Origin of the sequence: Sphingorhabdus sp. (genome assembly GCF_044239045.1) — a bacterium.
GTDB lineage: Bacteria > Pseudomonadota > Alphaproteobacteria > Sphingomonadales > Sphingomonadaceae > Sphingorhabdus_B.
Window position 1 is genome coordinate 1 of sequence record NZ_JBIICD010000014.1, and the last position, 57,671, is coordinate 57,671.

47 protein-coding genes and 2 tRNA genes (1 of these 49 running past the window's edge) are annotated in these 57,671 nt (G+C 53.0%); 15 read left to right on the forward strand and 34 right to left on the reverse strand.

Features of this window, described 5'->3' with window-relative positions; genetic code table 11:
• Nucleotides 1-50 precede the first annotated feature (50 nt).
• Nucleotides 51-127: transfer RNA gene (locus ACILP4_RS06955), tRNA-Pro, on the forward strand.
• A gap of 274 nt (nt 128-401) precedes the next feature.
• On the opposite strand, the gene ACILP4_RS06960 is transcribed toward ACILP4_RS06955, so the two are convergent.
• Nucleotides 402-1,799 (reverse strand): M28 family peptidase, encoded by a 1,398-nt coding sequence (locus ACILP4_RS06960; protein WP_395620015.1) that lies wholly within the window; start codon nt 1,797-1,799, stop codon nt 402-404.
• Nucleotides 1,800-1,912: 113 nt separating this feature from the next.
• On the opposite strand from ACILP4_RS06960, the gene ettA reads away from it, so the two are divergent.
• Entirely contained in the window at nt 1,913-3,592 is a 1,680-nt protein-coding gene (gene ettA / locus ACILP4_RS06965) for an energy-dependent translational throttle protein EttA (protein WP_395620016.1), read from the forward strand.
• Between the two features lie 86 nt (nt 3,593-3,678).
• Here the strand turns inward: ettA and ACILP4_RS06970 are convergent, their stop codons facing one another.
• Genes ACILP4_RS06970 through ACILP4_RS06985 form a run of 4 tightly spaced genes read right to left on the reverse strand, consistent with a single transcriptional unit; the run spans nt 3,679 to nt 6,197 of the window.
• Nucleotides 3,679-4,308 carry a pyridoxamine 5'-phosphate oxidase family protein gene (locus tag ACILP4_RS06970; protein WP_395620017.1) on the reverse strand — a complete coding sequence of 210 codons (630 nt, stop codon included), beginning with the start codon at nt 4,306-4,308 and terminating at the stop codon, nt 3,679-3,681.
• Nucleotides 4,305-4,928, reverse strand: a complete 624-nt coding sequence (locus ACILP4_RS06975) for a carbonic anhydrase (RefSeq protein ID WP_395620018.1) — start codon at nt 4,926-4,928, stop codon at nt 4,305-4,307. Before ACILP4_RS06975 ends, ACILP4_RS06970 begins: the two co-directional genes overlap by 4 nt.
• Nucleotides 4,928-5,239 carry a P-II family nitrogen regulator gene (locus tag ACILP4_RS06980; RefSeq protein ID WP_395620019.1) on the reverse strand — a complete coding sequence of 104 codons (312 nt, stop codon included), beginning with the start codon at nt 5,237-5,239 and terminating at the stop codon, nt 4,928-4,930. Before ACILP4_RS06980 ends, ACILP4_RS06975 begins: the two co-directional genes overlap by 1 nt.
• Nucleotides 5,240-5,243: 4 nt before the next feature.
• Nucleotides 5,244-6,197 (reverse strand): sodium-dependent bicarbonate transport family permease, encoded by a 954-nt coding sequence (locus tag ACILP4_RS06985; RefSeq protein WP_395620020.1) that lies wholly within the window; start codon nt 6,195-6,197, stop codon nt 5,244-5,246.
• A 99-nt stretch (nt 6,198-6,296) separates the two neighbouring features.
• Here ACILP4_RS06985 and lipA point away from each other — a divergent pair, with 99 nt between their 5' ends.
• Nucleotides 6,297-7,205, forward strand: a complete 909-nt coding sequence (gene lipA, locus ACILP4_RS06990) for a lipoyl synthase (RefSeq protein ID WP_395620021.1) — start codon at nt 6,297-6,299, stop codon at nt 7,203-7,205.
• A gap of 14 nt (nt 7,206-7,219) precedes the next feature.
• Nucleotides 7,220-7,678: a type II toxin-antitoxin system RatA family toxin gene (locus ACILP4_RS06995; protein WP_395620022.1), complete on the forward strand. Its 459-nt coding sequence runs from the start codon at nt 7,220-7,222 to the stop codon at nt 7,676-7,678.
• Here the strand turns inward: ACILP4_RS06995 and ACILP4_RS07000 are convergent.
• Complete coding sequence (locus ACILP4_RS07000; RefSeq protein WP_395620023.1) at nt 7,642-8,154, reverse strand: CinA family protein; 513 nt, start codon at nt 8,152-8,154, stop codon at nt 7,642-7,644. The genes ACILP4_RS06995 and ACILP4_RS07000 overlap by 37 nt on opposite strands.
• A gap of 2 nt (nt 8,155-8,156) precedes the next feature.
• Nucleotides 8,157-9,299, reverse strand: a complete 1,143-nt coding sequence (locus ACILP4_RS07005; RefSeq protein ID WP_395620024.1) for a bifunctional 2-C-methyl-D-erythritol 4-phosphate cytidylyltransferase/2-C-methyl-D-erythritol 2,4-cyclodiphosphate synthase — start codon at nt 9,297-9,299, stop codon at nt 8,157-8,159.
• An 82-nt stretch (nt 9,300-9,381) separates the two neighbouring features.
• Here ACILP4_RS07005 and dusB point away from each other — a divergent pair, with 82 nt between their 5' ends.
• The 7 genes from dusB to hflX all read left to right on the forward strand — a co-directional run bounded on the left by dusB (nt 9,382) and on the right by hflX (nt 18,575).
• Complete coding sequence (gene dusB / locus ACILP4_RS07010) at nt 9,382-10,377, forward strand: tRNA dihydrouridine synthase DusB (protein ID WP_395620025.1); 996 nt, start codon at nt 9,382-9,384, stop codon at nt 10,375-10,377.
• A 3-nt stretch (nt 10,378-10,380) separates the two neighbouring features.
• The gene (locus tag ACILP4_RS07015; RefSeq protein WP_395620026.1) at nt 10,381-11,472 is read left to right on the forward strand and encodes a nitrogen regulation protein NR(II); all 1,092 of its coding nucleotides are present in this window, start codon (nt 10,381-10,383) and stop codon (nt 11,470-11,472) included.
• The gene (locus tag ACILP4_RS07020; RefSeq protein WP_395620027.1) at nt 11,469-12,890 is read left to right on the forward strand and encodes a sigma 54-interacting transcriptional regulator; all 1,422 of its coding nucleotides are present in this window, start codon (nt 11,469-11,471) and stop codon (nt 12,888-12,890) included. Before ACILP4_RS07015 ends, ACILP4_RS07020 begins: the two co-directional genes overlap by 4 nt.
• 82 nt (nt 12,891-12,972) lie before the next feature.
• Nucleotides 12,973-15,237 carry an ATP-binding protein gene (locus ACILP4_RS07025; protein ID WP_395620028.1) on the forward strand — a complete coding sequence of 755 codons (2,265 nt, stop codon included), beginning with the start codon at nt 12,973-12,975 and terminating at the stop codon, nt 15,235-15,237.
• 2 nt (nt 15,238-15,239) lie between these two features.
• Nucleotides 15,240-16,640 carry a sigma-54-dependent transcriptional regulator gene (locus ACILP4_RS07030; RefSeq protein ID WP_395620029.1) on the forward strand — a complete coding sequence of 467 codons (1,401 nt, stop codon included), beginning with the start codon at nt 15,240-15,242 and terminating at the stop codon, nt 16,638-16,640.
• Between the two features lie 115 nt (nt 16,641-16,755).
• Complete coding sequence (hfq, locus tag ACILP4_RS07035; protein ID WP_395620030.1) at nt 16,756-17,253, forward strand: RNA chaperone Hfq; 498 nt, start codon at nt 16,756-16,758, stop codon at nt 17,251-17,253.
• Nucleotides 17,250-18,575 (forward strand): GTPase HflX, encoded by a 1,326-nt coding sequence (gene hflX, locus ACILP4_RS07040; RefSeq protein WP_395620031.1) that lies wholly within the window; start codon nt 17,250-17,252, stop codon nt 18,573-18,575. The genes hfq and hflX overlap by 4 nt, the downstream gene beginning before the upstream one ends.
• Before the next feature lie 9 nt (nt 18,576-18,584).
• Here hflX and mazG read toward each other — a convergent pair whose 3' ends face one another.
• The 7 genes from mazG to ACILP4_RS07075 all read right to left on the reverse strand — a co-directional run bounded on the left by mazG (nt 18,585) and on the right by ACILP4_RS07075 (nt 25,157).
• The gene (mazG, locus tag ACILP4_RS07045) at nt 18,585-19,349 is read right to left on the reverse strand and encodes a nucleoside triphosphate pyrophosphohydrolase (protein WP_395620032.1); all 765 of its coding nucleotides are present in this window, start codon (nt 19,347-19,349) and stop codon (nt 18,585-18,587) included.
• Between the two features lie 91 nt (nt 19,350-19,440).
• The gene (locus tag ACILP4_RS07050; protein ID WP_395620033.1) at nt 19,441-20,037 is read right to left on the reverse strand and encodes a TIGR02281 family clan AA aspartic protease; all 597 of its coding nucleotides are present in this window, start codon (nt 20,035-20,037) and stop codon (nt 19,441-19,443) included.
• Entirely contained in the window at nt 20,034-20,810 is a 777-nt protein-coding gene (locus ACILP4_RS07055) for a TatD family hydrolase (RefSeq protein WP_395620034.1), read from the reverse strand. Before ACILP4_RS07055 ends, ACILP4_RS07050 begins: the two co-directional genes overlap by 4 nt.
• Nucleotides 20,810-22,378 (reverse strand): methionine--tRNA ligase, encoded by a 1,569-nt coding sequence (gene metG / locus ACILP4_RS07060; RefSeq protein WP_395620035.1) that lies wholly within the window; start codon nt 22,376-22,378, stop codon nt 20,810-20,812. The genes ACILP4_RS07055 and metG overlap by 1 nt, the downstream gene beginning before the upstream one ends.
• An 18-nt stretch (nt 22,379-22,396) precedes the next feature.
• Nucleotides 22,397-23,362: a DNA polymerase III subunit delta' gene (locus tag ACILP4_RS07065; protein WP_395620036.1), complete on the reverse strand. Its 966-nt coding sequence runs from the start codon at nt 23,360-23,362 to the stop codon at nt 22,397-22,399.
• Nucleotides 23,359-24,006, reverse strand: a complete 648-nt coding sequence (gene tmk / locus ACILP4_RS07070; protein WP_395620037.1) for a dTMP kinase — start codon at nt 24,004-24,006, stop codon at nt 23,359-23,361. Before tmk ends, ACILP4_RS07065 begins: the two co-directional genes overlap by 4 nt.
• Before the next feature lie 149 nt (nt 24,007-24,155).
• Complete coding sequence (locus ACILP4_RS07075) at nt 24,156-25,157, reverse strand: lytic transglycosylase domain-containing protein (RefSeq protein WP_395620038.1); 1,002 nt, start codon at nt 25,155-25,157, stop codon at nt 24,156-24,158.
• A 233-nt stretch (nt 25,158-25,390) separates the two neighbouring features.
• On the opposite strand from ACILP4_RS07075, the gene ACILP4_RS07080 reads away from it, so the two are divergent.
• Nucleotides 25,391-25,480: transfer RNA gene (locus tag ACILP4_RS07080), tRNA-Ser, on the forward strand.
• A gap of 93 nt (nt 25,481-25,573) precedes the next feature.
• Here the strand turns inward: ACILP4_RS07080 and ACILP4_RS07085 are convergent.
• From ACILP4_RS07085 to ACILP4_RS07105, 5 genes are all read right to left on the reverse strand, one after another.
• Nucleotides 25,574-26,584 carry a DUF6236 family protein gene (locus tag ACILP4_RS07085; RefSeq protein ID WP_395620039.1) on the reverse strand — a complete coding sequence of 337 codons (1,011 nt, stop codon included), beginning with the start codon at nt 26,582-26,584 and terminating at the stop codon, nt 25,574-25,576.
• Nucleotides 26,585-26,854: 270 nt separating this feature from the next.
• The gene (locus ACILP4_RS07090; protein WP_395620040.1) at nt 26,855-27,199 is read right to left on the reverse strand and encodes a hypothetical protein; all 345 of its coding nucleotides are present in this window, start codon (nt 27,197-27,199) and stop codon (nt 26,855-26,857) included.
• Nucleotides 27,200-27,311: 112 nt separating this feature from the next.
• Nucleotides 27,312-28,616 carry an amidohydrolase family protein gene (locus ACILP4_RS07095; RefSeq protein WP_395620041.1) on the reverse strand — a complete coding sequence of 435 codons (1,305 nt, stop codon included), beginning with the start codon at nt 28,614-28,616 and terminating at the stop codon, nt 27,312-27,314.
• 132 nt (nt 28,617-28,748) lie between these two features.
• Nucleotides 28,749-30,140 (reverse strand): dihydrolipoyl dehydrogenase, encoded by a 1,392-nt coding sequence (gene lpdA / locus ACILP4_RS07100; protein ID WP_395620042.1) that lies wholly within the window; start codon nt 30,138-30,140, stop codon nt 28,749-28,751.
• Nucleotide 30,141: 1 nt separating this feature from the next.
• Nucleotides 30,142-31,422: a pyruvate dehydrogenase complex dihydrolipoamide acetyltransferase gene (locus ACILP4_RS07105; RefSeq protein ID WP_395620043.1), complete on the reverse strand. Its 1,281-nt coding sequence runs from the start codon at nt 31,420-31,422 to the stop codon at nt 30,142-30,144.
• A gap of 153 nt (nt 31,423-31,575) precedes the next feature.
• On the opposite strand from ACILP4_RS07105, the gene ACILP4_RS07110 reads away from it, so the two are divergent.
• On the forward strand, nt 31,576-32,031 hold the full coding sequence (locus tag ACILP4_RS07110; RefSeq protein WP_395620044.1) for a universal stress protein: 456 nt from the start codon (nt 31,576-31,578) through the stop codon (nt 32,029-32,031).
• Between the two features lie 178 nt (nt 32,032-32,209).
• Here ACILP4_RS07110 and rnr read toward each other — a convergent pair whose 3' ends face one another.
• From rnr to ACILP4_RS07175, 13 genes are all read right to left on the reverse strand, one after another.
• On the reverse strand, nt 32,210-34,480 hold the full coding sequence (rnr, locus tag ACILP4_RS07115; protein WP_395620045.1) for a ribonuclease R: 2,271 nt from the start codon (nt 34,478-34,480) through the stop codon (nt 32,210-32,212).
• Nucleotides 34,480-34,908 carry a GxxExxY protein gene (locus ACILP4_RS07120; protein ID WP_395620046.1) on the reverse strand — a complete coding sequence of 143 codons (429 nt, stop codon included), beginning with the start codon at nt 34,906-34,908 and terminating at the stop codon, nt 34,480-34,482. The genes rnr and ACILP4_RS07120 overlap by 1 nt, the downstream gene beginning before the upstream one ends.
• Before the next feature lie 30 nt (nt 34,909-34,938).
• Entirely contained in the window at nt 34,939-36,468 is a 1,530-nt protein-coding gene (proS, locus tag ACILP4_RS07125; protein WP_395620047.1) for a proline--tRNA ligase, read from the reverse strand.
• A gap of 26 nt (nt 36,469-36,494) precedes the next feature.
• Entirely contained in the window at nt 36,495-37,061 is a 567-nt protein-coding gene (gene phaR, locus ACILP4_RS07130; RefSeq protein WP_395620048.1) for a polyhydroxyalkanoate synthesis repressor PhaR, read from the reverse strand.
• Nucleotides 37,062-37,709: 648 nt separating this feature from the next.
• A complete protein-coding gene (locus ACILP4_RS07135) occupies nt 37,710-39,746 on the reverse strand; it encodes an alpha/beta hydrolase family protein (protein ID WP_395620049.1) in 2,037 nt (678 codons plus the stop codon).
• 101 nt (nt 39,747-39,847) lie between these two features.
• Nucleotides 39,848-43,219, reverse strand: coding sequence for a TonB-dependent receptor domain-containing protein (locus tag ACILP4_RS07140; RefSeq protein ID WP_395620050.1), 3,372 nt, complete (start codon nt 43,217-43,219; stop codon nt 39,848-39,850).
• Nucleotides 43,220-43,489: 270 nt separating this feature from the next.
• On the reverse strand, nt 43,490-44,527 hold the full coding sequence (alr, locus tag ACILP4_RS07145) for an alanine racemase (protein WP_395620051.1): 1,038 nt from the start codon (nt 44,525-44,527) through the stop codon (nt 43,490-43,492).
• Between the two features lie 31 nt (nt 44,528-44,558).
• Entirely contained in the window at nt 44,559-46,145 is a 1,587-nt protein-coding gene (locus tag ACILP4_RS07150; protein WP_395620052.1) for an MFS transporter, read from the reverse strand.
• Nucleotides 46,146-46,207: 62 nt separating this feature from the next.
• Nucleotides 46,208-48,229 carry a biotin carboxylase N-terminal domain-containing protein gene (locus tag ACILP4_RS07155; RefSeq protein ID WP_395620053.1) on the reverse strand — a complete coding sequence of 674 codons (2,022 nt, stop codon included), beginning with the start codon at nt 48,227-48,229 and terminating at the stop codon, nt 46,208-46,210.
• Nucleotides 48,230-48,347: 118 nt separating this feature from the next.
• Nucleotides 48,348-49,355 carry a biotin synthase BioB gene (bioB, locus tag ACILP4_RS07160; RefSeq protein ID WP_395620054.1) on the reverse strand — a complete coding sequence of 336 codons (1,008 nt, stop codon included), beginning with the start codon at nt 49,353-49,355 and terminating at the stop codon, nt 48,348-48,350.
• Nucleotides 49,352-51,475 (reverse strand): methylmalonyl-CoA mutase, encoded by a 2,124-nt coding sequence (gene scpA, locus ACILP4_RS07165; protein ID WP_395620055.1) that lies wholly within the window; start codon nt 51,473-51,475, stop codon nt 49,352-49,354. The genes bioB and scpA overlap by 4 nt, the downstream gene beginning before the upstream one ends.
• 128 nt (nt 51,476-51,603) lie before the next feature.
• A complete protein-coding gene (mce, locus tag ACILP4_RS07170) occupies nt 51,604-52,044 on the reverse strand; it encodes a methylmalonyl-CoA epimerase (protein ID WP_395620056.1) in 441 nt (146 codons plus the stop codon).
• 9 nt (nt 52,045-52,053) lie between these two features.
• Nucleotides 52,054-53,580 carry an acyl-CoA carboxylase subunit beta gene (locus ACILP4_RS07175; RefSeq protein ID WP_395620057.1) on the reverse strand — a complete coding sequence of 509 codons (1,527 nt, stop codon included), beginning with the start codon at nt 53,578-53,580 and terminating at the stop codon, nt 52,054-52,056.
• 144 nt (nt 53,581-53,724) lie between these two features.
• Here ACILP4_RS07175 and ACILP4_RS07180 point away from each other — a divergent pair, with 144 nt between their 5' ends.
• Together ACILP4_RS07180 and ACILP4_RS07185 are read left to right on the forward strand one after the other, a co-directional pair.
• Nucleotides 53,725-54,666, forward strand: coding sequence for a rhodanese-related sulfurtransferase (locus ACILP4_RS07180; RefSeq protein ID WP_395620058.1), 942 nt, complete (start codon nt 53,725-53,727; stop codon nt 54,664-54,666).
• 28 nt (nt 54,667-54,694) lie between these two features.
• Nucleotides 54,695-55,324: a glutathione S-transferase gene (locus tag ACILP4_RS07185; protein ID WP_395620059.1), complete on the forward strand. Its 630-nt coding sequence runs from the start codon at nt 54,695-54,697 to the stop codon at nt 55,322-55,324.
• On the opposite strand, the gene gorA is transcribed toward ACILP4_RS07185, so the two are convergent.
• Together gorA and pgi are read right to left on the reverse strand one after the other, a co-directional pair.
• Nucleotides 55,325-56,671, reverse strand: coding sequence for a glutathione-disulfide reductase (gene gorA / locus ACILP4_RS07190; protein WP_395620060.1), 1,347 nt, complete (start codon nt 56,669-56,671; stop codon nt 55,325-55,327).
• A gap of 96 nt (nt 56,672-56,767) precedes the next feature.
• Nucleotides 56,768-57,671: the 3' portion of a glucose-6-phosphate isomerase gene (pgi, locus tag ACILP4_RS07195; RefSeq protein WP_395620061.1), read on the reverse strand. 599 nt of this gene lie beyond the right edge of the window; only the last 904 of its 1,503 coding nucleotides appear in the window; its start codon lies off the right edge, out of view; the stop codon is at nt 56,768-56,770.

A 57,671-nucleotide genomic window follows, 5' to 3' on the forward strand; every position in this document is an offset into this window, starting at 1 on the left:
GTTGGCAGGCAGCCAGCCGCGCGGACATTGTTATACCAGTGATCCCATGTCGGGGAGTAGCGCAGCCTGGTAGCGCATCTGGTTTGGGACCAGAGGGTCGCAGGTTCGAATCCTGTCTCCCCGACCACTTTCTAAAAAATCATATTAGTGCAGACGTTTTTTTTACGGCGTGGGTTCCGCCACAGCTGGCACTAAAGCCTCCATTTCGGCCTTTGCATCCGCTTCAATCAACTGGGTGGCTTCTTCGGCGGCTTGTTCGATGGTCAGCTTTTGTTTGGTCACTTCATCCTGTTGTGAGGTCTCAGGTATATCCCCTTCTGCCGGTGCAGCATCGGGCGCTGCTGGGGTATCGTTGCAAGCGGCAAGCATTGCGACCGCAAATGCTAGGCACAGGACACACCTCACTGTGCCGCTTCCGGCTTTAATTCGCCGTCATAATTGGCAAGATAGGCTAAGGTCGCGACCCAAGCTGCAACGTTTTGGCGCAATTCGGATTTATCGATCTTGTCCAAAGTGTCGTCGGGTGTGTGGTGCAAATCGAAATATTTTGTGCCATCTTGCTGCAAATCGACGATACCTAATTTCTGCGCAGCGATGATTGCACCAATGTCAGCGCCCCCGCCGGCCAAATCGCGGCGTGGTACCACGCCCAAAGGCGCTAGCGCCGAAATAATCTGCGTACGGACCGCATTTGCGCTTTCCGGCAATCGGAAGTCGACTGCCCAGACTTTGCCTGCGCCAAAGTCGGATTCCATGGCCAACGCATGCGGTTCGTTCGCGTGCTTTTCACCATAATCGCGGCCACCCCAAATGCCGACTTCTTCTGCGCCAGCCCAAAGCAACCGCACAGTGCGCTTTGGTTGACCCATGGACTTCAAATGCTTGGCGGCTGCACCGATGATGCCGCAACCTGCCGCGTCATCAATCGCGCCAGTGCCAAGGTCCCAGCTATCCAGGTGACACGCGATAACGATGATTGGCAATTTCGGGTCCGATCCCTTCACTTCGGCCAAAACATTGCCTGAGGTCTGCATCCCGATATTCTGCGGGGTGAGCTTCAGTTTCATACGTACGGGCTTGCCGCGCGCAATCATGCGTTCAAGATTCTCTGCGTCGGGAATCGACAGGGCGCCTGCTGGAATAGGGGTGACGCCAGGTTCGAAATTGGTGTTCCCGGTATGTGGATTGCGGTGATAGTCCGTGCCTACGGAACGGATGACGATCGCCGCCGCGCCTTTTTTGGCAGCGATATTTGGTCCGACAAAGCGGGCAGGGCCAAATGCGCCATAGCTACTACCGTCTTGCGTCGCCTTCATATTGTTGCTGACAAAGGCAATTTTGCCTTTCAGGCTGCCATCCGGCGCAATGCGCAAGTCATCGATAGTTGGGAAATAGACGATCTCCGCATCCAACCCCGCATCGCCCGTGCTTGCACTATTACCTAATGCCGTGACGGCCAGCTTCTGCGGAAATGGCGCTGTGATTTCGGCGGTTTCTTCGCCGCGCACCCATGTGGGCATCTGATATTCTTCAACCCGTACATTGTCGAAACCCAATGCCTTTAATTTGTTGACCGACCAAAGCCGCGCGCGTGCCTCTGCTTGCGTACCGGCCTGTCGTTGGCCAATCTCGGTCGTGAGACCCTCTACGATGTCATATGCAATATCATCGGATTGCAGCGCCGTGTCACGCAATTCGGCAACCGACGTCGACTTTGCGGCCATTGGCGCGGCGACGGTGACGGCGGGGTTAAGGAACAGCGTGGAAGCTGCGGCGAACAGAGCGATATTTTTTTTCATAGGTTGAAGGCTTAATCGCATCGCGCCGTTTTGCAATCCCACCTTGCGAGGAAAGGTGCAGATAGCTAGGGAAGCGGCCAAATCATAGTAATACAGCACAGGAACTAATCCCCATGGCAGCGCAATATAGCTTCGTAATGAAGGGAATGACCAAAACCTTCCCCGGCGCGAGCAAGCCGGTTCTCAACAATATCAATCTGCAATTCTATCCAGATGCAAAGATTGGCATCGTCGGGCCTAACGGCACGGGTAAGTCAACGCTGATGAAGATCATGGCGGGCATGGACACCGAATTTACCGGTGAAGCATGGCCCGGCGAGCATATTCGCGTGGGTTATCTGGCGCAGGAGCCAGAACTTGATCCGAACAAGACTGTGCGTGAAAACGTGATGGACGGCGTCCGTCCAGTGGCGGACTTGGTCGACCGTTTTAACGAAATTTCGATGATCATGGGTGACCCGCCTGAAGATGCGGATTTTGACGCATTGATGGAAGAAATGGGCTCGCTTCAGGAAAAGATTGATGCCGTCGATGGTTGGTCGCTCGATAGCCAGCTTGAACTTGCGATGGACGCGCTACGGTGCCCGCCAGGTGATAGCCCGGTCACCAGCCTTTCGGGTGGTGAAAAACGCCGGATCGCGCTCACACGGCTGTTGTTGGAAAAACCTGATATCTTGCTGCTCGACGAACCGACCAACCACCTTGATGCGGAATCGGTGGCTTGGCTGGAAAAGCATTTGGTCGATTATAAGGGCAACGTCATCCTCGTTACCCACGATCGTTACTTCCTCGACAATGTTGTCAGCTGGATACTTGAGCTCGATCGTGGGCGTTATTTTGTCTATGAAGGCAATTATTCGACCTATTTGGAAAAGAAGGGCAAGCGCCTCGAGCAAGAATCGCGCGAAGATGCCGGTCGTCAGAAGGCGATTAAGGACGAGCTGGAGTGGATTCAGCAAAGCCCGAAGGCAAGGCAGACTAAATCCAAAGCGCGTATCAAATCTTTCGACCAATTGGTTGAGGCACAGGAAAACCGCACCCCCGGCAAGGCACAAATCGTCATTCAAATCCCGGAGCGTCTTGGCAGCAAGGTTATCGAGGTCAAGAATGTCACCAAGGCATATGGTGATAAATTATTGTTCGAAAATCTGTCCTTCACCATCCCGCAGGGCGGCATTGTTGGTGTTATTGGACCAAACGGCGCGGGTAAGTCGACCTTGTTCCGTTTGATCACTGGTCAGGAAGTACCCGATTCCGGTGAAGTGGAAATTGGCGAAACCGTGAAATTGGGCTTCGTCGACCAAAGCCGTGACGATTTGGACCCCAACAAAAATGTGTGGGAAGAAATTTCCGGCGGCGCTGACTTTATGAAGTTGGGCAAGCATGAGACGCCCACCCGCGCCTATGTCGGCGCGTTTAACTTCAAGGGCACCGATCAACAGAAAAAGGTTGGCTTACTGTCCGGCGGTGAACGTAACCGTGTGCACATGGCAAAGATGTTGAAACAGGGCGGCAACGTACTTCTGCTCGATGAACCGACCAACGATTTGGATGTGGAAACGTTATCAGCGCTTGAAGAAGCGCTTGAAAGCTTCGCTGGTTGCGCCGTGGTGATCAGCCATGACCGCTTCTTCCTTGACCGTTTGGCCACGCATATTCTCGCTTTTGAAGGCGATAGCCATGTTGAATGGTTTGAAGGCAATTTTGAATCCTATGAAGAAGACAAAATTGCCCGCCTTGGCGATGAAGCAACGCGCCCACATCGTGCAACTTATAAGAAGATGACACGGTGATGTTGGCATAAAACCCCGCACCTCGTCATCAACAGCATTAACTCAATGCAGAGATGGCGAGGTCGGGTTTGAACGGGATGGCGACCTTATGGGATCAGCCAGCTACCCGCCCATGCATTTTGCGCCTCGTTCCATTGCCAGCGGGCGCGTCTGTGGCCGGCATTGGCAAGATACAGCCATTCGATTGTATCAATCTCAACCAGCAAGGCCGCAAAATTTCCGCGATAATCGGCCAGTTGATCTTCCTCAGGTTGCTTACCTTCTATCCATTCGGGCAAGCCTGATGAAGCTTCAGCCGCGGGTGTACCCGGCGCAGCCTCGGCCATGTAACAGCGCCGCGCAAATGGGGTTGAAGTTGACCAAGCGGCGTCAGCTATGTCGCCTGTGGTCATAAAATGTGTTTTTCCTGACATGCGGATTTGAACCTTTGCCGCCGGGTCATAGAACAAGACGCTGGTCGCAGGGTTTTTGCGCAATTGCTCTGCCTTAATCGAGCGCGAATCTGTGTGAAATCGGAGGCTGCGGCCCGGCTGCGATACGTCGCGCAATATCATGATCCGCATTTGTGGGACGCCCAATGCGTCGATAGTGCCCACGACGGGCATATGCGCTGGACTATTTCGATTGCTCACACCCGTGGCGATAAGGCCCCATGCTTCATTAAAACTTAACGCGAGATCATCATAATAAGCGGGGAAGCTGCCGGGCTCGTTCATTGTACCTCAAAACTGTCGTTCTCATTATTGAGAATGTAAAGATTACCGTCGGCTATGCCGAAATAGGCGCCGTGCAGCTTCAACTGTCCGGAATGTTCGCGTGCGGCAATAAAGGGAAAACTACGCAGATTGGCCAGGCTGACACGGATTGCCTCTAGCTCCAAATCTCGTTGCGGGTCTTTGGACGCGGATGCAAGCACCTTGTCGCGGGCAGGGCGAACAATGTCGACCCAGCCATCAATGAAGCTATACCCTGCTTCGCCAAGATCGCCGCCGTCCAGTGATGCCTTGATACCGCCGCATTGGGCGTGGCCCAGAACAACAATATGCCGAACCTCAAGTCCCAATACGCCAAATTCGATAGCCGCCGATACGCCATGCAATCCGCCGCCGGTTTCATATGGGGGGACCAAGTTTGCCACGTTGCGTAAGGCGAAAACTTGCCCCGGCGTGGTGTCAAACACTGTCGCAGGATCGACCCGGCTATCACAACAGGAAATGATCATGATGGGCGGGGACTGTCCATCGCTCGCAAGCGCGTCATAACGCGCCTTTTGCCGAACATAGGCATCTGATTTGAAACGTTGATATCCTTCTACGAGAACAGCAAATTCGGGCACTAGAAACGCTCTCCTCGGACAACTTGAACGTCGCCTACAGTTAACAACATGCCATAACTATCGAGCAAAGGCGCAATTGCGTCGATTAACTGTTGTGTCTTTGTGTCTGACGCGATGGCAAGCACGATAGTTTTCGCACTTGCGCCAGTGACGTCGTCATGCTGCCATTCGCCTGCACGTCCACCGCCAGAGTCCACATGAATGACACTCCATCCGGATATGTCCACGGCTTTCAACTTGCTTACAATACGTGGAACAAGCGGCGTATCGACCAGGATTTCAATACGTTTGCGGGGGGCGGTTTGAACCATTTGGCTATCCTAAAGCTTGGGCGAGCGCAGCAAAAATGCTGATGCCAAAGATGATATTGAAGGGGAACGTTACGCCGAGTGACATGCTGAGATATATACCCGGATCTGCCTGAGGCAGGGCAAGTCGCATCGCCGCTGGCACCGCGATGTAGGATGCACTTGCAGCTAATATGCCCAAAGCTGCCGCTGAAGCAATATCGAGACCGATAACAGTGCCAACCACGGTACCAATGGTGCCGTTGACCAGAGGTAACAAGATAGCAAGGAATACCAAGCGCAACGTCATCTTACGCGATTGCATCAGACGCCGTGCCGCAATCAAGCCCATATCCAGCAAGAACAGGCACAGCACACCACGGAAGCCAGTATCAAATAGTGGCTTTACCGCTGCAAAACCATCGCTTCCGGCGATAGCGCCAATGACGAAGCTGCCAACCAGCAGGATCACCGAAGCATTGGTAAGAACCTCGTGCCATGGCGTTCCGTTGCTTTCACCAGACGTCGTTTCACCCCGGCGGGCGAGCATCAGACCTGTAATAATGGCAGGTGTCTCCATTAATGCCAGAACGGCGACCATATATCCTGCCGGGCTTAAACCTTCGCCCGTTAACAATTCTATTGCGGTTACAAAGGTAACAACGCTGACCGAACCATAATGCGCGGCAACTGCGCCAGCATCGACTTTCGACAATTTGCCTATGCTGCGTAACAACGCAAAGGCGATAACAGGTAAAAGGAAGCTCAAAGCCAGACCGGCAGCGGCGGCAACCATGATCTCGGCAGTTATACCACTCTTGGATACCTCAACCCCGCCCTTTAATCCGATGGCTGCCATCAAATAGATGGACATCGCCTTGGCGAACGCCTCGGGAATAGTCAGGTCGGATTTGAGCGTAGCGGCAACAAAACCAAGTACAAAAAACAGTATCACCGGCGAAGTGAGGGTATCAACGATCATCTTTGCCCCTTTGCGGATTTTGCAACCCATAGCAGGCAAGTTGCAGTTGGCAAGATGGCGTGATCCGTCTATTCGGTCATTATGAACGCTCCAATAAATATGACCGATCGTCCAGTGAGGGAACGCAAACCTGACTGGATCAGGGTTAAAGCGCCGACGGGTGCTGAGTTTAATGAAACGCGCCGCTTGATGCGCGATCTTAATTTAAACACGGTGTGCGAAGAAGCCGCATGCCCCAATATCGGTGAATGTTGGACTAAGAAACACGCCACTGTGATGATCCTTGGAGATGTCTGCACAAGGGCCTGCGCGTTTTGTAACGTAAAAACGGGCATGCCGCGGGCGGTTGACCCGCTGGAGCCGGAACATGTGGCAATTGCTGCGGCCAAGATGGGCCTTGAACATATCGTTATTACATCGGTTGACCGCGACGATCTGCCAGATGGCGGCGCAAGCCAGTTTGTGAAAGTGATTGAGGCATTGCGGCGCAATACGCCCAACACCACAATCGAAATCTTAACGCCCGATTTTCGTAACAAGGCGCAGGCGGCGATTGAAGCGATCGTTACGGCGCGTCCAGATGTGTATAATCACAATCTGGAGACTGTTCCGCGCCTGTACCCAACCATTCGGCCCGGCGCGCGATATTATGCCTCGCTACGTTTATTGGAAACGGTGAAGCGGCATGATCCATCTATTTTCACTAAGTCTGGCGTGATGCTTGGACTGGGTGAAGAACGGATGGAGGTGCATCAGGTCATGGACGACATGCGCAGTGCGGACATCGATTTCCTAACTATGGGGCAATATCTACAGCCAACCCCCAAGCATGCAAAGGTAATGGATTTCGTGACGCCAAGCGCATTTGACGCTTATGCTGCCATTGCCCGGGCTAAGGGCTTTTTGCTTGTCGCGGCTAGCCCGCTGACGCGCTCCAGCTATCATGCGGGTGATGATTTTGCAAAGATGCACGCTGCTCGTGCGGCGCAACTTGCCAAGGCGCGCTAAGGCTCCAACGGTCAATGCCGCACCATCACGAACGCCGCAGTCTCCCGCATAACGCCGCGCAAATGTATGATCTGGTGGCGGATGTCCGCCGCTATCCTGAATTTTTGCCGTGGGTCAGTGCCATTCGCATCCGCAAGGATGAAGAAAGCGAAATGCTCGCGGATATGATTGTCGGGTTCAAATCGCTTCGAGAAACGTTCAGCAGCCGCGTGGTGAAGACCCCTAAGTCATCCATCATCGTTGATTATCTCGATGGCCCCATGAAGCACCTGCACAACGCCTGGACGTTCGAGGATGTCGAAGGCGGCGGCTCAATTGTCGAATTTACCGTCGATTTCTCTTTCCGTAACCGCGTGTTTGAGGCGCTGGCTGGTCAGTTTTTTGATTCCGCACTCCGCAAGATGACTACGGCATTTGTTGAACGTGCGGACGCGCTTTATGGTGTGGGCGGGAGCAACAGTTCCAACGCATGAAGTGTTGCAAAGGCACGGATGTCCGCGCGGCTTTTGTCTGCACCAAAGGCCTTTTGGTCACCCATAACCTCTTCCGGATTTTGTCCCTTAACGGCTACTGCAAAAACCACGGTGCCAACGGGTTTGCTGGGGCTGCCGCCATCGGGGCCAGCCACACCGCTAATCGCAACGGCGATGTCTGCGCCGCTTTTTTTCAGCGCGCCTTGCGCCATCGCCCATGCGACGCCGACGGACACAGCGCCGAAAGCATCAATGATGTCCTCATTTACCCCGAGGAGCTTAATCTTCGCGTCATTGCTATAGGTAACAAAGCCATAGCCCAGCACGGCGCTGCTACCGGGTACTTCGGTAATCGCGGCTGAGACAAGGCCACCAGTGCAGCTTTCCGCGATTGCGACCATCCGGCCTGCTGCCTTATTCTCGGCAACAACGCGCGCAGCCAGCTTGGCAATCTCGGCGGGTAAAACGGTGTCCATATTCAGATTTTCTCAAAAGTTGCGGTCGCTTGCGCGGCGATGCCTTCACCCCGGCCAGTAAAACCAAGCATTTCGGTTGTTGTTGCCTTTACCGATATCCGGTCCACATCAACAGACATAATTTCTGCAAGTCGTTCGCGCATTTTTGCTCGGTAGGGACCGACTTTGGGCTGTTCGCAGATGATAGTGATATCGGCATTTGATAGCTCAAATCCTTCTGCGCGCGCCAGCTCTATGGCATGCGCTAGGAATCGATCTGAAGATGCGCCGCGCCATTGTGGATCGCTTGGCGGGAAGTGATCGCCGATGTCACCCTTGGCAATGGCCCCCAAAATTGCATCGGTCAGCGCGTGCATCGCAACATCTGCGTCACTATGGCCCTCAAGGCCTTTGTCATGGGGGATTTGCACGCCGCATAGCCATAACTCTGCACCCGGTACCAGACGGTGGACGTCAAAACCATTTCCGCTTCGGAATGAGGGCATATTGTTTCCTGCAAAATCGCTTGAGAAGGTAAATTTATTGAGCGCCTCCGCGCCTATTACGATGCGCACGTCGCTGCCCTTAGCCATCAGCATCCGTGCATCGTCGGTCGGTTCTGCGCCCTTCCATGATTGGTGAGCTGCGTATATTTCCTGAAAGGCAAAGGCCTGAGGTGTTTGAATCCGCCACAGATTATCGCGTTCGACGGTTTCCGATAGGTTATCAGTACCGCGTGAAAGGCTATCGACAACGGGCAAAGCGGGCACTGCGCCAGGCGCGTGCAACAGCGCGTCTAATAAGTCTTCAATAACTTTCGTTGGCAGGAACGGTCGTGCCGCGTCGTGAATCAGAACCTGATTGACCGCTTTATGTGCCGCAATCGCCCTCAATCCCAAATAAACACTTTCACGCCGCGTTGCGCCGCCTTGGACAAAAATAGGCTCTTCTAGACCTGCAAGCGCTGCCATAGCCTCAGCTTCTTGACCTGCGCCAATGGCGACAAACACCTGTTCAATATCTGGGTGCGCCGCCAACGCGGCATAGCTGTGCCATAGCATGGGTTTACCACGCACAAGGCGAAACTGCTTAGGCTGCGCACCGCCGACACGGCTACCTGAGCCGGCGGCGACTATAAGTGCAACGGTGGTTGGACGAGATACCATTTGCGCGCTCTAGCGACAGCAGACTTGCCCGCCAAGCTGAAAGCGGGTATCGGCCTGCCTAAATTTTAGGCAGTGTTTGAAGATGCAACTTAAACCCATCCATATCGGCGACATCAAAATCGATTGCCCTGTCATATTGGCGCCGATGACGGGCGTCACGGACATGCCGTTCCGTAAAATTGTGCGTGAATTTGGTTCCGGCCTGAACGTGACCGAAATGATCGCCAGCCAAGCGATGATCCGTGAGACGCGTCAAAGCATCCAAAAATGCGAATGGGACGCTATTGAAGAGCCAGTCTCGATGCAGCTTGCTGGTTGCACGCCTTATGAAATGGGCGAGGCGGCCAAGCTCAATGAAGAACGCGGTGCAGCGATCATTGACATTAACATGGGGTGCCCGGTTAAAAAAGTTGTCAACGGCGACGCTGGCTCCGCGCTGATGCGCGATTTGCCCTTGGCGGCGCGTTTGATTGAAGCAACGGTGAAGGCAGTTTCGGTGCCTGTGACTGTCAAAATGCGCATGGGTTGGGACCATGGAAGCCTGAATGCGCCTGAGCTTGCGCACATTGCCGAAGATTTAGGTGCAAAGATGATTACGGTGCATGGCCGCACACGGAACCAGATGTACAAAGGCTCCGCTGACTGGGCATTTGTGCGCAAGGTGAAGGATGCGGTATCATTGCCGGTGATTGTCAATGGCGACATCTGCACGATTGAAGATGCGCAAACTGCTTTAGCGCAAAGCGGTGCAGACGGCGTTATGGTTGGCCGTGGCGCCTATGGTAAACCCTGGTTGCTTGGCCAAATGATGCACTGGTTCCGCACGGGACAGACCATTGACGACCCGAACATAGATACGCAATTTCAGCTTATCATGAACCATTATCGCGCCATGCTTGACCATTATGGCAGCGAAGTTGGGGTGCGTATCGCGCGCAAACATATTGGCTGGTATACCAAGGGGCTGAACGGTTCAGCAGAGTTCAGAAATTTTATGAACCGTATCGATGATCCAACCGTGGTGATGGACGAATTAACGCGCTTTTATGAGCCGTTCCTGATTAAATCGGCCGCCTGATTGATGTCGCCGGCCATACATCGCCCCGATTATGGCCAGATGCTGGCGAGCCTCTCGGTTCCGGTGCTATTGATTTCGCCTGAACATATCGTCGCTTACGCTAATGACGCCAGCGAGGCCTTTTTTGGACGAAGCCGACGGCGCCTTGAGGGGCAGCGCGTTGACGAAACGCTTATCTTCGAAAGCGAACGTATGAATGCCGCATTATTGTCGGCTGATAACGATATCTCGGCGCAAGATATGGAGCTTAAAACGCCCCACGGCATCATTACAGTTGATGTAAACCTCTCGTCTGTATCGAAGGAGCCGGAATGGCGCATCGCCGTCATATCGCCCCGCAATGGCGGTCGTGAGCATATCGGTGATCAGCGCGACAGTGGACAGCAACAAGCGATGGGTGCGCCTGCGATATTGGGACATGAAATAAAAAACCCACTGGCGGGCATTAAAGGCGCTGCTCAGTTGTTGGCCAGGATCGTCGATGAAAAAAATCGCGCTTTGACCGAATTGATTGTTAATGAAGTCGACCGCATTGCCCGTTTGTTAGATCAAATGCAAAAGCTTGGGCGTTCGGAACCAGCTGAGTTGGCTCCGGCCAACATCCATTTGCTGATTGAGCGCGCCATTCGCTCATTACGTGCCGCGAACCGGGCTATGCCCGAAATTTCTATTAACTATGACCCGTCCTTGCCGGATGTGCTGATTGATGCCGACGGGATGGTGCAGGTACTGATCAATCTTCTACAGAACGCGACTGATGCGCTGCAAGGGCGATTAGACGGCGTGATAGGCATTTCAACTCGTTATGTGATGAGCGGCGCTCTTCTGGACGCTGATCTTGACCGGCGATCGATTAAGCTTCCGGTTGAAATTGCTATTTCGGACAATGGGCCCGGCGTGCCCGAGCATATTGTCGATGAATTATTTTCGGCCTTTGTGACGACAAAGCGCGATGGGCAGGGTCTTGGCCTCGCCATTGTACGCAAGCTTGTGCAACAGATGAACAGCCGCGTTTTGTTCGAACGCGACGCGGTGCAGGGGCAAACGACGTTTCGGCTATTGTTGCCGGTTGCATCAGGGAAAACCAACGCATGACACCGCCACGGATACTCATTGTTGAGGACGACGCATCCATTGGTCTTGTGGTGAGCGCCGCGCTTCAGGCTGAGAATATCGAAACATTTTTATGCGATTCCGTGGCAGCCCGGGACACGGCATTGGCCAATGGGCATTTTGATTTAATGCTGACGGACGTATTGTTGAAGGACAGTGATGGTCTCGCTACCTTAAAAGAGGCGATCGAACGATCGCCCGACATGCCGGTCATCATCATGTCCGCGCAAAACACGCTAGAGACTGCGGTGCGCGCCAGCGAAATTGATGCGTTTGAGTATTTTCCTAAGCCGTTTGACCTGAACGACCTTGTCCTCGCGGTGAAGCAAGGTATCGAAAAGCGGCGTTCCACGGAACATGATCCTTTCGAGTCGCTTACTGAGGCCAATATTCCGATGATCGGGCGAAGCGCCGCGATGCAGGATGTTTACCGCATGGTCGCAAGGCTGTTGCGTAATGATTTATCGGTTCTGATCTCGGGCGAAAGCGGAACGGGTAAAGAATTGGTGGCCGAAGCCATCCACAATCTTGGCCATCGCAAGACCGGACCATTCGTCGCTGTCAACATGGCCGCAATCCCAAGCGAGCTCATCGAAGCTGAGCTATTTGGTCATGAAAAAGGCGCGTTTACAGGAGCCGTGGGCCAGTCGATTGGTCGGTTTGAACAAGCCCAGGGTGGCACTTTGTTCCTCGACGAAATTGGCGACATGCCCATGCATGCGCAGACACGACTGCTGCGCGCCTTACAAAGCGGCGTTATTAGCCGTATCGGTGGCAAAGCCAGCATTCGCCTGGATGTACGCATCGTTGCCGCGACTAACCAGAATTTGCCAGCATTGATCGAAAAAGGCGGCTTTCGCGAAGATTTATTCTATCGGCTGAACGTCGTTCCTATCGAAATGCCGCCATTGCGCGACCGGACGGAGGACATTGGGCTTCTTGCGCAACATTTCTTGATCATGGCGGCGAAAGACGGCCTGCCAATGCGAAAAATTGATGACAATGCCATTGGCCATTTGATGGCCATGCCGTGGCGCGGCAATATTCGCGAGCTGAAAAACTTAATCTACCGTCTCGCGTTATTGTGTCGCGAAGATACCATCACGGACGCGACGATCATGCAGTTTGTGGAACCGGCGCAGGATACAGAGCCGCCCATTCAAGGGGCAAGTTTTGAAGCCGCGGTAGCGCAGTTTTTGAGAGATCAGCGTCAGCGCGGTTCAATGCGCGAAAAATTATATCCCCGCGCACTGGCACAGTTCGAAATCCCATTGCTTCAGCATGTCATGAAGCAAGTGAAGGGTAACCAGTTAAAGGCAGCAGCATTGCTGGGTATAAACCGCAATACCTTGCGCAAAAAATTGACGGACTATGGCATTGGCCCTTCTGGCGGCCGTTAGATCGAAGAATTAACGCGATACGTTGCATGAATGCCACTATTTTGTGCTTTTCAGGCAACGCAATGAATGCCACAGTGTCTTTATGGCAACAATGGACCCTGAAGAAGAACGTGCTTCACCTTCCGTTGTCCGTCGTCTTTTTGAACGGGGCATTGATCTCCTCGGCAAAAGTCAGTCGATAAAGTTTTTAGAAATTGCCAGCGCCGCGATGTTGATCGTTATGGGCGTTATCACTGCGATTTTATTGGTCGGGCAGGGGCCACAATCGGAGCCTCTGGCGCCTGCGGCATCGGCAACGATGCTCGTCAGCAACCTGCTGCCAGCCACTTTGCTCCTTGTGTTGTTTGGCCGCCGCGTCGCACTCAAGCGCGCCGAGAGTAGCAGCATTGGCAGTAAGCAACTTTTGCATGTCCGTTTGGTAGCGATTTTTTCGGCTATCACGGCCGTGCCTACGGTTCTTCTCGTTATCTTCGCATCATTGCTGTTTCAAAGCGGCGTCCAATTTTGGTTTTCTGGATCTGCACGCGGGATGCTGGAAAATGCAGGGGAATTGGCAAAAGGCTATTATGAAGTAAACGCCAGGGATGTCGGCGACGAAACGGTAACCATGGCGGGTGACTTTCGGAATGCACTAAGCCAAACAAACGCGGATGATCCTGCTTTTTTGAGTTACTATCTTGAACAAGTCTTCCGCAGGCGGTTGAGCGAGTCCGCGATTGTTTCGGTAGGTGCCGACGGAATTCAAAGGACAGAAGCTGTCGCGACTGAAAATGATGACCGGAAGCAGGATTGGATCGCTGCCGACATTTTGAAGAAGCTGAATGCAGGCGAAGGGGTGGTTATTGCCAACCGCGCCGACAGAATTGAAGCTGTGACGATATTGTTCGATACACCGCGAAGCTATTTATACACTAGCCGTGCCTTATCTGTTCCTTCCTTTGCGCTGGGTGAGAAAGCGCAATCGGTGCTGCAAGACTATGACAATATGGTCAGTCGGTCACGTGCGCTGCAAATACAATTCAATCTCGCGCTCTATTTCGTATCATTGATGATTATCGGGATCACTTTGTGGGTCGCCTTGCGGGTCGCCGACCGACTTGTACGCCCGGTCAATAATCTCGTTAACGCGGCACAATTGATTGCGGATGGGGATTTATCCGCGCGCGTTACCATTGACCAATATCGCAACGATGAAGTGGCGTTTCTCTCGCAATCCTTCAACCGGATGACAGAGCGTCTGCAGCAACAGACGAGCGTGTTATTGGCAACCAACCATCAACTTGGTGAGCGACGTCTGTTTATCGAGGCCGTTCTGGAGTCTGTGTCCGCCGGCGTTGTTTCTGTTGACGGCAATGGCGTTGTGCAGCTTGCCAACTCCACCGCTGAAAAGCTTTTGAAGAATATACATGAGACAATCGTTGGCCAAAGCTTTGCAAGCGTCGCGCCCGCACTTGCTGCATTGGCCAACGAAAGCCCGCGCGGGGTGGTGCAATTGGGCGACGGACCTGAGCCGCTGACGGTCGCTGTCACTGTCTCCCCGCGTGAGCAGGGCAGTGTGGTAACCTTTGAAGATATTAGTCAGCAACTGGCAGATCAGCGCAGGGCGGCATGGTCGGACGTTGCGCGCCGTATTGCGCATGAAATCAAAAATCCGCTGACCCCGATCCAATTGGCAGCCGAGCGCCTGCAACGCCGGTTTGGCAAGAATATCCCTCAGGATCAGGCTATTTTCGAACAATTGACCAGCACCATTGTCCGACAGGTTGGGGATTTGCGTAACATTGTCGATGAATTCTCATCCTTTGCACGCATGCCCAAGCCATTGTTCCGCGCAGAGAATGTGCACGATATTGTCGGTCATGCGGTATTTTTGTTTGAGGTCGCGCACCCCGATATCACATTCAATTTTAATCAAAGCGGCGCAGTCCCCACTCTGATTTCTGACAGGCGACAGCTTGGGCAGGCGATTACAAACATCCTAAAAAATGCGACTGAATCCATTGAAGAAAAGAGAAAATCAGGACCAATTGATGGTGTAATATCAGTTGATTTGTTGATGGATCAGGAGGTGCTGGTGATCCGCATTGCAGATAACGGCATTGGCCTGCCGTCAGACCGTCAACGGATTATGGAACCCTATATCACTAACCGCGCCACCGGGTCGGGGCTTGGACTGGCGATCGTGAAGAAGATTATTGAAGAACATTTCGGGGAGATATCATTGTCAGACAATGATCCCGTCGGCGCAATCGTCACGTTGAAATTTAATCCGCAATTCGTGGCATCTAAGGTCGCGAAAGTGCATTCTTCCGCACCGCTTTCCAATTCAGATGAGGCTAAAGACTAATTATGGCACTCGACATACTGATTGTAGACGATGAACAAGACATTCGGGACTTGGTCTCCGGCGTACTCAATGATGAAGGTTATGGCACAAGGACGGCAGCGTCGGCAGAAGAGGCCTTAGCCGCGCTGGATGAACGTTTGCCATCGTTGATATTGCTCGATGTCTGGTTGCGTGGGTCTTCGATGGACGGGATTGAATTGTTGCGCGCTATCAAAATGCGCGATCCGCAGATCCCTGTCATCGTGTTCTCCGGTCATGGCAATATCGACACGGCCGTTGCGGCCATCGGACAAGGCGCGGCTGACTTTATCGAAAAGCCCTTTGAAGCCAGTAAATTGTTGCACCTTGTGTCAAAGGCAACGGAAACGGAACGGCTGCGCGCAGAAAATGCAGATCTTAAGGCGCGGGTAGGGCATTCGGAGGTACTGACTGGTTCATCGGTCTCGATTAACACAGTGCGCGCAACGCTTAAGAAGGTTGCTGGCACCGGAAGCCGAATGCTGATCACTGGGCCGGCAGGGGTTGGCAAAGAAGTCGCAGCGCGGTTGCTCCATAGTTGGAGCCCACGGGCAGGGGCCCCTTTTGTGTCCGTGAGCGCCGCACAACTATCTCCAGAGCGATTTGACGAAGTCTTGTTTGGCATAGAACAGGATGGCCATCTGATGCAGGCGGGTATGTTGGAGAAAGCGCATGGCGGGACATTGTTTCTCGATGAAGTTGCGGACATGCCGCGTACCACCCAAGGCAAAATACTGCGCGTTTTAACGGACCAAAGCTTTGTTCGTGTGGGCGGCGATCGGCAAATACGCGTTGACGTTCGCTTTGTGTCCGCAACAGCCCGCGATTTGGCAATCGAAATCGCCGAAGGCCGATTCCGCGAAGATTTGTTTTACAGGTTAAATGTAGTTCCGGTCGAAATTCCGCCTTTGTCGGGACGGCGCGAAGATATTCCCGACCTCGTTAACCATTATGCCGCGCGCTTTGCATCCGAACATCGCATTTCTCCGCCAAACTTCTCAGGAGACGCGATGGCTGCGCTTCAGGCCTGCGAATGGCCGGGCAACGTCCGGCAATTGCGTAACATCATTGAACGCACCATCATATTGGCGCCAGCAGAGGGCGTTGCGACCATTGAGGCGGATATGTTGCCGTCAGAGATCATTAACAGCTATGAAGGCGCAGAACATAATGTGACGGCCCTGATGGGGGCGCCATTGCGCGAGGCGCGCGAGGCATTTGAACGCGAATATTTACGGGTGCAGATCAAACGTTTTTCCGGCAACATTTCCAAAACGGCCGCTTTTGTTGGCATGGAGCGATCTGCGCTGCACCGGAAGTTAAAGCTATTGGGTATTTCTGTCCGTAAAAACGCAATGGATTTTACCGACGACGCAGAGACCTGAGCACAATTGCGAATTTGGCTTCATTCGTGTAACCGTAACATTGCCCAGTTATAAAGCTGAATGCTCGGCGTTCAGTGAAACTTGGCATAACGATAAATATAAACGGATAATAAAAATGACTGAAAAAAATAACGGGCTTCAAGACCTGTTTCTGAACTCCCTCAGAAAATCGAAGACCCCTGTGACGATGTTTTTGGTTAAGGGCGTAAAGCTTCAAGGTGTTGTAACATGGTTTGACAACTTCTCGGTGCTGCTGCGCCGCGATGGCATGTCCCAGCTTGTATACAAGCATTCAATATCGACAATTATGCCATCGACGTCACCCGACCGTGCGTTATTTGACGACATGATGTCGCGCACCACGCACCGAGCGGGAATGCTGCAGGATGTATTTCTGCACGCCATGTGCGACAAGAATGAATCCGTGACGACGTTTCTGGTCAACGGCGTGATGCTTCAGGGCATTATTGTTGCCTATGATCTTTTTTCGGTCATGCTAGAACGTGATGGCACGACGCAGCTTGTCTATAAGCATGCCATTTCGACTATCCAACCGGCTAATCCCGTGAACCTTGCGGATTATAATCAGGGCGTTGACGAGAGCGATATTTGAGCGGGTTTGAACGCAGCGAAACCGACGAGTTCGCGCGCGGCGCGCGAGCTTTGGTCATTTATCCTGAGTTGCCTGGACGGGCCTCTGTGGGGCCGGAGGCGCGTCTTGCAGAAGCCGAGGGGCTTGCACTTGCGATTGGCCTAAATGTTGTCCGCAAAAAGCATTATCGTGTCCGTTCACCGCGCGCGGTGACGCTGCTCGGCGGTGGCCAGGTTGAAGAAATTGCCGAGATGGGCCGTGATCTTGAGGCCGATCTTCTGATTGTGGATGCCTCGCTGACCGCCATTCAGCAACGCAATCTGGAAGAACGCACCGGATTGAAGACGATCGATCGGACCGGCTTGATCCTTGAAATTTTTGGGGAGCGCGCTGCTACGGCAGAAGGGCGATTGCAGGTCGAGTTGGCGCATCTGGATTATCAAGCGGGGCGCTTGGTCCGTAGCTGGACGCACTTAGAGCGGCAGCGCGGTGGTTTCGGTTTTCTCGGTGGTCCGGGTGAAACGCAGATTGAGGCCGACCGTCGTATGATCCGGGACCGCATGGCGCGGTTGCGGCGGGAAGTGGAAGAGGTCAAAAGGACCCGTTCGTTGCATCGCGCCCGGCGTAAACGTGCACCTTGGCCTGTGATCGCTTTGGTGGGATATACAAACGCCGGTAAATCGACACTGTTCAATCGGTTGACCCGTGCAACCGTTCTTGCCGAAGATATGTTGTTCGCAACGTTAGATCCAACGATGCGCCAAATCACGCTCCCGGGGGTGGAAAAGGCGATATTGTCGGACACGGTTGGCTTTGTTTCTGACCTGCCCACGCAATTGATCGCGGCGTTTCGCGCGACATTGGAAGAAGTAATATCGGCTGACATTATCGTTCATGTACGCGACATCTCGCATCCGGAGAGTGATGCCCAGCGTGAGGATGTTTTGCAGATTTTGCGAGATCTGGGTGTGCTTGACGATGCGCAAGGTGAAAATCAGCCGCGGATGGTGGAAATTTGGAACAAGCTGGATCTTTTGGATGACGAACGGCGGGCCGAGTTAACCGGAATCGCTGCCCGCGACGATAATCTCTTGATGATATCGGCCGAGACAGGTGAGGGCATTGATGTTTTTAAGGGCCATCTCACCGCGCTGATTGCCAAAGGAAATGATCTGCGCACTGTTAGATTGCGCGCCGATAATGGCGCGGCTTTAGCCTGGTTGCATGGTCGCGGTGTAGTCAGCAGCCATTATCTTGACGGCGACATTGTCTCGGTGGATGTATCATTGAGCCGGCAATTATGGGGGCAGTTCGAAAAGAAGTTTGAGCAGTTCGACGCTTAAACCTGCGCCTTATTTTTTCTCTTTTGTTTTCGCTTGCTGCCAAAGTTCTTCTTTTTCTTCTAAAGATAACCCCACAAAAGCATTGCCGGCAGACAGTTCCATGTCGCGAAACCGTCGTTCGAATTTCGCGCTCGCTTGCTTCAATGCCCGTTCTGCGTCCACTTTATGAAAGCGCGTGAAGTTAACGACGGCGAAGAGCAGATCGCCTATTTCTTCCGCAATATCTTCGTCGGAACTTGCTTCGTTAACTTCATCTAATTCTTCAATAATTTTATCGCGGGCGCCGGATTGATCTGGCCAATCGAAACCGGTGCGTGCGGCGCGCTTTTGAATTTTTTCGGCACGCAATAAGGCGGGAAGGGCGAGGGCGACGCCGGCCAACGCGCTGTTGTCTTCATTCCCGCTGCGTTCAGCGGCCTTAATGGCTTCCCAATTGTCCGGTACCTCATGGCTTGCGGCCTTTACATCGCCAAACACATGCGGATGGCGGCGCACCATTTTACCACAAATGCCGTTTACGACGTCTTGCAAGTTGAACGCGTTTTGTTCGCTTGCCATCTGGCTGTGAAATACGACCTGTAGAAGAAGATCGCCCAGTTCGTCTTTTAGCGCGTCCAGATCATTACGCTCTATGGCGTCTGCGACCTCATACGCTTCTTCAATCGTGTAAGGTGCAATAGACGCAAAGTTTTGCTCAATATCCCAAGGGCAGCCAGTGTCACGATCCCGCAAGCGAGCCATGATGTCGATAAGAGGGGTAATATCTGCGGTCATTCGTTTGCCATATCATTAAGTTCGATAATATATATTATGTTAAATAAAGTATTATATAAGCGCTGCGTGTACGTCAATTAGCAGCATAATATTATGGTATGATTATCATTACATTGGCTTCCACGCGCCAACTTTGCATGCTGTTAAGGAAATTCATCCCCAATAGATTGATGTCACCAAAACTCTCCGACACAACCACTGGATGATTTTCAATTCTATGCGGTCCTAAAACCAATGATTGCACATTTGCCCGCTTCGCGGCCACACGGCCGTTTGCGGTGCTGAGGATGATGGGATAGCCGTCGGCTTCAATACCTGCATCTCTTGCTGTGGTCGCATTGATCGCTGTCATAGTTGCGCCGCTGTCGACCATGAAGCGGACGGGTTTGCCGTTTATGTCGACCATTATCCAATAATGACCGTCATCCTGTCGGCGTAACTCTATAGCTTCGCCGCTGATGCTTTGTCCGGCGGTCCCTGATATGTCGGCTTTTACGCGCTCCCAGATGCTTATAAATTCAAAACGAAAGCTGAAAATCGCAAATAAGGCCGCAAAAATGGCGATCCAAGCGAACCCTGCCTTGGCAACATAGCTCAAGGGCAAGCGCCGCGCGGCCAATGAGCTGACAAGCAGCAATATGCAAACAACGCCCCAAATCAGCGATGGGCCGTCTTCCATGATGTTCATCGACTTGCCTTTGTAAACAGGTCGTAGAAATTGTCTGAAGTCTGCTGCGCCAGAGTTTCCGGCGGAACGTCACGCAATTGCGCCACAAAACGAGCGGTATCGGCCACAAAGGCCGGTTCGCCAGTGCTGCCCCGATGCGGGATTGGCGCCAAAAACGGCGCGTCAGTTTCCACCAGCAAACGATCCGCGGGCAACCATTTCGCTACATCTTGAAGGTCTTTGGCATTCTTAAATGTCACAATGCCCGACAGCGAAATATACAGGCCCAAATCCAATGCAATTCGGGCAAATTCGGCGCTGGCGGTAAAACAATGAATAACGCCGCTGAAAGCCCCTTCCCGCATTTCTTCCGTCAGTATCGCCGCCGTATCGGCTTCTGCATCGCGGGTGTGGATGATGATTGGTAGGCCCGTTTGCCGTGATGCCTTAATATGTTCGCGAAAGCCTGTGCATTGCTGTGCCCGGTCGCTTTTGTCGTAATAATAATCGAGACCCGTCTCGCCAATGGCTACGACACGCGGATGGGCGGATTTTGCCACAAGTTTTGCGCAATCCATGCCGACATGCTGGTCGGCCTCATGCGGGTGAATACCGACGGATGCCCACACATCCTTTTCCTGCTCGGCCAGACCAATGACATCATCCCACTCGCGTTCGCGCGTCGAAATATTGAGCATTGCTGACACCCCGCTGTCCCGCGCCCGCGTCAGCACGTCAGCCTGCTGTTCGATCAAGCCTTTGTAATTCAGGTGACAGTGGGAATCGACGAACATCAGGCGGCAGCCCCCTCCTCCGCTGGCAATTCTAACCGCGGGAATAGTCCTTGAGGTTGGGCAATTTGGAAACCGCCTTCGGCCAGTGGTGAATACCAATGCGACCCTGCATTTGCAAAATTACGCACATCCTCTGGCACACCCATTTGATCGAGCAGCTTAGTCGCTGATCCCGGAATGATTGGCTGCACGGCTATGGCCAACTGCGCGATGCAGATGAATAATGTCGCCAATACGGTCTCCATCCGCTCGGGATCGGTTTTCTTGAGCGCCCATGGTGCCTGCACGTCGACATAGGCATTACATGCAAACACGGCCTGCATCCAAGCTTCCAAAGCCTGCGACATGGCGAGTTCTTCAAAATGCGCCGGGATTTGCGTCGAAACAGCTTTGCCGACCAATTCCAACAAGGCTTGGTCGTCGGCATGATGGCCGTGAATAGCTGGTAGATGGCCCGCGCAGTTTTTGAAGATGAGCGACAATGTCCGCTGCGCCAAATTGCCGAAGCTGTTCGCCAAATCGGCATTTACACGGGTTACAATGGCTTCTGGACTGTAGCTGCCGTCTTGGCCAAAACTGACTTCGCGCAGAAGGAAATAACGCAAGGCATCTACGCCAAACAACTCAGCCAGCTCCATAGGGTCGACAACATTACCCAAGGATTTAGACATTTTCTCCCCGCGCGACAGCAGAAACCCGTGGCCGAACACCATTTTCGGCAAGGGCAAGCCTGCCGACATTAGGAATGCGGGCCAATATACGGTGTGGAACCGAACAATGTCTTTACCGATGATATGGACGCTGGCGGGCCAGAATTTGCGCCATTCTTCGGTGTCATCGGGAAAGCCAATGGCAGAGATATAGGTGGTCAGCGCATCGAGCCAGACATACATGACATGGCTTTCGCTACCAGGAACCTTGACACCCCAGTCAAAGCTGGTGCGCGAGACCGATAAGTCCTTCAACCCGCCTTCCACAAATTTGACGGTTTCATTTTTACGGCTGTCAGGGCGGATGAACTCTGGGTTCGCCGCGTAATAATCCAACAATGGCATTTCATATTTGGAGAGCCGGAAAAACCAGCTTTCTTCAACCGTCCACTCAACGGGTGTACCTTGGGGTGACAGCTTTTGGCCCCCTTCCCCGTCGGTTAACTCGGCTTCATCATAATAAGCTTCGTCGCGGACAGAATACCAACCTTCATAGCGGTCCAGATAGAGGTCGCCGCTCGCTTCAAGTCGTTTCCAGATCGCCTGACTTGCTTTGTGATGATGATCGGCTGTCGTACGGCAGAAATGATCAGCAGAAATATCAAGTGTTGCGCACATTTGTCTGAAATAGGAGGACATTTCATCTGCAAGATCGCGCGTTTCCCTCCCCAGGCCGCGTGCCGTTTGGTCCATTTTTAGGCCATGTTCATCTGTCCCGGTGACGAAACAGACTTCGCGGCCATTCAACCGCTGAAAACGCGCAATCGCATCGGTGGCAATGGCCTCATAAGCGTGGCCGATATGCGGCTTGCCATTGGGATAAGCGATGGCGGTGGTAATGTAGAAAGGTTCGGACATGGATACTCTTAACATAAGCTATGGGCGCGCTGTATGCGCTTGAATCGATGCCAGCAAGCTTCCCATTTGGAAGACGACACTTTGTTTATCTAAACTTAATGCAATTGCCCGAGCGGCAAGTCCGCTCGCGGCCTCCCAAGCGGTGACACCGTTATTTGCTTGCGCGGCATCGAGTTTACGCGTGTATTCCGCGATCAGGGACGGCGCACGGCGCAAGAAAGCTTCATATCGCGGTTGCGCAGCCTTTAACGCTAATTTGTCTGCCAAGCCATTGCGCAAGGCATTGTCGCGGTCGCCTGTACGCAGGATGGACAACATGGCGTCCTCAATTTCCTTAAGATCAAAACCAAGAAAATCAAGCGCTTGCCCCGGTGTGCCATTGCCTAATCTGACAAGTGTTTGAAGTTCGCCTGTGCTGACCTCCGGTGCCGCGCGTTGCAGAACGTCTACCATGTCGGCATCGCTCAAAGGTTCAAACCGTAAGATTTGGCAGCGCGAACGAATGGTGGGTAGCAGGCGGTCACTGGCATGGCTGACAAGAAAGAAGAAAGTGCCAACGGGTGGTTCCTCTAGCGACTTGAGCAATGCGTTGGCGCCACCCCGCTCCAAATCGTCCGCAGCATCGATGATGATTGCCCGCCGGTTGCTTAAGCCCGGGCGCGTGGTCAGCGACTGCTGCAGCCCGCGGATCTGATCGACGGTGATGCTGCGCTTGAACTCGGTAACATCATCAATGTCCTCATCCTCCTTCAACGGCTCCTTAGGTAGCCGCTTAACAGACAGGATATCGGGATGCGACCCGCGCGCAATCATGCTTTCATAAGCATTTTCCGGGTCAACCAGCATTGCCGCGGCGCGCAATGCAAAGGCAGACTTGCCGATGCCCCGGGGGCCAGCCAAAATCCAGCCATGGTGGATCTTATTGCTGTCGCAGGCGGTCGCGAATTGCCGCCATGCCTTATCATGTCCGACATAATCGTTCATGCAGGCTCCAACAGGTCGCTAATTTCGCTCAGGAGCCGCGCCGTTACCGCATCCGCCGTGCCCGACGCGTCGATAAGCCGCACGCGCGGTTCACGCTCAGCAAAGCCTACAAAGGCCACATCTACATCGGAATGGAAAAGCTCGGCGCGTCCCTGAATGCGGTCAGGCTGGTTTTGGTCACGCGCAGCAGCGCGGCTTGCGGCCTCTTTGGTATCCAGACGCAGTACCAATGTTCGGTCCGGTAGCATGCCCAGGCTGCCAATCTGGTGGAGTGTCATGATATCGGTGTCAGACAGGCCGGAACCCGCGCCCTGATACGCACGGCTGCTGTCGACGAAGCGATCGGAAATGACCCATTTTCCGTTAGCTAAAGCGGGCTCGATGAGCCGCTCGACATGGTCACTGCGTGCTGCGGCAAACAGCAAGGCTTCTGCGCGTGGCATCCACCGTTCCGCGCTTCCACCCAGCACCAGTTGCCGGATGGTTTCAGCACCTTCGGTTCCACCTGGTTCGCGGGTCAACACAACTTCAAAGCCTTTTTGTTCGATAAAGGCGGCAAGCGCAGCAATCTGAGTCGACTTGCCCACGCCCTCCCCGCCCTCAATAGATATAAACCGGCCGCGCGCGGTCACAGGTGCGTCCAATCGATAGGGATGATTATGTGCTTCGCATAATTAGGCATAGATTCTATTTTTCCGTCATCGCCTATAGCCGTCGGCAAGGCAGCGCTTTCTGCATCTGATAAGAGATTTTAATGGCTGCGTATAGCGGTCAGCAAGAGCAACGGGAAACCCTAATTGCGCACTTCATCCGCCAACAATCCCACCGACAGCGCATAGAAATTCGAACAGTTATAATCCAATATGACTCGGTAGTTCCCGCCAAGAAGATAGGCCGTATTGCCCGCGCCATCTGGCTCAATCAACGTTGCCATCATATTGTCATTCGGCCAAAAACCCCGCTGCGGTGCTATACCTAATTGCCGCCATTCGGCAATTGTCCGCCACTGGCTGTGTCGTGCAAAGACGCGCGGGCATCGCGGTGATGTCATGCGCGACCGCATGCCGCTGCGGTCGAAGGATGGCGGCACGTTGACTGCAAAACCCCAATCCTCACCCCGCCGCCAGCCTGCATTGACGAAATAATTGGCGATTGACGTCATGGCATCGACTTCGCTGCGCCAAATGTCGGCATAGCCGTCACCATCGCCATCACGGGCAAGCCGCAGATATACCGATGGCAGAAATTGAGGTTTGCCAAGCGCCCCTGCCCAGCTTCCAGTGATCGCATATTGGGGGACCCCTTTGTCGATCATCTTCAGCGCCGCGATGAACTCGCCTTCAAACAAGGCACGGCGACGCCCTTCATATGCCAAAGAGGCTAAGGCTTGTGGCGCGTTAAAATTGCCCATGAAGGACCCGTAATTGGTTTCATGGCCGTAAATGGCAATCATGATCTCTTCAGGCACACCAGTTTCATCCTCTATGCGCTTCAGCAACGGTCGAAGCTCTGCATATTTGGCGCGGCCTCTGCTGATACGCGATGCATCGACATGGCGCGCTTTATATGGGGCAAAGTTTGGCACCGGTGCGCTGGACGCCCCTTCGGGTTGCTGCCGGTCAAGCCGGACCACACGATCATTATAGGTCAGTGACGGCAGCACGCGGTCGAGCGTTACAGGCGTCACACCCTCCCGCAGGGCGCGCTGACGCACTATTTCCAGATAAGAGCGGAAACCAGCTTGCTGTGCATTATTGGTTTCCTCAGAAACCACAGCGGCATCCTCCTGTGCCATACACGCAGTACCTAGCACAGACGCACTCGCGCAAATCGCCATCGTCATCACAATTTTACGGTAAAAGCGCACTGAACTTCCTCATGTCTGATTGGGCATAATGCCACAATCCATTAAGGCTGTGAATTGTTTTGGTCCCGAGAGGCAATCATTTCATCGTACGCTTTGGCAAAAGCGCGCATCATCTGCGCTTGCCATCGCAAAGCGCACTGGCTAGGGGACGCATCGTAAGCGGACAGGTGGCCGAGTGGTTTAAGGCAACGGTCTTGAAAACCGTCGTGGGTGGAAGCTCACCGTGGGTTCGAATCCCACCCTGTCCGCCAGCATCTTACTTATACCAAGAGTTTGAAGTAATGATGTGGAATTCTAACCTTTGAATCCACCTTTGCTCTGAAACCCAACACTCAGCGTAATTGCTACATCTCTTTACCTGCACGAAATACATAGTCGAACGGTGAAGGAACGGTTCCATCGACCTTGTTTTTCAAGCCTACACCTATGCCTAGGCTCAAAGCCGCACCAATCGCTGCGCTTTCAAGTGACGGCAATATCGCCGTTGCACCTACTGCCCCGGCTATAACAACTTTTGAGGCATCGGTAAGGTCGAAAGAGATATCTAACGACGTTAATCTTTTCAAGAAATTCTTCTTTCTAGCCACTTTGTAATAGTCACCCAAAGCCTTATCAAACTTCTCGAACGCTACAGTTTGGTGGTAATTCGAGAAACCACTCTGGCTTACTTCTAATGCTAACCCGTCTATGTAATGACGTAAAGCGGTCAACTCGTCCCGGCAGTGCGCCTTGAAAGAAAGGACATCATCATAAGCTACCTCGGGTGCAGGTAATGGTAAAGCGTTCTCTAACCTCATCTTAAGCCCAGATAATGGGGCAAGTTTATCCGCTGAAATAAGTTCTTGAGTGGGGCCTCGCGCTACCGACCACATTCCCTCTTCCCTGATGTTTAGAAGCCGCAAAACTTCATCTACCATCGTAGGGATAACTTCAGAGAGACATGGTGCGGTCAGATCCAATCGGGATCGCTGGAAACCAGACCAACCTTCTAGACCAGGAGGACAATCTCTGCCAAATTGAAAATAGTTGTTCATTGGATAATCTATGCGGTCAAATAAAAGTAATGCCGCGCGCACCAAATGTGGGTCAAACTCGCCGACGTTGATTTCAAGTGCTTGATCGCCCAATAATTGACCGTCGCGTGATTTAACTGAAATGTCGGGTAGCATAATGGCGCCACGTTCAGTTTCCGCTAGTGACGGCGCTAATTCAAAGTTATGGACATTTAAAATCTGTGTATCGGCATTAGGTATTTTGGTTACATCCCGCCCAAAGGACAGTGCTGGTAGGTTGGATGCACCTGAGTACAGTCCCGCCCTGTGCTTATTTCCGCTCCTAAATACCCTAGGCATCATGAAACTCCGTCTAAATTTTGATAAAAATTTATAGAACGGAGTAACTTTGTGCAATGACTATTGATAACTTATTTTCTTAACCTTTGTATTACTACAAGGGGACAGAAAGGAAAATCGGTTAGATATGGTATATGAGTAGAGATAAACTTGAACGCTCAACATGATTACTTTACATGCTGTTACAGATTAGAAGAACCAAATTTTAGAAAAGGGTCATTTCAGGGCATTTGGTATTTACACCCTGTCCGCCACCACCCTTCTTCGCGCGCCTTACTTCTCCGGTGTCAACTTTGCGCCATTCTCAACATTTTCATTAAAGCTTGTCACCACCGAGTCGACCAGCATCTGGATTTCTTCGGCCGCAAACTTCTCCGCGTCCGCTTGGCTTGAACCAAAGGACCGTTCGGACTTCACCAATATCGCCTTATAGGCTGCGCGTTCTGTCGGACATGCCTCATCGGATCTTTTGACGAACGCGCTTGGGGCGGCTTTCTCCGCGACTGCAACATTGTGGACTTCAATCATGCAGTTGTTGAATGCCTTGCGCGCGTTGTCCATCGGGTCGCCTTTCATGGCGGCCATGCTGAGTAGTGCGGTTGCGATGATAGTGATCATGTTTCCAAACCCCTGATGTTCATTTGCGGACGTTTATGCGCCCGCTGATAAGACAGTTTACACAACCGTCATGACGCAATCAATGCGCTATGACAGATTGCCTTAAGCGCCTTTACCGGACGATTTTGCCGCCCTTCACAACGGCATCGACCGACTCCAGTTCGCGCACATTGGCCAATGGATCACCATCGACCGCGATGATATCGGCAAAGCGGCCAACGGCAATGGCGCCGACATCTTTCTCACGGCCAAGCGCTTGGGCGGCGTTACGGGTTGCGGCCTGAATGGCCTCCAGCGGGGTCATGCCATATTCGACCATGACCTTGAACTGACCGCCGACAAGCCCGTGTGGCATCACGCCTGCGTCAGAGGCAAAGACCATCTTAACGCCTACCTTGTGCGCTTTACGGAAATTGTCGCGCTGAATCTGTGCGACTTCGCGGTCTTTGCGCAGATTGTCTTCCAATACACCGTTTTTCGCGCCCTCGGCCTGCGTATAGTCGGTGTTGAAGATATCCATCGAGAACCAGACCGGACGCACGCGCGCGGCGGCAAGCTTTATGCCTTCGTCGTCGACAAGACTTGCATGTTCAATCGTGTCGATGCCCGCTTTGATTGCCGCTTTAATTCCTTCTCCGCCATGGGCATGTGCCGCAACGCGCAAGCCCCATCGATGCGCTTCTTCAGCTATCACGCGCAATTCGCCCTCAGAAAGCTGCTGCTGGCCAGGTTCGGTATTGCGTGAGAACACGCCGCCTGTGGCGCAGACCTTGATGACTTCCGCACCATATTTACGTTGGCGCCGGATTTCGTAGCGCAGTTCGTCATCACTATCGGCAATGCCCTCTTCCTTGGAAGCCCCTTCAAGGCTGGGAGGTAGGAATGTCGAGTCGCAATGTCCGCCAGTTGCGCCGATGGAATAGCCAGCTGGCACAATGCGGGGACCAATCGCATAGCCATTTTCAATCGCTTGTTTTAGACCAATGTCATTGCGATTTTCCGCCCCGACATTGCGCACGGTAGTAAAACCAGCCTTGAGCATCGCCTGCGCTGCGCCGACGGCGGACATGCCCCAAAAGCTGTCGGTAAATTCAAGGCCGCGATAACCGCCAATGTCAGCGGGGCTGTCGAGATGGACATGCATGTCAATGAGGCCGGGCAATATAGTTTTGCCCGACATGTTGATATGTGTGACATCGCTGCCCCATTTGACCGTGCGTGCATCGGCAATGCTGGTTATACGGCCATCCGCGCCAACGAAAACAGCCGGAAAATCGACCGTTTTACCAGTCAAAACATCGACCATCTTATCCGCGGTTATTACCGTCGTCTGCGCCTGTGCCGTCGAGGACAAAATGGCGGCACCTGAAAGCGCCAAGACCCGCAGATTCTTCCGCAAGTTCACACTATATGACATATCTGTTTCCTACACATTCTAGTTGCCGGAAAGGATGGCAAAAAATGGACGTGTAGGACAGTAAAAACGTTGCCGACAAATTTTAAGGCGTAAAACCTAATCGCCTTTGTTGCGTTGTTCGGCGCGCACCATTCACATATGCAGCATCTTGCCATAAGCGCCGAGCACGCTTTCGTGCATCATCTCGCTCAAGGTCGGATGTGGGAATACGGTGTGCATGAAATCGGCCTCAACCAATTCAGCGGTTTTGCCGATGGTATAGCCTTGGATCAACTCGGTCACCTCTGCACCCACCATATGCGCGCCAAGCAATTCGCCGGTCTTCGCGTCAAACACAGTTTTGATGAAACCTTCCGCCTCACCCAACGCAATGGCCTTACCATTGCCTAAGAATGGGAAATTGCCGACCTTGACGTCATAGCCTGCTTCTTTTGCCTTGGCCTCAGTCAAGCCGACGCTTGCGACCTGCGGATGGCAATATGTGCAGCCCGGAATGTTGCGGGGATCCATCGCATGGGGATGACCGCCAGCGATGGTTTCGGCAGCGATCACGCCTTCATGGCTTGCCTTATGCGCCAACCATGGCGGTGCGGTAATGTCACCAATCGCCCACAGGCCGGGCACGTTGGTGCGGCAGTTGGCATCGGTTTTCAGGAACCCGCGGTCCATCTCTACGCCCAGCGCTTCCAAGCCGATATTTTCGGTGTTTGGCACGATGCCGATGGCGACGATGCAATGGGTGAATTCCGATGCTACGACTTTGCCGTCCTTGCCCTTAATCGATGCGGACACACCCGAGGCGGTGGCCTTCAGGCTTTCGACCCCTGCCCCAGTCATGATATTCATGCCTTGTTTAGTCAGAGCCTTTTCCAAGAAGATGGAAACATCGGCGTCCTCGACCGGCACAATGCGGTCGAGCATTTCGACAACGGTAACATCAGCGCCCATATCATTGTAGAAGCTAGCAAATTCAATACCAATCGCACCCGACCCAATGACGAGCAACTTTTTCGGCATTTCGGATGGCACCATCGCGTGGCGATAGGTCCAGATGCGCTTTCCATCGGCAGGCGCAAAGGGCAAATCCCGCGCCCGCGCGCCGGTAGCGAGGATGATGTTTTTCGCGGTCAATTCCTCCGCCTTGCCGTCTTTACTGACTGAAAGCCGATTAGCGGCGAGCAACTTTCCATCACCCATATGGACGGTGATCTTGTTCTTCTTCATCAGATGCGTGACGCCTTGATTTAACTGCTTCGCTACGCCGCGCGAACGTTTCACTACGGCATCAATATCGGCGCTGACATTCGCAGCGGTCAGACCATAATCGCCCGCATGCTGCATATAATGATAAATCTCGGCCGAGCGCAGCAACGCCTTGGTCGGGATGCAGCCCCAGTTGAGGCAGATACCGCCGAGATTTTCGCGTTCAACAATGGCGACTTTCAACCCAAGCTGCGCGGCGCGGATGGCGGCAACATAGCCACCGGGGCCAGAACCAAGGACGATGAGGTCGTAATTAGACATTTTACGCCACCAACCCTAAAGGCTTCTCCACCAGCTCCTTAAAGACCTTCATGAACATAGCCCCGTCTGCGCCGTCGATGGCGCGGTGGTCGAAGGAGCCGGTGACGCTCATGACTGTCGCGATGGCGAGGGCGTCATCGACGATATAGGGGCGCTTTTCCCCTGCCCCGACCGCGAGGATCATCGCCTGTGGCGGGTTGATGACGGCGTCGAATTGCTTGATACCCATCATGCCCATGTTGGAAATGGACGCCGTGCCGCCTTGATATTCATGCGGCTGCAACTTGCCATCCTTGGCGCGCGCTGCAAGTTCGGCCACTTCGCTCGAGATTTTGGACAGCGATTTGTTCGCGGCATCCGTTACAATGGGCGTAATCAATCCAGTAGGTACGGAAACGGCCACGCTGATATCGGCGCGGCTATATTGCAGCATATTGTCGCCCGCGAAGCTGACATTGCACTTCGGCACCTGAATGAGCGCAAGGCCGAGCGCCTTGATCAGCATGTCATTAACCGACAGCTTGATGCCGCGGCTTTCGAGGCTGGCATTCAATTCGCCGCGTAGTTTCAACAAGGCGTCAAGGCGGACATCGACCGTCAGATAAATATGCGGCACTTGCTGCTTGCTCTCGGTCAGCCGGCGCGCAATGGTCTTGCGCATATTGCTGAGCTTGACGACCTCATGTGGGATGTCGGTACTAATCGCTACGGGCTTAGCCATGGGAGCTTCCGCGCGAGGTCCGGCATTAAAAGTGATGGCCGCAACAGTGCTCCGGCTGTCGCCATCGAGTGCTTCCACATCGGCCTTCACGATACGCCCATTTGGGCCAGTGCCAGCGACTGAGGTTAGATCAAGGCCCTTGTTCACGGCTATCCGCTTGGCGAGTGGGCTTGCTTTGATGCGGTCGTTTTTAGCTAAATCGGCCATTTTTGGGTGCGCTGGCGGTTCGTTGACAGGGCTCGACACGATCGGTGCTGGAATATTAGCGACAGGCGCAGGCGTCGATGCTGCAACGGCCTTCGGCGCAGGTGCCGCATCATCCTCGCCTTGAATCATCGCGATTACCGCGCCGACCTTCACGCCATCTGTTCCCTCGGCGACCAATATCTGGGTCACGATGCCCTCATCAACCGCTTCGAACTCCATCGTCGCCTTATCGGTCTCAATTTCGGCCAGCAAATCGCCGGAAGATACTTTGTCGCCTTCCTTGACCAGCCAGCGGGCTAATGTGCCTTCTTCCATTGTGGGCGAAAGGGCTGGCATTTTGAGTTCTATGGGCATCGGGTACTGGCCTTTTATAGACGTCGTTAAAGGTCTCCGAATAACCAAGCTTTCCCAAGCGTCAAGCGTGATAAGGTTGCCAATCGGTCAATTTTCGCGCAGGCTATACGAATTCTTGAAATGCTGCGGGCAAAGTGGGCTCCGGGGGAAGCTATGCGGACATATTTGGTGGTTATCGACGAAACCGAGGAAGCACGGCTTGCCTTGCGTTTTGCTTCGCGCCGTGCCGCCAAAACTGCAGGCACTGTGCATATTTTGGCGCTTGTGGAACAAGCGGACTTTGTCGCATGGGGCGGCGTTCAGGCGACGATGGAAGAAGAGGCGCGCGATCGGGCTGAGCAATTAGTGACTGCCGCAGCAGGCTCTATTTTTGACGAAATGGGCGTTCGTCCCGATATTACGGTAAAGCCTGGTGAGGCTATTGATGTCGTAAAGGCTATGCTGGAAGAACATCCCGAAATCGCCGCGCTTGTGCTAGGTGCCGCCGCCCAAGGTGCACCGGGCCCGTTGATAAGCCACTTTACGGGTTTGAATGCGGGGACTTTGCCCTGCCCGGTCATGGTTATCCCCGGATCGCTCAGCGATGCGCAATTGGATGAATTGAGTTAGGGCCGAACTTTTACACCCCCTCGTCATCCAGAACGTGCGTCAATTTCCTCCCTATTGTCATCCTTCCTCCCTATCGTCATCCCGAACTTGTTTCGGGATAACGCGCGGCGGGCTTTGGTATCCTGAAACAAGTTCAGGATGACGAACATCTATTCTATTAGGATGATGTAAAGCAGGCTCAGCGCCTTTTTCCCTGATGCCGGATATTCCCCGGACGCCCGCGCTTTCCTGCATCATATTTGCCAGCCTTGGGCTTGCCCTTATGCTTAAACCGATCTGGGGCATAGCTTCCGCCCTCCGGCAATTCAAAGCGTAGCGAACCGGAAATCGGGTTCGCCTCGGCCAGACGCAATTCAAGGCACATTCCCGGCCGATATTCCTGCCTTGTTTTTTCGCCAATTAACGTCTGGCTTGCCTCATAATAATGGAAATAATCCTTACCCAAGGTTGAGACAGGGACTAAGCCATCGCCGCCAATACCTTGTACTGTTGCGAAAAATCCAAAATTTTGCACGCCTGTAATCCGCGCTTGAACAATTTGCCCTACTTGGGCGGATAGATACGCCGCAATGTAGCGATCTGTTGTCTCCCGCTCTGCTTCCATCGCGCGGCGTTCGGTGCGGCTAATGGCTTCTGCGGTGGCGGCAAGCTTCGTAATCGCGGCTTCGGTCAAGCCCGTTATGGGCTCCACATCCTTGAGTTTTGGCTTGGGCATTTCAAGCCCATACGCGCTCACCAGCGCGCGATGGACGATTAGGTCCGCATAACGTCGGATGGGTGAGGTGAAATGAGCGTAGCTGCCTAATGAGAGACCGAAATGCCCCACATTGTTCGGACCATAATAAGCTTGTGTCTGGCTGCGTAAGACCGCTTCCATGATTTGCGGCCGCACTTCATCGTCGATTATTTTTTCGAGGATACTGTTGAACGTTTCAGGCTTAACCACCTGACCCAGCGCAAATTCGATATCAAAGGTCTTCAGATATTCCTTCAGCGCCACCAGCTTTTCTCGGCTTGGTGGTTCATGTGCGCGGTAAATCAAAGACGACTTTTTGGCCTCCAGCGCCTTAGCTGCGGCGACATTGGCGGCAATCATAAAATCTTCGACCAAACGATGCGCTTCAAGCTGCTCACGTTCGGCAACGCCCGTGACCCGGCCTTGATCGTCGAGCGTAATACGCTTTTCAGGCAAATTCAGTTCCAACGGTGCGCGCTTGTGCCGCGCCTTGGAAAGCAATCTCCAGCACGCCCAAAGCGGCTTGAGCGCCGTTTCCAGCAGGGTATTTTCCATCTGTCCATCGATGGCGGCCTGCGCATCTGGATACGGGATATTGGCCGCAATCCGCGCGATAGCACGCGTGAAGCGCCATGACGTCACTTGGCCGGCCTTGCCAATGGCAAGATGGCAGGCGATTACGGCGCGATCTTCCCCTGCCCGCAATGAACATTTGTCCGAAGATAATGCGTGCGGCAGCATTGGCACCACGAGATCAGGGAAATAGACACTGTTTCCACGCTTCGACGCTTCATGGTCTAATGCGCTACCAGGGCGGACATAATAGCTCACATCGGCAATCGCGACGATCGCGTCAAAACCGCCCGTGTCGGCATTGGGGGCAGCCCATATGGCGTCATCAAAATCCCGCGCGTCGCGTGGATCGATCGCGATGATGGGCAAATGGCGCAGATCTTCACGATGGTCGTCAGTGACCGGTAATTCGCGGACGCGCTCTGCTTCGCGTTCCACGGTTTCGGGCATCTCAAACGGAATACCAAATTTATGGATTGCAATGAGGCTGAAGCTTTTGGGCGCAAATGGGTCGCCAAGGACTTGGGTCACCCGCGCCGATTTTTTATGCGCGTTGCCTGTTAATTCGGCAAGCACGAGTTCGCCAGCTTGTGCCTCGCCAACATCACCAATTTGCGTATCAAACCGGGCTTTTTTGTCGACGGACTTCAGCCAAAAACGGCCATTCTCGCCGCCTTCGACCACGCCTAATATCTGTTCGCTGCCTTTGGCTAGCTTCTTCATGATGTGCGCAACATGGCCGCTGCCGCGTTCCTCGGTGCGCGCTAATATCCGGTCACCAATGCCCAAAGCGCCCCGTTTACCTTTGGTTTCTATGACGCGAATTTTGGGCAAAGGAATACCTTCGGCCTCCCAATGCTCGGGTACAGCCACCGCATTATCGCCGTCGATTGCGACAATCTTGAGCACCGTAACCTTGGGCACACCGCCCATTTTGTGAAAGGCGCGGCCCGGGGCCATGTCGATCAGCCCTTCATCGGTCATGTCCTTCAATAATGCCTTCAGCGCAATTTTCTCATTACCGCGTAAGCCAAATTCCCGCGCAATTTCCCGCTTGCCCGCAGGATCCTTCGACGTCTTGATAAATTCAAGGATCTGATCTCTATTGGGGAGCCCTTCAAATCGCGCATTTTTGGTCATTATTTGGTTATTCCAATTTTGTTCGCACGAAGACGGGAAGACACAGAAGATGTTCGGTCGTTCACTAACCGCCTTATACCGTCTTTGAACATCGCGGTACCGAAGTTAATGACAAAGCCATGGCTCAAATTTGTTAACCGCAGATAGGTTATCACTTGCTTCGCGTGGACCGGCAGCGTTTTCTCGACAGATTTTATTTCCAAGATAACGCTGTCTTCTACAAGCAAGTCTAAACGAAAGGCCGCTGGTAACTCTACGCCGTCATATTCAATATCTATGGCCACCTGTCGTTCGACGTTCAGCCCTCGGCTTTGGAGCTTAGCCGCCAAGATTGCTTCATACGCACTTTCCAAGAGCCCTGAACCGATGTCTACGTGCAATTTAAAGGCGCAGTCGACAATGATATTGCAGATATCTTCAATGTCCATTCCGCCCTCTTCGTGTCTTCGTGCGAAACTCTAATAAGTCCGCCCAATCAGTATTCGTTCCACTGCTGGGTCGCCTGTAAAGAAGCAGGGGCCGTCGGCGGGTGCGGCATCGATGGGGCTGTTACGCATCGTGATTTTCAACGCCTTGAGCTGTGCCACAATGTCGTCAAGTGCCGCCCCGCTCGGGCGCGACCATTGTACTTCGACCCAGCCCGCAAAGCCCGCTTCGTCGCCGGCGAAATGTTGGGCAAGGTCAGTGACGTCGCGCCGAATGTTGGCCTCCAGCCGTGCTTTTGCTTCGGCATATAGGCTGCTTTGGATGTCCTCTAACAAAGCAGGCGCGGACGCCACAAATTCGGCGCGCGGCGTGAATGCGGTCGCAAGCTTTCCGTCGTCTTTATACAGGCTATCGCGGCGAATGACCGCTGCCTTGCCTTCACCCATGTCGCGGGGGCCAACTTCCACGATAATCGGCGCGCCCTTTTTGACCCAGGCCCAGCGCTTGTTCGACGCCTTCGTCGCTTTTGTATCCAGCAACACCCGCAAAGGTTCGCCAAAGGCGCTGAGCGCCAGCAATTCCGAGCGCAAGCTGCGGCAATATGCGAGAACGGCCTCGTCTTCGTCATTATCCCGCAACATCGGAATGATGACGATTTGATGCGGTGCAATTTGCGGCGGGCAACGCAGGCCATCATCATCGCCATGCGTCATGATCACGCCGCCAATCATACGCGTGGATACGCCCCAGCTGGTCGTATGCGCGAACTGCTGATTGCCTTCTTTATCCTGATATTTGATGCCCGACGCTTCGGCAAAGCCCGTGCCCAGATAATGCGACGTCCCTGCTTGTAGCGCTTTACCGTCCTGCATCATCGCCTCGATGCTATAAGTAGCTACGGCACCCGGAAAGCGTTCATTCTCCGGCTTCTCACCCGCCACAACGGGCATAGCCAGCGCGCCTTCTGCAAAGGCCCGATACATTTCCAGCGCGCGCATCGTTTCCTGCATCGCATCTGCACGGTCGGCATGGGCGGTATGCCCTTCCTGCCACAAAAATTCGCTGGTGCGCAGGAACATCCGTGTGCGCATTTCCCAACGCACAACATTCGCCCATTGGTTGACCATTAAGGGCAAATCGCGCCAGCTTTGCACCCAGCGGCTCATGGCCGCACCAATTACCGTTTCAGAAGTTGGGCGAACGACCAGCGGTTCTTCTAACTTCGAGCCGGGATCAGGGATCAGCTTGCCATTGCCATCACTGACAAGGCGGTGATGCGTAACAACCGCCATCTCTTTGGCAAAACCTTCGACATGGTCGGCCTCTTTTTCAAAGAAAGATAACGGGATGAACAAAGGGAAATAGCAGTTTTCAACGCCTGCGGCCTTTATCTCTGCATCCATAAGCTTTTGAATGCGTTCCCACATCCCATAGCCCCATGGCCGGATGACCATGCATCCACGCACACCGGATTCCTCAGCCAAATCGGCCTCCGAAATGACTTCCTGATACCAGCCAGCGAAATTTTGCGCCCGCGTGACGCTTAAAGCATGTTTTATCAAAATCTTACCTGTGTTCTGTGAAAAGTTTATGAGGCGCGTTCGGCAGCCATTTTGTCAATCTGGGCCTGAAGCGCCGCGATTTGTTGTTTGAGTTCGGCAACAGTTTCATCACGTTCCGGCTTTTTGCCGGTGAGATTGCCCAAATTCGGCATCAAGGCTTCTCGCGCAGAACGCATGAATTCGATATTCTGCTTTGCCAAATGGCCAAAAGGACCAGATGTGATCGCGGTTTCAATCACTTCTTGAACCTGCCGCTGGTTCTTGCGGAAGTTATCCATCGAGGTTTCCAAAAACTGCGGCACCATCCCTTGCATGGAATCGCCATACATCGCGATCAACTGCTTCAGAAAGCCAACCGGCAACATTTGCTGCCCGCTATTTTCCTCATCCATGATGATCTGCGTCAGGACACCATGGGTGATATCCTCATTGGTTTTGGCGTCGAGTACTTTAAAATCAACGTCCTTGCGTGTCAGTTCGGCAAGGAAATCGAGCGTAATATATTTAGACGACTGCGTGTTATACAGCCTGCGATTGGCATATTTTTTAATGATGATTGGGCCATCACCATTTTTGTTGGCTGTGCGTGCCATCGTGGGTCCTTCCGGGAAAGTTAATCCCCGTTAGCACTATGTCATAGTGCACTGCAACATTGGTGAAGGTTTGGTTGTCTTACTCTGTAACATTGGTGCTCAGCAGTGCCAGAGGAGAGAAGCCCGCACATCAGCGCGTCGATTACTGGCACCGAAACACAGGCCGACGTTTACGATCCGTTTGGCCGCAGGTTCTATGCCGGTATCCGCTTTAAGATATAATCTTATTCAAAGATTATGAATTGCGAAGGGCCGTCTTCTATGGAAGGCGGCCCTTTCTTTATGTACTGCTATTTTGAATTGGTTATCTCATTTACAGTGAGACATATTCGATCTTGGTTTAGATCGACAAAGCATTGTCGCAAGGTACGTAAGCTACTTTTATTGCTGTGCTGGGCAACTTGGGTCGATCCCAACTTCTCTATATAGGAAACTTGAGAGCGGTCGTTTTTACGCAGGCTGTATGTGCCCTTTTGTTGCGCACGACGAACCAGGGTGCCGCAAATCAAACGCAAGGATTGCGATAGCTATTCCCCAATAAAAATGCCCGAAAACCGGGTAGGCTTTCGGGCAATATTTTGCGGCACCGTATTCTCAAGGGCTGGGAAAAGGCAAATCGATAAAGACGGTAACCCGCTTTAGCGAAAATTATAACCCGCCGGGACCGCAGTCCTTTTTAAGATAATCGAGCAATTTCGAATAAAGCGTTGTCTGATGATCGAACATTAATGTGCTGGAGAAGTGGTCTGCTCCCTCGAGTGTCACATACTGAGCGTTAGTTTTGCCTGCTTTTTCCATCGCTGCTTTATAATCAGTCATGTGATAATATAGCACACGTCGGTCTTGCCTTGGGTGGATCATCAACAAGGGAATATTAGACTTTTCAACATCCTTAATAGGATTGATACCAATCATACCCCGCCTCTTTGACCAATCATCCAAAGCCTTTGGCGATGAAGGATTACGTCTACCGAAATATTGTTTTTCTGGATCCGCAACGGCTGCACCAGCAATGGCGCATTGATAGATGTTGTTATCTCGCTGAGTGGCGACAAGTGCAGCATAGCCACCATAAGACCAACCAAACATGGCCATCCGGTTTTTGTCGACCAAACCTTCCTTTACAAGGTACATCGCGCCATCATCTTTATCGTCTTGCATAGCCAGGCCGTGCTGACCGTAAGCGGAGTCAAAATGTTCCTGACCCCAGCCCACCGACATCCGGTACTGAGGCTGCAAGACCATATAACCGGCGTTTGCAAGGAACTGCCCCCATTCGTCATAGCCGATGACTTCGTTCACCTGCGGTCCGCCGTGCGGGACCACGACCAATGGAAAAGGACCTTTGCCCTTCGGCACAGTAATGTAGGCTGGTATCATTTTCCCGTCGCGTGCAGGGTATCGAAAAAACTCGACCTTGTTCAAATCTGCCGATCGTACAGACGGATTTCTACTAGCCAGCTTAACAGCCTTACCGTCCTTAACTAACCAATAAGATCCGGGGTCCTTGGGGCCACTATTGTAAGCAACGATGATTTTGCCATCTCGCGAACGGCTAGTAATCCGGATTTGATGCGCGTTTTGGATCTTTAGTTCAAGATCATCGTAAAGCGCCTTTTCTTCCATATCGAACCAGTGACGTTCATATTTCGCACCGGAATAGATCGCAGCGACAATGTTGTTATTGCCCGCCCAACGCATCGAGTGACGTTGCACGCCAATAACATCCGCATCAGGGTTGGAATAGATTTTTTTACCGACTTTTCCTGTAGTGAAATCGAACTCGTACAACCCGACTTTGTCTTCACCACGAGTATCAGTAATATAGCCCTTTGTTGGATCGCTACCATTGACACCTGCAAATCCAGTGAGGCCACTCAAAACACGATATAGATTTTTGTGCTCGTTCAGATCATACCGTTCACCGAATTCTTTCCATGCACTGTCACCTGGCGCACGATAGTAGTCAACCTGCTGAAAGCCATCGAGGCCCGATGTGAAACGCGGGTTGCCATCATCATCAAAATCTGCCGTCGGATATTTTTCGTTACCTCTCAACACTAGTGACTTCGTGCCTGTTTCAAGGTTAAACCTGAAATATGATCTGGGACGAAATGCCTGAAATGGGTCAACACCAGTAGCGTCTGCCACCGCGTTACCTTCGGCTATAAGGACATCATCGGGTTCCTTCGGCAGCACTGATACCAAACGGAAAGACCCATCGATGTTAGAAAACTTATTCTTTTCGAGATTATACGCAAATGATTTGTAGCTACGCACGTCTTCTTCAGGACCAGTTACCGATTTGCGGACAACCTTCCAAGCTGAACCATATATGTGCTTGTCGCTCACCCAGCTCGCAGAAATCATCTCCATCGGATTAGAGTTCAAGCGTTTGATTGGTTTTGATAAATCGCTGGTATCGTAAATCTCAAGGATGTTCGTACCTAAATTGCCACCCTCGATCTTTAGCAACAAGATGTGCTTTCCATCTGGTGACAATTCTAGCGTGCCGACTGCATCACGCTGGCCCCAAACGCTAATGGGTACTGATGGGGTACCGTTTCCTACCTCCGTTTTGGGGGCAGTTACAACGATCGTTGCTTGCGCCATCGCGGTTGATGATATGCCCAGCGACAAAACTCCAACACTGACGGCGAGGGAAAACGATCCATATCTTTTCATGTTTGTACTACTCTCATTTCAAATTTTTGTTGTCTAAAAAAAAAGCGGCCTCGCGATATTGCAAGGCCGCTTTCTATAATCCTTAAACCACCGTGTGTTTCCTAGAACTTCTTTTCTACAGAGAAAAAGAATTCACGGCCGTTATAATCATAACCGTTTCCGATTGCGGTGTTAGCGATTGCAAATACTTCGTTGCTATCAACCATTGGTGGGTTCCGATCAAAGATGTTCGAAATACCGGCACGAAGCACTAAGCCGCTAGCAGCGTCACGATACCGGACCGAAGCAGTGTGCGTGAAGTACTTGTTGGCAAAGCCGACATCGCGGCAGAAATACCCATCGCCAGATACAGCGCCGCTTCCGTTACCAAGGCATGTGTCACCAACGAACCCAGTCGCAACACCTTCAGCGTTTCTTCCAAATGCGCTAGACAATGGATCGATACCATCGGCCTGCTGCTCGACGGGACCTGTATACTCAACCTGCCATGTGAACCGGAACTTTTCGATATCAGCAGTAAAGCTCGTTTGACCAGTCCATTTTGGCAAACCAAATTCACCGGCATCATCATCGTAAGTGGCGTCACCATTATCATCGATAAACGTGGTGCTGCGCTCAATCAAATGGTTGGCACGAACATTTAGCCCTAGATCAATGTTCGTTCCCAAAAATTGAACTTCCTTACCAAAATCAACATTGAAATCTATGCCGCGGACAGATTCGCTATTGAGATTGATAAAGCCTGATGAGACCTTTTTAACAAGGAACCGTTCCGATTGAAGGCTGCTTGCCGTGATACGTTCACAAAATGGACTGCGCTTTCCATCCTGACGCGTGTAACAATCGTTCAAAATGAACTGAGAGGATGGTTCTACAACTGCCCCCTTGACCTTGATATCAAAATAGCTGGCGCCAAGCGCAACACGGAAACCAGAGCCAATCGTCTGCTCAAAGGCAACACCTGCCGTTATTGCGGTAGATGTTTCTTCGTTCAGGTCAAGACTTCCGCCTGACAAGATTTCTGAACTTGATTGTTGGATTGTAGTTCCAAGAACGGGGTCAAAACCAACTTTTGTTGGATCACGTCCCTCGCGCAAACAATTTTCAAGTGTGGTCTTTTCACGATCATCCAAGGCAGCACTATAACTACCTGCGACAATCGAAGCCTCGGTCACCGCACAAGGATCGAACAGAGTTGAAAATCCAGACTGCCCAGCAAGGAAGTTTTCGCGCAAATTTGGCGCACGGAACGAAGTGCCATAGCTAAATTTGAACGCAATTGGATCAAACGGACGCCAACGGCCCTTAACCGAGTAAGTTCCTGCACTACCGTAATATTCCTCGTCCGTGAAACGACCGGAGAGATTTAGCGACAGTTCACGCACCAAAAATTCGTCCGCTTTCAGCGGCAGGCTAACCTCACCAAAGGCCTCCTTGATAACTTTACTGCCTACTGCACCGCGGTCGGCAAAGAATCCGAAGAACAAACCATTGGACGCAACAAGCGACGGCGTAGAATTGATCTTGTCCTTCCGATACTCGGCACCCACACCCACAGTTACGTCGCCAGCTGGCAACGAGAACAGACTGCCGCCAACAAAGCCCGACAGCACCAGTTGCTCATAAGTTGTGTTGAACTCGCGCACCCCAAACAGATAATCACGTTCAGCTTGTGTGGCAAAGTTACCGATTGGGGCATTGAGAAGGCTAGCAGCAAACATGTTCACAGGCACACAACCCTGTGTCAGATCGGCCATTGCCCCGCTTGGATTACGCAAGCCTGCTGCGCTACAGGGCGCCGCTAAAGATTGAGAACTAATACCACGGATCCCTCCCGTGAACAGATTTGGGTTGTAATCATCAGCAATGCCATCGCCATTGTTATCAAAAACACGATCTCCATTGTAATCAGCGGTAGGATCTAGGCCAAGAGCGAACGCCAACTTGTCCTCACGTATACCGTAGCGTGTCGATTTACCTATAGCTTTTGAATATACGCCTGATGCTTCAAAATCCCAGCCAGATCCCAAGAACGGCAAATCACCTTTTACACCCAAAACACCCCGATATTGCTCTTGGATGGTCGAAAAATTATTTCTATCCCCTACCACAGCAACAATCGGCTGAACGGACAAATCCCAGTTAGTTGAAAGGCGTGTTCCAAACGCTGCGTTCTGTGCAGCGCGACAATCTACACCACCAACGGCCAATCGATTACAAGGATTGAACGGGTTCGTCGCTGGTACAGCAGGAAATAGCTGGGGTGCACCAGTATTATCTGCCTCAGCCTCGTTACGGCTATAATTAAACTCGAAAAACGGCGTTATATTAGCATCACCTTCAAAGGTATATTCACCAACAGCCATGACGTTGAGAAGTCGGCGACCGTTCTGGAAAACCTGATTTTCGTTTGCGCCATTAGTGTTAACGTCCTGAAAATCAACGTCAACTATACCATCCCTGTTGGAATCAATGTCCCTGCCGCCAAAGGAATTTTCGTTATAATTGGGAATTCTGGTGTTACCAACACCTGGTGTATAATAGACGCTTCCATAGTTAGTTTGGTCAATGAAAATACGACCAGAAATACCGTCCACTTTACATTCATTTACAGATACTCTTAAGCCGGGCGTACGGGCGCCCACAAGCGCATTAGAAGCAACGTCCATTGTCCGCGGGTTGCCATATTGATCAATTTCATAATGCTTATTGCAACCACGGAAGAACGCCCGATCTTTTAGACGGACTGTAGCGGTCTTGGCATATTCAACACCTACACCAAAGAAGCCCCTGTCGTTATTGACGCCCCATGATCCGCTAATCGTATAATCTTCACCCGCGCCTTGTGGGTTGATGTTGCCGTTAGCGCGCAGTGTCAGGCCGTCAAAATTCTTCCGCAGAATGACGTTTACAACACCTGCCATAGCATCCGAGCCATAAACCGACGATGCGCCATCAAGCAGTAAGTCATAACGATCAACCAATGATGAAGGGATTAAGTTAAGCGATGGGCTCGTTGGCGCGCCCTCGACACCTGCAGGCGCCATGCGGCGGCCATTGATGAGCAGTAGCGTGCGGTCAGCGCCAAGGCCACGCAGGCTCAGGGTTTGAGAGCCAGGGCCATTATCAAGAACGAAGCCATTAAATGTCCCGTCGATCTGTTGGCCAGCGGCCGCTTCTGACTTCTGCAACAGCGAGGCTGCTTCGAACTCACCGGTATCCTCAGCCTCGTCATTTGTGATAACTTGAAGTGGGGAAATGCTGGTAAATGTAGTTTGACGGAGGCGCGAACCGGTTACAACGATACCGGCTTTTTCTTCTTCTTCTGCGCTCTCAGTTTTAGTTTGGTCGACGACGACAACCTCTTCCTCTGCAGGCTTTTCTTCGGCCGTGGTTTGCGCCAAAACCGGCGAAGCAGCACTCATCAATAGGCTGATTGTCGAGCCCGCGACCAATAATTGAAACTTCTTCATAGTAAATCCCCCCGCTACAAATGGTAGCAATTGTAAACTTGTGTATTATGCAAATGTAACTTGATATTTCAAGGGGCTTTTAAAAAACCATTGCTAAAGCGAAATACTGTGACAAATCAGCAACTATATATTGTGTGTGGCATTTTGAATGTGGCCGCGATGAGATTGATGCTCATGCTTTTTCGCGCGTGCTTTTGTGTGCTGCGCTAGGTGGCAGAATAGGCATCGGCAAAGAGTAGCTTCGGAGGTATCCTCAATGTGCTGGAGATATTAGATCCAGAAGCGGCTAGAGCGGTCACCTAACAAAGTCAGCAGTTCATATTGCGAGAGGCCCGTCAGCTCTGAAGCTGTAACAAGGTCATAATCAACATTGACCCAGTCACCTTCGCGCAATGCGGGCGCTGCATTCAGATCCAACGTCACAAGGTCCATCGACACGCGGCCGATAACGGGTAGCTCAAGTCCATCAACCCATGCCCTGCCCTTAGCCGAAAAAGCGCGCATATATCCGTCGGCATAGCCCATTGATATCGTACCCACGCGGGTCTCTTTGGAGCAGACATGGGTCGCATTGTAACCGACCATGGCGCCTGCGGGTAAGTCTCGTACCTGAAGAAGCCGCGCCGAGAGCCGGACTACTGGCTTGATCCACTCGGCCATTTCAGGGCGCGCAATGCCACCATAAAGGCTCAATCCCGGGCGCGTCAGGTCAAAATGATACGCTGCGCCCAACATTATACCTGCGCTATTGGCGAAGCTGTATCGTTGCGCCCGAATATGCGATCGCGCTTCTGCAAAAATTTCGAGTTGGCGGGCATTTTGTGCGACATCTTCGTCAGCCGACGCCAGATGCGACAATAAAATATCGATATCTAGGTCAGCCAATATGCCGGTTTGATCAGGCGCAACGCCCAAGCGATTAATACCGCTATCCAGCATGACATGGCACCGCCAGCCGCCTGCACTGCGCCAGTTGGAAACTTGTTCAGGGGTGTTCAGCACTGGAATGGCGCCCAATGCCTGCGCTGCGGGAATATCGGCTTGCGCAATACCGTTCAGCACCGATATCCAACTGGGCGGCACCAAATCGGCAATAAATTCTGCTTCAGCCCAATGGGCCACGAAAAAATCACGGCACCCTGCGTCACGCAAACGTGTAACAACCTCGCGGGCGCCCAAGCCATAGCCATTAGCTTTTACGGCAGCCCCTGCCCGCGCATCGCCGCTACGCGCATCTAGTGCACGCCAGTTAGAAACAAGCGCCTCTCCGTCATGGTGAAGGCGCAAGGAGGGCTCAAATTCAGTCATCGACCGCCTTTTGCCCCTGTATCACTGACTGTCAATCCAGCTCCGTTTTTCCGGATGTTTCCGGCAGCCAAATCAATGCTACAACAAATGCCAGTGCCGTAACCCCAACGGTATACCAAAGCCCCGAGAAAGGCTGCCCTGTCTGCGCCACGATATATTGCGAAATATAGGGCAGAAATCCGCCAAAATATCCTGCGCCAATGTGGTAAGGAATGGACATGGATGTGTATCTAATTTTAGCCGGAAACATTTCCACAAGGATTGCCGCGACTTGGCCATAGGTCATGCCCGACAACGTCACCATTAAGAACACCGCCAAGATGATTTTCCAAGGCTCGCGCTGCGCGGGGTCAGATTTATCCGGATAACCCGCCTTTTCTAGCGCGGCGATATAGGCTTTTTCATCAAAACCTTGCAGATTGGCATCACCGACGTTCAATGACACGGTGTCGCTCGCTTCTTTGCTATACGCAATGCCGCGCTTCGTTAGGAAATTCAGCGCCTGCGCACATTCGCTTTCATGTACGCGGTTGAGCGCGTTGAAATCACAATCGGGAATGGAAAGCGTGACCGGGTTGGTCTGTGTGGCGCGCGCAAGGGCTGGATTTGCGGCATCCGCCATCATCCAGAAAATCGGGAATACGCCAATGATGGAAAGGCCATAGCCAAGCAAAAGCAACCTTTTGCGGCCCCATTTATCCGACAGCCATCCGCAAGCCACATAAGTTGGCGCGGCCAACGCTGCTCCCACCGCCATATACATAAGCGCATCAGTCTCTGGAACACGCGCGGTCCCCGTCAAGAAATACAATGTGCCGAATTGCGATGTGTAATAAATGACCGTCAATCCCGCAGCGACGCCGAATAATGCAACGAAGATACGGCCCACATTGCCCGGATATTGGAAGCTTTCCAGAAATGGATTTTTGGACGTCGTGCCCGCGGCCTTCATCGCCTTGAAAACGGGGCTTTCCGACAATTTAACGCGCATGTAGAGGGAAATTGCGAGCAGAAAAATTGAGGTCAAGAACGGTACGCGCCAGCCCCATGCCTCAAACGCCTCGGTGCTCATGGACTGGCGTGTGATCAATACGACAATCACCGCGAGCAGAAATCCGCCGGCGACCGATGCCTGAATCCAACTGGTATATTGGCCGCGTTTGCCATCTGGCGCATGTTCGGCAACATAAATCGCCGCCCCGCCATATTCGCCGCCAAGCGCTAGGCCCTGAAGACAGCGCATAAGCAAAAGCAAGCCAGCCGCCCAAACCCCCGCCGTTTCAAACGTTGGCAACAACCCAATTGCGGCGGTTGCGACGCCCATTAGCGTAATCGTCACAAGAAACGTATATTTCCGGCCAATCTTGTCACCAAAATAGCCGAACAGGATGGCGCCAAACGGCCGCACGCCAAAGCCTGCACCAAAGATCGCCAGCGATGCCAAAGTCGCGGCGGTTGGATTGTCGGCAGGGAAAAACAGCTTCCCGATTAACGCCGCCAATATGCCATAGACGAAAAAGTCATACCATTCGAAAACGGTGCCAAGCGACGATGCTGTAATGACCAAGCGATCGCGTTTTGGATCCAGTACGACTTCAGTTTCGGCAGCTTTCGCCATGACGTTCCCCTAAAAACCCTCTGCGCATGTTTTAATACCAATGACAGTACTTACAAGCCGGTTCACTCCATCTCTAATATCACCGCGTCGACGGCTAGGCTGTCCCCGGCCTGCGCATTAACCAGCTTTACGGTGCCGGATTTTTCCGCGCGCAATATGTTTTCCATCTTCATTGCTTCGACAACTGCAAGCGGTTGGCCCGCTTCAACCGTGTCACCGACGTTGACATGTAAAGTCGTGAGCAGGCCGGGCATCGGGCAAATGAGGAATTTGGATAAATCTGGCGGAATTTTTTCGATCATGTGCGTTGCCAGATGGGCAATGTGGCCGGGCAATACGCGTGCGACATGCGTTGCGCCGCGTGTCGTCAGATGAAATCCAGTGCGCTTTTTGGCGATCTTTACCGCCAATTCATCGTCCCCAATCTCGGCTTCAATCAACCGATCACCGAGATCATATTCCATCGAAAGGTCAAAAGGCGTGCCGTCAACGTGCATATCACCATCGATCATTTCGATGTTGTGGACAGCGTCGCCAATCTTAACTTGCCAGCGCGCAGGTGGATTAAGTGTATCGCCCAGCTGACCGTCAACATGACGCGCGCGGTCGGCCTCAGCGGTCGCAACAAAGCCGGCAATCGCAGCGAGTGATTTGACCAGCTCGGGCGTTGATGCCGCACCATGGAAACCGTCAGGATATTCCTCTGCGATGAAGCCTGTCGTCAGTTCGCCTGAACGGAAGCGCGGATGCTGCATGATGGCGCTGACGAAATCAATATTATGGCCAAGCCCCTCAATTTCGAAGCGATCAAGCGCCGCGATCTGTAAGTCGGCGGCTTCATCGCGGGTTTTACCCCAAGTGATGAGCTTGGCGATCATGGGATCGTAGAACATGGAAACTTCGCCGCCATCATAGACGCCGTCATCTACGCGGATACCCTCGACCCCGCGACGGCCATTGGCATCGTCGTCCTCGGTCCAACCCGTCACGGGCGGACGATATCTCGTCAAGCGTCCCGTGCTGGGCAAGAAGCCGCGATAGGGGTCTTCGGCATAAACGCGGTTTTCAATCGCCCAGCCGTCGATTTTGATATCGTCCTGCGTCATGGCAAGCTTCTCACCCGCAGCGACACGGATCATTTGTTCAACCAGATCGATGCCCGTGATGCATTCGGTTACCGGATGCTCCACCTGCAACCGCGTGTTCATTTCGAGGAAATAGAAGCTCTCGCCACTGGGGTCCGCACCCGATACGATGAGTTCGACAGTCCCTGCAGAATAATAGCCAACTGCGCGGGACAGCGCCACGCATTGCTCACCCATCGCTTTGCGCATTTTCGGTGTGACGAAGGGTGAAGGTGCTTCTTCGACCACTTTTTGATGCCGCCGCTGGATCGAACATTCGCGTTCATTCAAATACAAAATGTTGCCATGCTGGTCGCCCAATATCTGAATTTCGATATGGCGTGGGTTGAGGATGAATTTTTCAATAAACACGCGATCATCGCCGAATGAATTCAATCCCTCGCGTTTGGTCGCTTCAAAACCTTCGCGGACATCTTGCTCATTATAGGCAAGCCGCATCCCCTTGCCGCCACCACCGGCGCTGGCCTTCATCATCACTGGATAGCCGATTTCTTCCGAAATCCTTACCGCATGTTCGGTGTCATCAATCTCGCCGACAAAGCCGGGAACAACGTTTACGCCCGCCGACATCGCCAGTTTCTTGGACTCAATCTTGTCGCCCATTGCGGCAATCGCGTTCACTGGCGGTCCAATGAAAGCGATATTTTCCTTGGCCAGTGCCTCAGCAAAGCTGGTGCGCTCGGACAGGAAACCGTAGCCGGGATGTACCGCCTCTGCGCCTGTTTGCTTGCACGCAGCAATGATCTTGTCTGCGATCAAATAAGACTGCGCAGCAGGCGAAGGCCCGATGTGCACCGCCTCATCAGCCATCTGCACAAATGGCGCCCGCGCGTCAGCATCGGAATAGACAGCAACCGTGGCAATCCCCATCCGGCGCGCGGTTTTGATGATCCGGCATGCGATCTCGCCACGGTTGGCGATCAGGATTTTTTTGAACATATAACTCCCCCAAAACCGTCACCCTGAACTCGGTTCAGGGTCAATCGTGCCACGCAGACCGACAGTTGTTGCTGCAAAATGGATGCTGAAACAAGTTCAGCATGACGAGAATTCGAGCTCACTCCGCCGCCTCCAACGCCTTACATGCCCGAAGCGGTTCCTCTGCTTCCATTGGGCGCAAACCCAACTTTGCTAGCATTGCTGCGTCCTTATCGTCGCCAGCATTAGCCGCAGTAAGTAACTTGTCGCCCGTAAAAATGCTGTTTGCGCCGGCCATGAAGCATAAAGCCTGCGTCGCTTCCGACATGCTCTCACGCCCCGCGCTTAAGCGCACCATGCTCATTGGCATAGTGATACGCGCCACGGCAATCGTGCGAACGAATTCGATATCGTCGATTTTCGCCAGCGGCGTATCGGCGAGCATATCTCCCAATACGGTGCCCTTTACCGGCACCAGAGCGTTGACCGGCACGCTTTCTGGATGCTGTGGCAAAGTTGCCAAGGTGTGGATGAAGCCTACACGGTCGGCGCGCGTCTCTCCCATGCCGACAATGCCGCCGCTGCAGACGTTGATGCCCGCACGGCGGACTTCGGCCAGCGTGTCGAGCCGGTCGTCCATGGTCCGCGTGGTAATGATCTCATTATAGCGCTCGGGCGAGGTATCGATATTATGGTTGTAATAATCCAAGCCAGCGTCGGCGAGCATGTCCGCTTGACTGGGGGTCAACATACCCAGGGTCATGCAGGTTTCCATACCCATCGCCCGCACGCCCTGAACGATTTGCACAATTGCAGGCATGTCGCGGTCCTTGGGGTTACGCCATGCAGCCCCCATACAGAAGCGGCGTGAGCCAGCATCTGCAGCTTCAGCCGCCTTTTGCAACACCGCTTGGACATCCATCAACTTGGTTGCCTCAACGCCGCTGTCAGCCTTCACGGACTGCGAACAATAGCCGCAATCTTCTGGGCAACCACCGGTTTTGATGCTTAGCAATGTGCAAAGCTGTATCTGCCCCGCCGCATGATGCGCACGGTGCACGGTCTGCGCCTGATATACCAATTCGTCGAACGGTAGGTCGAATAAAGTAGCAATTTCTGAACGGCTCCAGTCGGTGCGAACAGTCACGTTGCATCTCCCAAAGGCGGCATATTATGCCCCAATAACGTCAAAACATCGGCGGCACACTCAACGACATTGCTGCCGGGGCCGTAAATGCCCTGCACCCCTGCCTCCCGCAGAAAATCATAATCTTGGGGTGGTATAACACCGCCGGCAATCACCTTGATGTCGCCGCGCCCGGCTTCACGTAGACCTCTCACAAGCTCGGGTATCAACGTCTTATGACCGGCGGCAAGGCTGGATGCGCCGACGGCATCTACGTCATGCTGTAACGCCAGAACGACGGTTTCTTCGGGTGTTTGGAACAATGGTCCGCTGATCACGTCAAAGCCCATATCGGAAAAAGCAGACGCGATTACATTGGCACCACGATCATGCCCATCTTGTCCCATTTTTGCGACTAACAGCTTTGGTTTGCGACCCAAGCGGCGTCCCACCGAAGCCACGCCATCCAAGACTTGAGCCCAACGTTTGTCGAATTCATGGGCACTGCCATAAATGCCCTGAACGGGCACTGGGGTTGTGGCGTAGCGCCCAAATACGGCTTCCATCGCGTCCGAAATTTCACCCAATGTGGCACGGGCGCGGGCTGCCTCTACGGCAAGTGCGAGGAGGTTCGTTCCGCCTTTAGCCCCTTCCGTCAAAGCCATCAAAGCCGCCTGACACGCTGCCTCATCACGGGCGGCACGGGTGGCGGCAAGACGGGCAATTTGCCCTTGGCGGACGAAGTCATTGTCTACTTCCAGCGTGTCGAGTTGCTCTTCGGTGGCGAGCTTATATGTGTTGACGCCAACGATGACGTCTTCGCCTTTGTCGACGCGCGCTTGCCGTGCGGCGGCGGCTTCTTCGATCAGGCGCTTTGGCATTCCCGAAGCTACGGCCTTGGTCATGCCGCCAAGCGCGTCTACCTCGCCGATAATTTTCCACGCTTGGTCGACCAATTCAGCCGTGAGCGCTTCGACATAATAAGAACCACCCAAGGGATCTACGACCTTCGTAATGCCGCTTTCTTCGGCCAACACAATTTGTGTGTTGCGGGCAATGCGTGCCGAAAAGTCGGTCGGTAGCGCAATGGCCTCATCCAGCGCATTGGTGTGCAAAGACTGGGTGCCACCCAAGGTCGCGGCCATCGCTTCAATCGTTGTGCGGATGACGTTGTTATACGGATCCTGCTCCTGCAACGAAACGCCCGACGTTTGGCAATGGGTGCGCAGCATCTTGGAGCGTTCGTCTTGTGCGCCAAGCTCATCCATCACGCGGTGCCACAAGGTCCGCGCGGCCCTTAGCTTCGATACTTCCATGAAGAAGTTCATGCCGATGCCGAAGAAGAAGGACAACCGACCGGCAAAAGCGTCAATGTCCAAGCCCGAGGCGATAGCGCGCTGCACATATTCCTTGCCATCAGCAATAGTGAAGGCAAGTTCCTGTACCGCTGTCGCGCCAGCCTCATGCATATGATAGCCGGAGATGGATATGCTGTTAAACTTGGGCATATGCGCGCTGGTATAAGCGATGATGTCCGACACGATCCGCATCGATGGTTCGGGCGGATAAATGTAAGTGTTGCGGACCATGAATTCTTTGAGAATGTCGTTCTGAATAGTGCCGTCCAATTGCGCTTGGTCGACGCCTTGTTCTTCGCCAGCCACAATGAAAAACGCGAGTATTGGAATGACTGCGCCGTTCATCGTCATCGACACAGACATTTGATCGAGCGGAATGCCGTCGAACAATATTTTCATTTCCTCAACGCTATCAATCGCAACGCCAGCCTTGCCGACATCGCCGACAACGCGCGGATGGTCACTGTCATACCCCCGGTGCGTGGCAAGGTCGAAGGCTACCGATAGGCCCTTTTGTCCAGCGGCAAGATTGCGACGGTAAAATGCATTGGATTCTTCTGCAGTCGAAAAGCCCGCATATTGGCGGATGGTCCATGGTCGGCCAGCATACATCGACGCCCGTACACCACGCGTAAAGGGTGCAAAACCCGGAAGACCAGGATCGCCAGCATCATCCGCCGTATAAAGCGGCTTCACAGCGATGCCCTCTGGCGTGTGCCAAGTCAGGTCCCTGCCCTTGACCTCTTTTTCAGCCGCTTTTTTCCACTGGTCGATATTCGTCATAAAACTTCCATTCATTAATCGGTCACCCTGAACTCGTTTCAGGGTCCATTTTGCCACTCACTTCTTCGGCCAGAGTGGCATGATGGATGCTGCACAAGTTCAGCATGACGATTGGGGTTAATGCGCGGTCAGTGCGCTCCTACACCCACCTCCATAATTTCGGTCAAAACACCCTGCATGTCCTTGGGATGCACAAAGAATATCAGCGTCCCATGCGCACCAATCCGTGGTTCACCCAGCACGCGTTTGCCCATCACTTCAAATTCGGCCTTTGCGGCATAGATATCGGCCACTTCGTAACAGACATGATGCTGCCCACCCGCTGGATTTTTCTCAAGAAATGCCGCGATTGAGGCATTGCCCGGCAGCGGTTCGATCAATTCAATCTGCGTACCGTTCATCGCGCCATCCGCGCCGGGTGTATCGACAAAGCAGACCTTCACCCCCTGATCCGGCAAGTCGAACGGCGCATGAATTTTCGTCGCGCCCATGACATCGCGGTAAAAGACGATGCTATCCGCGATAGAAGGCGTTGCAACGCCAATATGGTTGAGGCGGCCGAGTTTCATGCTTCAACCTTACAACGGAATATTGTCATGTTTCTTCCAAGGGTTTTCGAGACTTTTGTTCCGCAATTTCCGTAGGCCCAAGGCGATCCGTTTCCTTGTGGAATGTGGGTAGATAACCTCATCGATGAAACCCTTGCTCGCTGCCACGAATGGGTTGGCGAAGCGGTCTTCATATTCTGCGGTTTTCACAGCTTGTTCTTCGGCCGACAGCCCGCGGAAGATGATCTCCACCGCGCCTTTCGCCCCCATCACCGCGATTTCTGCTGTGGGCCATGCGTAGTTGAGGTCGCCGCGTAGATGCTTAGATGCCATCACGTCATAGGCACCACCATAAGCCTTTCGGGTAATGATGGTAATTTTGGGCACAGTCGCCTCGGCATAAGCGAACAGCAACTTTGCGCCGTGCTTGATGATCCCACCATATTCCTGGGCCGTGCCGGGCAAGAAGCCGGGAACATCGACGAAGCTAACGATCGGAATGTCAAACGCATCGCAGAAGCGGACAAAACGCGCGGCTTTTTTGGAACTGTTGATGTCCAGCACGCCGGCCAACACCATCGGCTGATTGGCGACGATGCCCACGGTGCGACCCTCAATACGGCCAAAGCCGATGATGATGTTCGCGGCATGGGTGGGCTGGACTTCAAAGAAATCCGCCTCATCGACCGTTTTACGGATCAGCTCATGCATATCATAAGGCTGGTTTGCGCTGGGTGGGATCAAAGTGTCGAGACTTGGTTCAATCCGGTCCCATGCGTCCTCGGTCGGACGCTCTGGAACGCCAGTGCGGTTATTCTCGGGCAGATAGTCAAAGAAATCGCGGACCGACAGCAATGCCTCAATATCATTCTCGAACGCATTGTCGGCCACGCCCGACTTGGTGGTATGCGAAATGGCGCCGCCCAATTCTTCTTGTGTTACAACTTCATTGGTCACGGTCTTCACGACATCGGGACCTGTGACGAACATATAAGACGAATCCTTCACCATGAAGATGAAGTCGGTAATTGCCGGCGAATATACCGCGCCTCCAGCACATGGGCCCATGATCAGCGAAATCTGCGGTACGACACCGCTGGCCAAGACATTGCGTTGAAAGACCTCGGCATAGCCGCCAAGGCTCGCCACGCCTTCCTGAATGCGCGCGCCACCACTGTCGTTCAGGCCGATGACGGGTGCGCCAACTTTCATGGCATTGTCCATGACCTTGCAAATCTTCATGGCGTGCGCTTCGGACAATGACCCGCCGAATACGGTAAAGTCCTGACTGTAGAAATAGACCAGTCGGCCATTAATCGTACCGCTTCCGGTGACAACGCCATCGCCCGGTATCTTTTGTTCCGCCATCCCGAAATCGGTGCAATTATGCGTAACATAAGCGTCGAGTTCTTCGAAGCTGCCTTCATCAAGTAAGATATCAAGCCGTTCGCGCGCGGTCAGGCGTCCCTTGGCGTGCTGCGCATCGATGCGCTTTTGCCCGCCCCCCATTTTCGACGCCGCGCGGCGTGCTTCCAGTTCAGCAATATTGGCCGACATGGCAATCCCCATAAGCATTTTTGTTGCCCAAAGCCTTGGCATCCTGTCGCAGCAATTGCAAATTAATCGTGTGATTAAATTCTGTTTAACCTGCGATGGATTCCAGGCTGCAAAAAACCAAAAAGCGGGCTATAGGGCCGCATCATGGACGAACATCATCCCATTAAAGTCGCGGCACTCTATCGCTTTGTCGCATTTGACGCGCCAGAGGATCTGCAGCCAAGGATTCAGGCGCAATGCGCAGCCGGCGGTATCAAGGGCACGATATTACTCGCGCATGAGGGCATCAACGGAACAGTGGCGGGTGTGCCTGCCGCGATCGACGCCTTGATAGCATTTTTGCGCGGCATTCCCGGGTGCGCCGAACTCGATGTGAAATATTCACATGCCACGGAAATGCCCTTTTACCGTATGAAAGTCCGTCTCAAAAAAGAGATTGTGACGCTTGGCGTGGAGGGTATCGACCCAAAGCGTGAGGTAGGGACTTATGTGCAGCCGGAGGATTGGAACGCGCTGATTTCCGATCCTGACACAGTGTTAATCGACACACGCAATGATTATGAAGTGGCGATTGGCACTTTCGAAGGTGCGGTTGACCCACGGACCAAGTCCTTCAGCGAATTTCCCGATTGGTTTCGCGCCCATCGGGCGGAGCTTGCTTCAGGCAAAACAAAATTTGCAATGTTCTGCACAGGCGGGATCCGTTGTGAGAAATCGACCGCCTTCTTAAAGGCAGAAGGTATAGAAGAGGTCTATCATCTGGAAGGCGGCATATTGCGCTATCTGGAGAATATCCCAGAAGCCCAGAGCAAATGGCAGGGTGAATGCTTCGTATTCGACGAACGCGTATCAGTGACGCATGGCTTGGCGCTTGGCGAAATGGAGCTTTGCCACGCCTGCCGCCGCCCAATATCACAAGCGGACAAGGCATCCGCCCATTTCGTCGAAGGCGTATCCTGCCCGGCTTGTTATGGCGAGCGCACTGACGATGACCGCGCCCGCTTCGCCGAACGGCAAAAGCAGATTGCCTTAGCGAAGAAGCGTGGCAAGCAGCATATTGGTGTCAATCCACGGGATGATGGCTAGTTTTTGCTTTAGCCGCTGCCAGAGATAAATGACCGCCCTGCCTATCCTCTACAGCTTTCGCCGCTGCCCTTATGCCATGCGCGCACGGATGGCTGTCGCCGTAAGCGGCGTGTCCGTTGAGCTGCGTGAGGTCGTGTTGCGTGACAAGCCTTCTGAAATGCTCGAGGCCTCACCCAAGGGTACAGTGCCTGTTCTGGTGCAACCCGATGGCAGGGTGTTGGAGGAAAGCCTCGATATCATGCGCTGGGCGCTCTCTCAGGGCGATCCAGAAGGCTGGCTAGGGCATCATGACCAAAATCTTGTTTCGGCGTCTGACGGCCCGTTTAAACAAGCCCTGGACCGGTATAAATATCCGCATCGTTATGATTTAACCGATGGCAACGCACATCGCGACGCCGCCTTGGGCCATCTTGGTGCTCTGAACGATTTATTGGCCGCCGCACCCTATCTCGCCGGCGCAAGGCCAGCTTTCACTGATATCGCGCTGTTTCCCTTTGTTCGGCAATTTGCCGCAACCGATGCGGCATGGTTTGCTGATTTGCCTCTGCCCGGGCTGCAACGTTGGCTTTCCGCGCTTGTAGGAAGCGACCTTTTTGCGGCGATCATGCTCCGCTATCCGCAATGGAAAGCGGGCGATGCACCCGTTCCCTTTCCCTGATTATTTCATCAACACCAATTCTTCGGACATGCTGGGGTGCAAAGCAACGGTATCGTCAAAATCCTGCTTGGTCAGCTTTGCTTTAACCGCAATCGCCGCCGCTTGAAGAATTTCGCCGCTGTCAGGGCCGATCAAGTGAAGACCGACAACTTGCTCATTTGGACCTGCCACAATCATTTTATACAAAGCGCGTTCATTGCGGTCGGCCAACACGTTTTTCATGGCACGGAAGTCGCTTTTGTATACCTTAATGTCCCCAAACTGCGCACGCGCCTCGGTCTCGGTGAGGCCGACGCTGGCAATCGGCGGATTGCTGAACACCGCTGTTGGAATGCAGTCATAATTGACGGTGCGCGGATTGTTCCCAAACACGCTGTCGGCAAAGGCATGGCCTTCACGAATAGCAATCGGCGTCAGTTGCACGCGGTTGGTGACGTCGCCCACGGCATAAATGCTGGGAATATTGGTACGACTGTCATCGCCGACCTGCACCGATCCGTCTTTGCCAAGGTCAATGCCGACCTTTTCTAAGCCAAGCCCAATGGTGTGCGGTGTACGCCCAATGGCCCATAACAACAAATCGGTCTCTATCGTGTCACCATTATTGCCTTCAATCAAAAGGGTGCCGTCATCTTGCTTGGTCACCGATTTAATGCTGAAATGGAAACATATATCGATCCCTTTTTGGCGGCTCAGATCGACCAACCTGTCGACTATCTCCTCATCATAGCCGCGCAAGATACGGTCGCCATGGGTAACAAGCTTAACATCAACACCCAATTCGTTGAAAATACCTGCAAATTCATTTGCGATATAACCGCCACCCGCAATCACCGCGCGCTTGGGAAGTTCAGGCAGGCTAAAAACCTCGTTCGACGTGATCCCATGCCCTGCCCCCGGAATTTCAGGGACGGATGGCCAAGCGCCGGTGGCAATCAAGATATGCGCAGCTTTAATATCCCGCCCGCTGGAAAGTTGGACGCTGTTTGGCCCAGTCACTACCGCGCGTTCGCGAAAAACCTCGACTTTGTTATTGCCCAATGTCTGGCCATAGAGCCCTTCCAAGCGGTTGACTTCGGCAGCAACATTGTCGCGCAAGACGCTCCAGTTGAATGTCGCGCCTTCGGTGCTCCAGCCAAAACGTTGTGCATCATGCAGATCTTCGGCGAAATGTGACCCATAAACCAACAACTTCTTTGGGACGCAGCCACGGATGACGCAGGTGCCGCCAACCCGATGCTCCTCCGCTACCGCGACACGCGCGCCATGCGATGCAGCTATGCGTGAGGCACGGACGCCACCGGAGCCGGCGCCAATGACAAAGAGGTCATAATCAAAATCAGCCATAAATCATTCTTTCCTGTTTCCCCGCGATATGGGGATAGGTGCATATATTTACCAACGGGAATTCTTAGCCCGCGTAATCGAACAAATGCCGATAGCTCAAATATCGCCAAGCGCTGCTGCAATCAGCGCAGTGGTAGACGGGTCAAAACCGCTTGGGCCATTGTCACTAATGCTTTTTGCGATTTGCTTGCCGAGCTCAACGCCGAATTGGTCAAATGGGTTAATCCCCAACAAAGCCGCATTCACGAACGTCCGATGCTCGAAAAAGGCAATCAACCCGCCGACGGCTGACGGTGTAACGTCATCCAGTAATATCGTCGTAGATGGACGATTGCCTTCATAATTGCGGGCCAAATCATCTGATTGTTGCCCCGCCATCAGGGCCGCACCTTGGGCAAAGCAATTAACCAGCAAGGTTTCATGATGCGCCGTATCAAAATCATGCCCCGGCGTTTTGCTGGCGATGAACTCGACGGGGATCAGGTGCGTACCTTGATGCAGCAATTGGAATACCGCATGCTGTGCATCGGTGCCCACCCCGCCCCATGTCACAGGCGCGCTATTGCGTCCCAGTGGCGCGCCTTCGGCGGTCACCGACTTGCCATTTGATTCCATCTCCAATTGCTGAAGATAATCCGGCAACAAGCGCAAACGCTCGTCATAGGCAAATACCGCGCGCGTTTGACACGCCTTGGTTTGGGCGTAATATAAATCCGCAAATGCCGCCAATGTCGGGGCATTTTCCATAATGGGTGCATCGCGAAAATGCGCATCCATAGCGGCGGCGCCATCCAACAGTTCCTGATATGCCGCCCAACCAAGACCAAGTGCCACCGGAAAGCCTATCGAGCACCATAAGGAATAGCGTCCGCCAACCGATTCATTGAACGGCAAGATACGACTTTCGTCTATGCCCCATTCAATGGCTTTGTCAGGATAGGCCGTCAGCGCCACAAACTGCGCATAAGGGTCGGTAACGCCGCCCTCGTGCATCCATTCC

Coding starts and splice junctions, on each gene's coding strand:
- ACILP4_RS06995 (WP_395620022.1), top strand. CDS start 7,220: ATGCCGCACCATCACGAACGCCGCAGTCTCCCGCATAACGCCGCGCAA.
- ACILP4_RS07135 (WP_395620049.1), bottom strand. CDS start 39,746: ATGAAAAGATATGGATCGTTTTCCCTCGCCGTCAGTGTTGGAGTTTTG.
- ACILP4_RS07020 (WP_395620027.1), top strand. CDS start 11,469: ATGACACCGCCACGGATACTCATTGTTGAGGACGACGCATCCATTGGT.
- ACILP4_RS07025 (WP_395620028.1), top strand. CDS start 12,973: ATGGCAACAATGGACCCTGAAGAAGAACGTGCTTCACCTTCCGTTGTC.
- ACILP4_RS07005 (WP_395620024.1), bottom strand. CDS start 9,299: ATGGTATCTCGTCCAACCACCGTTGCACTTATAGTCGCCGCCGGCTCA.
- ACILP4_RS07090 (WP_395620040.1), bottom strand. CDS start 27,199: ATGATCACTATCATCGCAACCGCACTACTCAGCATGGCCGCCATGAAA.
- alr (WP_395620051.1), bottom strand. CDS start 44,527: ATGACTGAATTTGAGCCCTCCTTGCGCCTTCACCATGACGGAGAGGCG.
- dusB (WP_395620025.1), top strand. CDS start 9,382: ATGCAACTTAAACCCATCCATATCGGCGACATCAAAATCGATTGCCCT.
- phaR (WP_395620048.1), bottom strand. CDS start 37,061: ATGGCACGCACAGCCAACAAAAATGGTGATGGCCCAATCATCATTAAA.
- ACILP4_RS07140 (WP_395620050.1), bottom strand. CDS start 43,219: ATGAAGAAGTTTCAATTATTGGTCGCGGGCTCGACAATCAGCCTATTG.
- ACILP4_RS07110 (WP_395620044.1), top strand. CDS start 31,576: ATGCGGACATATTTGGTGGTTATCGACGAAACCGAGGAAGCACGGCTT.
- scpA (WP_395620055.1), bottom strand. CDS start 51,475: ATGACGAATATCGACCAGTGGAAAAAAGCGGCTGAAAAAGAGGTCAAG.
- ACILP4_RS07185 (WP_395620059.1), top strand. CDS start 54,695: ATGACCGCCCTGCCTATCCTCTACAGCTTTCGCCGCTGCCCTTATGCC.
- ACILP4_RS07000 (WP_395620023.1), bottom strand. CDS start 8,154: ATGGACACCGTTTTACCCGCCGAGATTGCCAAGCTGGCTGCGCGCGTT.
- ACILP4_RS07065 (WP_395620036.1), bottom strand. CDS start 23,362: ATGAACGATTATGTCGGACATGATAAGGCATGGCGGCAATTCGCGACC.
- ACILP4_RS07155 (WP_395620053.1), bottom strand. CDS start 48,229: ATGTTCAAAAAAATCCTGATCGCCAACCGTGGCGAGATCGCATGCCGG.
- mazG (WP_395620032.1), bottom strand. CDS start 19,349: ATGACCGCAGATATTACCCCTCTTATCGACATCATGGCTCGCTTGCGG.
- ACILP4_RS07095 (WP_395620041.1), bottom strand. CDS start 28,616: ATGTCATATAGTGTGAACTTGCGGAAGAATCTGCGGGTCTTGGCGCTT.
- ACILP4_RS07180 (WP_395620058.1), top strand. CDS start 53,725: ATGGACGAACATCATCCCATTAAAGTCGCGGCACTCTATCGCTTTGTC.
- ACILP4_RS06985 (WP_395620020.1), bottom strand. CDS start 6,197: ATGATCGTTGATACCCTCACTTCGCCGGTGATACTGTTTTTTGTACTT.
- metG (WP_395620035.1), bottom strand. CDS start 22,378: ATGTCCGAACCTTTCTACATTACCACCGCCATCGCTTATCCCAATGGC.
- ACILP4_RS06970 (WP_395620017.1), bottom strand. CDS start 4,308: ATGAACGAGCCCGGCAGCTTCCCCGCTTATTATGATGATCTCGCGTTA.
- ACILP4_RS06980 (WP_395620019.1), bottom strand. CDS start 5,239: ATGGTTCAAACCGCCCCCCGCAAACGTATTGAAATCCTGGTCGATACG.
- ACILP4_RS07120 (WP_395620046.1), bottom strand. CDS start 34,908: ATGGACATTGAAGATATCTGCAATATCATTGTCGACTGCGCCTTTAAA.
- rnr (WP_395620045.1), bottom strand. CDS start 34,480: ATGACCAAAAATGCGCGATTTGAAGGGCTCCCCAATAGAGATCAGATC.
- ACILP4_RS07050 (WP_395620033.1), bottom strand. CDS start 20,037: ATGAACATCATGGAAGACGGCCCATCGCTGATTTGGGGCGTTGTTTGC.
- ACILP4_RS07055 (WP_395620034.1), bottom strand. CDS start 20,810: ATGTTCGTCGATTCCCACTGTCACCTGAATTACAAAGGCTTGATCGAA.
- ACILP4_RS06960 (WP_395620015.1), bottom strand. CDS start 1,799: ATGAAAAAAAATATCGCTCTGTTCGCCGCAGCTTCCACGCTGTTCCTT.
- ACILP4_RS07085 (WP_395620039.1), bottom strand. CDS start 26,584: ATGATGCCTAGGGTATTTAGGAGCGGAAATAAGCACAGGGCGGGACTG.
- ettA (WP_395620016.1), top strand. CDS start 1,913: ATGGCAGCGCAATATAGCTTCGTAATGAAGGGAATGACCAAAACCTTC.
- gorA (WP_395620060.1), bottom strand. CDS start 56,671: ATGGCTGATTTTGATTATGACCTCTTTGTCATTGGCGCCGGCTCCGGT.
- ACILP4_RS07175 (WP_395620057.1), bottom strand. CDS start 53,580: ATGTCGGCCAATATTGCTGAACTGGAAGCACGCCGCGCGGCGTCGAAA.
- hfq (WP_395620030.1), top strand. CDS start 16,756: ATGACTGAAAAAAATAACGGGCTTCAAGACCTGTTTCTGAACTCCCTC.
- ACILP4_RS07075 (WP_395620038.1), bottom strand. CDS start 25,157: ATGGCACAGGAGGATGCCGCTGTGGTTTCTGAGGAAACCAATAATGCA.
- ACILP4_RS07015 (WP_395620026.1), top strand. CDS start 10,381: ATGTCGCCGGCCATACATCGCCCCGATTATGGCCAGATGCTGGCGAGC.
- lipA (WP_395620021.1), top strand. CDS start 6,297: ATGACCGATCGTCCAGTGAGGGAACGCAAACCTGACTGGATCAGGGTT.
- ACILP4_RS07030 (WP_395620029.1), top strand. CDS start 15,240: ATGGCACTCGACATACTGATTGTAGACGATGAACAAGACATTCGGGAC.
- ACILP4_RS07105 (WP_395620043.1), bottom strand. CDS start 31,422: ATGCCCATAGAACTCAAAATGCCAGCCCTTTCGCCCACAATGGAAGAA.
- ACILP4_RS07150 (WP_395620052.1), bottom strand. CDS start 46,145: ATGGCGAAAGCTGCCGAAACTGAAGTCGTACTGGATCCAAAACGCGAT.
- mce (WP_395620056.1), bottom strand. CDS start 52,044: ATGAAACTCGGCCGCCTCAACCATATTGGCGTTGCAACGCCTTCTATC.
- lpdA (WP_395620042.1), bottom strand. CDS start 30,140: ATGTCTAATTACGACCTCATCGTCCTTGGTTCTGGCCCCGGTGGCTAT.